This is a genomic window from Planotetraspora sp. GP83, from assembly GCF_041262585.1.
Classification (GTDB): Bacteria; Actinomycetota; Actinomycetes; order Streptosporangiales; family Streptosporangiaceae; genus JAOEGB01.
In genome coordinates, this window is record NZ_JBGCBZ010000006.1 from 230687 (window position 1) to 285693 (window position 55007).

Annotated in this window: 56 protein-coding genes, 1 tRNA gene and 1 pseudogene (2 of these 58 running past the window's edge); 21 read left to right on the plus strand and 37 right to left on the minus strand. The window is 68.8% G+C overall.

Features of this window, described 5'->3' with window-relative positions; all coding sequences use genetic code 11:
* A protein-coding gene (locus ABH927_RS11350) for a hypothetical protein (protein ID WP_370020585.1) crosses the window boundary here: on the minus strand, nt 1-581 show its 5' portion. 808 nt of this gene lie to the left of the window's left edge; the window shows 581 of its 1389 coding nt (coding positions 1-581); its start codon is at nt 579-581; its stop codon lies beyond the left edge, outside the window.
* Between the two features lie 230 nt (nt 582-811).
* Here ABH927_RS11350 and ABH927_RS11355 point away from each other — a divergent pair, with 230 nt between their 5' ends.
* Nucleotides 812-1957 carry an acyl-CoA dehydrogenase family protein gene (locus ABH927_RS11355; protein WP_370020587.1) on the plus strand — a complete coding sequence of 382 codons (1146 nt, stop codon included), beginning with the start codon at nt 812-814 and terminating at the stop codon, nt 1955-1957.
* A 19-nt stretch (nt 1958-1976) separates the two neighbouring features.
* Here ABH927_RS11355 and ABH927_RS11360 read toward each other — a convergent pair whose 3' ends face one another.
* The 4 genes from ABH927_RS11360 to ABH927_RS11375 all read right to left on the minus strand — a co-directional run bounded on the left by ABH927_RS11360 (nt 1977) and on the right by ABH927_RS11375 (nt 6226).
* Nucleotides 1977-2138, minus strand: a complete 162-nt coding sequence (locus tag ABH927_RS11360) for a hypothetical protein (RefSeq protein ID WP_370020589.1) — start codon at nt 2136-2138, stop codon at nt 1977-1979.
* Between the two features lie 39 nt (nt 2139-2177).
* Nucleotides 2178-2954 carry an alpha/beta fold hydrolase gene (locus tag ABH927_RS11365; protein WP_370020591.1) on the minus strand — a complete coding sequence of 259 codons (777 nt, stop codon included), beginning with the start codon at nt 2952-2954 and terminating at the stop codon, nt 2178-2180.
* 218 nt (nt 2955-3172) lie between these two features.
* The gene (locus tag ABH927_RS11370) at nt 3173-5398 is read right to left on the minus strand and encodes a SpoIIE family protein phosphatase (protein ID WP_370020593.1); all 2226 of its coding nucleotides are present in this window, start codon (nt 5396-5398) and stop codon (nt 3173-3175) included.
* A gap of 123 nt (nt 5399-5521) precedes the next feature.
* Entirely contained in the window at nt 5522-6226 is a 705-nt protein-coding gene (locus tag ABH927_RS11375; RefSeq protein ID WP_370020595.1) for a metal-dependent transcriptional regulator, read from the minus strand.
* A gap of 75 nt (nt 6227-6301) precedes the next feature.
* Between ABH927_RS11375 and ABH927_RS11380 the strand changes: the two genes are divergently transcribed.
* Complete coding sequence (locus ABH927_RS11380) at nt 6302-6913, plus strand: UdgX family uracil-DNA binding protein (RefSeq protein WP_370020597.1); 612 nt, start codon at nt 6302-6304, stop codon at nt 6911-6913.
* A gap of 256 nt (nt 6914-7169) precedes the next feature.
* Here ABH927_RS11380 and pdxH read toward each other — a convergent pair whose 3' ends face one another.
* Nucleotides 7170-7814 carry a pyridoxamine 5'-phosphate oxidase gene (pdxH, locus tag ABH927_RS11385; RefSeq protein ID WP_370020599.1) on the minus strand — a complete coding sequence of 215 codons (645 nt, stop codon included), beginning with the start codon at nt 7812-7814 and terminating at the stop codon, nt 7170-7172.
* Between the two features lie 171 nt (nt 7815-7985).
* Here pdxH and ABH927_RS11390 point away from each other — a divergent pair, with 171 nt between their 5' ends.
* Entirely contained in the window at nt 7986-9092 is a 1107-nt protein-coding gene (locus tag ABH927_RS11390; protein WP_370020601.1) for a citrate synthase 2, read from the plus strand.
* Between the two features lie 24 nt (nt 9093-9116).
* Here the strand turns inward: ABH927_RS11390 and ABH927_RS11395 are convergent, their stop codons facing one another.
* Nucleotides 9117-11900 (minus strand): hypothetical protein, encoded by a 2784-nt coding sequence (locus ABH927_RS11395; protein WP_370020603.1) that lies wholly within the window; start codon nt 11898-11900, stop codon nt 9117-9119.
* A 152-nt stretch (nt 11901-12052) separates the two neighbouring features.
* Here ABH927_RS11395 and serC point away from each other — a divergent pair, with 152 nt between their 5' ends.
* On the plus strand, nt 12053-13165 hold the full coding sequence (serC, locus tag ABH927_RS11400; RefSeq protein ID WP_370020605.1) for a phosphoserine transaminase: 1113 nt from the start codon (nt 12053-12055) through the stop codon (nt 13163-13165).
* A 106-nt stretch (nt 13166-13271) separates the two neighbouring features.
* Here the strand turns inward: serC and ABH927_RS11405 are convergent, their stop codons facing one another.
* The 8 genes from ABH927_RS11405 to ABH927_RS11440 form a co-directional block, all read right to left on the minus strand.
* Entirely contained in the window at nt 13272-13892 is a 621-nt protein-coding gene (locus ABH927_RS11405) for a rhomboid family intramembrane serine protease (RefSeq protein WP_370020607.1), read from the minus strand.
* A gap of 126 nt (nt 13893-14018) precedes the next feature.
* Nucleotides 14019-14783: a crotonase/enoyl-CoA hydratase family protein gene (locus tag ABH927_RS11410; RefSeq protein WP_370020609.1), complete on the minus strand. Its 765-nt coding sequence runs from the start codon at nt 14781-14783 to the stop codon at nt 14019-14021.
* Between the two features lie 6 nt (nt 14784-14789).
* Nucleotides 14790-15563: an SDR family NAD(P)-dependent oxidoreductase gene (locus ABH927_RS11415; protein ID WP_370020611.1), complete on the minus strand. Its 774-nt coding sequence runs from the start codon at nt 15561-15563 to the stop codon at nt 14790-14792.
* Nucleotides 15564-15596: 33 nt separating this feature from the next.
* On the minus strand, nt 15597-15941 hold the full coding sequence (locus ABH927_RS11420; RefSeq protein ID WP_370020613.1) for an anti-sigma factor antagonist: 345 nt from the start codon (nt 15939-15941) through the stop codon (nt 15597-15599).
* Between the two features lie 58 nt (nt 15942-15999).
* On the minus strand, nt 16000-16740 hold the full coding sequence (locus ABH927_RS11425) for an energy-coupling factor ABC transporter ATP-binding protein (RefSeq protein ID WP_370020616.1): 741 nt from the start codon (nt 16738-16740) through the stop codon (nt 16000-16002).
* Nucleotides 16737-17501 carry a cobalt ECF transporter T component CbiQ gene (gene cbiQ, locus ABH927_RS11430; RefSeq protein ID WP_370020618.1) on the minus strand — a complete coding sequence of 255 codons (765 nt, stop codon included), beginning with the start codon at nt 17499-17501 and terminating at the stop codon, nt 16737-16739. The genes ABH927_RS11425 and cbiQ overlap by 4 nt, the downstream gene beginning before the upstream one ends.
* A 22-nt stretch (nt 17502-17523) precedes the next feature.
* Complete coding sequence (locus tag ABH927_RS11435; RefSeq protein WP_370020619.1) at nt 17524-18561, minus strand: energy-coupling factor ABC transporter permease; 1038 nt, start codon at nt 18559-18561, stop codon at nt 17524-17526.
* A gap of 74 nt (nt 18562-18635) precedes the next feature.
* Entirely contained in the window at nt 18636-20519 is a 1884-nt protein-coding gene (locus ABH927_RS11440) for a glycosyltransferase family 2 protein (RefSeq protein WP_370020621.1), read from the minus strand.
* Nucleotides 20520-20693: 174 nt separating this feature from the next.
* Between ABH927_RS11440 and ABH927_RS11445 the strand changes: the two genes are divergently transcribed.
* Complete coding sequence (locus ABH927_RS11445; RefSeq protein ID WP_370020623.1) at nt 20694-20978, plus strand: YiaA/YiaB family inner membrane protein; 285 nt, start codon at nt 20694-20696, stop codon at nt 20976-20978.
* Between the two features lie 25 nt (nt 20979-21003).
* Here the strand turns inward: ABH927_RS11445 and ABH927_RS11450 are convergent, their stop codons facing one another.
* Both ABH927_RS11450 and ABH927_RS11455 read right to left on the minus strand, forming a co-directional pair.
* Entirely contained in the window at nt 21004-21426 is a 423-nt protein-coding gene (locus tag ABH927_RS11450) for an ester cyclase (RefSeq protein WP_370020625.1), read from the minus strand.
* A 108-nt stretch (nt 21427-21534) separates the two neighbouring features.
* A complete protein-coding gene (locus tag ABH927_RS11455; RefSeq protein WP_370020627.1) occupies nt 21535-21966 on the minus strand; it encodes a nuclear transport factor 2 family protein in 432 nt (143 codons plus the stop codon).
* Between the two features lie 193 nt (nt 21967-22159).
* On the opposite strand from ABH927_RS11455, the gene ABH927_RS11460 reads away from it, so the two are divergent.
* Complete coding sequence (locus tag ABH927_RS11460) at nt 22160-22519, plus strand: DUF1801 domain-containing protein (protein WP_370020629.1); 360 nt, start codon at nt 22160-22162, stop codon at nt 22517-22519.
* A gap of 190 nt (nt 22520-22709) precedes the next feature.
* The gene (locus ABH927_RS11465; RefSeq protein ID WP_370020631.1) at nt 22710-23003 is read left to right on the plus strand and encodes a hypothetical protein; all 294 of its coding nucleotides are present in this window, start codon (nt 22710-22712) and stop codon (nt 23001-23003) included.
* Nucleotides 23004-23069: 66 nt separating this feature from the next.
* Here the strand turns inward: ABH927_RS11465 and ABH927_RS11470 are convergent, their stop codons facing one another.
* The gene (locus ABH927_RS11470; protein ID WP_370020633.1) at nt 23070-23948 is read right to left on the minus strand and encodes an SCO6745 family protein; all 879 of its coding nucleotides are present in this window, start codon (nt 23946-23948) and stop codon (nt 23070-23072) included.
* 384 nt (nt 23949-24332) lie between these two features.
* On the opposite strand from ABH927_RS11470, the gene ABH927_RS11475 reads away from it, so the two are divergent.
* Together ABH927_RS11475 and ABH927_RS11480 are read left to right on the plus strand one after the other, a co-directional pair.
* The gene (locus ABH927_RS11475) at nt 24333-26192 is read left to right on the plus strand and encodes an FAD-dependent oxidoreductase (RefSeq protein WP_370020635.1); all 1860 of its coding nucleotides are present in this window, start codon (nt 24333-24335) and stop codon (nt 26190-26192) included.
* A gap of 259 nt (nt 26193-26451) precedes the next feature.
* Nucleotides 26452-26646 (plus strand): hypothetical protein, encoded by a 195-nt coding sequence (locus ABH927_RS11480; protein ID WP_370020637.1) that lies wholly within the window; start codon nt 26452-26454, stop codon nt 26644-26646.
* 215 nt (nt 26647-26861) lie between these two features.
* Here the strand turns inward: ABH927_RS11480 and ABH927_RS11485 are convergent, their stop codons facing one another.
* The 3 genes from ABH927_RS11485 to ABH927_RS11495 form a co-directional block, all read right to left on the minus strand.
* Complete coding sequence (locus ABH927_RS11485) at nt 26862-27047, minus strand: hypothetical protein (RefSeq protein ID WP_370020639.1); 186 nt, start codon at nt 27045-27047, stop codon at nt 26862-26864.
* 643 nt (nt 27048-27690) lie between these two features.
* A complete protein-coding gene (locus ABH927_RS11490; RefSeq protein ID WP_370020641.1) occupies nt 27691-28059 on the minus strand; it encodes a VOC family protein in 369 nt (122 codons plus the stop codon).
* A 177-nt stretch (nt 28060-28236) separates the two neighbouring features.
* Nucleotides 28237-29199, minus strand: coding sequence for a zinc-dependent alcohol dehydrogenase family protein (locus tag ABH927_RS11495; protein ID WP_370020643.1), 963 nt, complete (start codon nt 29197-29199; stop codon nt 28237-28239).
* Nucleotides 29200-29302: 103 nt separating this feature from the next.
* On the opposite strand from ABH927_RS11495, the gene ABH927_RS11500 reads away from it, so the two are divergent.
* Nucleotides 29303-29869, plus strand: coding sequence for a TetR/AcrR family transcriptional regulator (locus tag ABH927_RS11500; RefSeq protein WP_370020645.1), 567 nt, complete (start codon nt 29303-29305; stop codon nt 29867-29869).
* 640 nt (nt 29870-30509) lie between these two features.
* Here the strand turns inward: ABH927_RS11500 and ABH927_RS11505 are convergent.
* Nucleotides 30510-30989: a MarR family winged helix-turn-helix transcriptional regulator gene (locus ABH927_RS11505; RefSeq protein ID WP_370020647.1), complete on the minus strand. Its 480-nt coding sequence runs from the start codon at nt 30987-30989 to the stop codon at nt 30510-30512.
* Between the two features lie 118 nt (nt 30990-31107).
* Between ABH927_RS11505 and ABH927_RS11510 the strand changes: the two genes are divergently transcribed.
* Together ABH927_RS11510 and ABH927_RS11515 are read left to right on the plus strand one after the other, a co-directional pair.
* Nucleotides 31108-32376 carry an amidohydrolase family protein gene (locus ABH927_RS11510; protein ID WP_370020649.1) on the plus strand — a complete coding sequence of 423 codons (1269 nt, stop codon included), beginning with the start codon at nt 31108-31110 and terminating at the stop codon, nt 32374-32376.
* Nucleotides 32377-32679: 303 nt separating this feature from the next.
* Nucleotides 32680-32994, plus strand: coding sequence for a GNAT family N-acetyltransferase (locus tag ABH927_RS11515; protein WP_370020651.1), 315 nt, complete (start codon nt 32680-32682; stop codon nt 32992-32994).
* Nucleotides 32995-33301: 307 nt separating this feature from the next.
* On the opposite strand, the gene ABH927_RS11520 is transcribed toward ABH927_RS11515, so the two are convergent.
* The 3 genes from ABH927_RS11520 to ABH927_RS11530 form a co-directional block, all read right to left on the minus strand.
* On the minus strand, nt 33302-34408 hold the full coding sequence (locus ABH927_RS11520; protein WP_370020653.1) for a DUF4262 domain-containing protein: 1107 nt from the start codon (nt 34406-34408) through the stop codon (nt 33302-33304).
* Nucleotides 34409-34500: 92 nt separating this feature from the next.
* Entirely contained in the window at nt 34501-35712 is a 1212-nt protein-coding gene (locus ABH927_RS11525; RefSeq protein ID WP_370020655.1) for an RNA polymerase sigma factor, read from the minus strand.
* Complete coding sequence (locus ABH927_RS11530) at nt 35709-36197, minus strand: YciI family protein (RefSeq protein WP_370020657.1); 489 nt, start codon at nt 36195-36197, stop codon at nt 35709-35711. The genes ABH927_RS11525 and ABH927_RS11530 overlap by 4 nt, the downstream gene beginning before the upstream one ends.
* Before the next feature lie 139 nt (nt 36198-36336).
* On the opposite strand from ABH927_RS11530, the gene ABH927_RS11535 reads away from it, so the two are divergent.
* The 5 genes from ABH927_RS11535 (at nt 36337) to ABH927_RS11555 (ending at nt 40847) form a co-directional block, all read left to right on the plus strand.
* On the plus strand, nt 36337-37830 hold the full coding sequence (locus ABH927_RS11535) for an MFS transporter (protein ID WP_370020659.1): 1494 nt from the start codon (nt 36337-36339) through the stop codon (nt 37828-37830).
* A gap of 340 nt (nt 37831-38170) precedes the next feature.
* Nucleotides 38171-39040 (plus strand): GyrI-like domain-containing protein, encoded by an 870-nt coding sequence (locus ABH927_RS11540; RefSeq protein ID WP_370020661.1) that lies wholly within the window; start codon nt 38171-38173, stop codon nt 39038-39040.
* Between the two features lie 409 nt (nt 39041-39449).
* Nucleotides 39450-39812, plus strand: a complete 363-nt coding sequence (locus tag ABH927_RS11545) for an ArsR/SmtB family transcription factor (RefSeq protein WP_370020663.1) — start codon at nt 39450-39452, stop codon at nt 39810-39812.
* A complete protein-coding gene (locus tag ABH927_RS11550; protein ID WP_370020665.1) occupies nt 39809-40291 on the plus strand; it encodes an SRPBCC family protein in 483 nt (160 codons plus the stop codon). Before ABH927_RS11545 ends, ABH927_RS11550 begins: the two co-directional genes overlap by 4 nt.
* The gene (locus tag ABH927_RS11555; RefSeq protein WP_370020819.1) at nt 40278-40847 is read left to right on the plus strand and encodes a TIGR03086 family metal-binding protein; all 570 of its coding nucleotides are present in this window, start codon (nt 40278-40280) and stop codon (nt 40845-40847) included. The genes ABH927_RS11550 and ABH927_RS11555 overlap by 14 nt, the downstream gene beginning before the upstream one ends.
* A 118-nt stretch (nt 40848-40965) precedes the next feature.
* On the opposite strand, the pseudogene ABH927_RS11560 reads toward ABH927_RS11555, so the two are convergent.
* A pseudogene (locus ABH927_RS11560) lies at nt 40966-42203 on the minus strand (IS110 family transposase).
* 188 nt (nt 42204-42391) lie between these two features.
* Here ABH927_RS11560 and ABH927_RS11565 point away from each other — a divergent pair.
* Nucleotides 42392-42517, plus strand: coding sequence for a hypothetical protein (locus tag ABH927_RS11565; protein WP_370020666.1), 126 nt, complete (start codon nt 42392-42394; stop codon nt 42515-42517).
* Nucleotides 42518-42595: 78 nt separating this feature from the next.
* Here the strand turns inward: ABH927_RS11565 and ABH927_RS11570 are convergent.
* From ABH927_RS11570 to cysS, 3 genes are all read right to left on the minus strand, one after another.
* A tRNA-Thr gene (locus tag ABH927_RS11570) sits at nt 42596-42668 on the minus strand.
* A gap of 49 nt (nt 42669-42717) precedes the next feature.
* Nucleotides 42718-43677, minus strand: coding sequence for a 23S rRNA (guanosine(2251)-2'-O)-methyltransferase RlmB (gene rlmB, locus ABH927_RS11575; RefSeq protein ID WP_370020668.1), 960 nt, complete (start codon nt 43675-43677; stop codon nt 42718-42720).
* Nucleotides 43678-43698: 21 nt separating this feature from the next.
* Entirely contained in the window at nt 43699-45093 is a 1395-nt protein-coding gene (cysS, locus tag ABH927_RS11580; protein WP_370020670.1) for a cysteine--tRNA ligase, read from the minus strand.
* A 287-nt stretch (nt 45094-45380) separates the two neighbouring features.
* Here cysS and ABH927_RS11585 point away from each other — a divergent pair, with 287 nt between their 5' ends.
* Nucleotides 45381-47303, plus strand: a complete 1923-nt coding sequence (locus ABH927_RS11585; protein ID WP_370020672.1) for a DUF2637 domain-containing protein — start codon at nt 45381-45383, stop codon at nt 47301-47303.
* A gap of 209 nt (nt 47304-47512) precedes the next feature.
* On the opposite strand, the gene ABH927_RS11590 is transcribed toward ABH927_RS11585, so the two are convergent.
* The 3 genes from ABH927_RS11590 to ABH927_RS11600 all read right to left on the minus strand — a co-directional run bounded on the left by ABH927_RS11590 (nt 47513) and on the right by ABH927_RS11600 (nt 48934).
* Nucleotides 47513-47782 carry a GlsB/YeaQ/YmgE family stress response membrane protein gene (locus tag ABH927_RS11590; RefSeq protein WP_370020674.1) on the minus strand — a complete coding sequence of 90 codons (270 nt, stop codon included), beginning with the start codon at nt 47780-47782 and terminating at the stop codon, nt 47513-47515.
* A 196-nt stretch (nt 47783-47978) separates the two neighbouring features.
* A complete protein-coding gene (gene ispF, locus ABH927_RS11595) occupies nt 47979-48434 on the minus strand; it encodes a 2-C-methyl-D-erythritol 2,4-cyclodiphosphate synthase (protein ID WP_370020676.1) in 456 nt (151 codons plus the stop codon).
* A 17-nt stretch (nt 48435-48451) separates the two neighbouring features.
* Complete coding sequence (locus ABH927_RS11600) at nt 48452-48934, minus strand: CarD family transcriptional regulator (protein ID WP_030510364.1); 483 nt, start codon at nt 48932-48934, stop codon at nt 48452-48454.
* A gap of 259 nt (nt 48935-49193) precedes the next feature.
* Between ABH927_RS11600 and ABH927_RS11605 the strand changes: the two genes are divergently transcribed.
* On the plus strand, nt 49194-49829 hold the full coding sequence (locus ABH927_RS11605) for a copper chaperone PCu(A)C (protein ID WP_370020678.1): 636 nt from the start codon (nt 49194-49196) through the stop codon (nt 49827-49829).
* A gap of 155 nt (nt 49830-49984) precedes the next feature.
* Here ABH927_RS11605 and ABH927_RS11610 read toward each other — a convergent pair whose 3' ends face one another.
* Together ABH927_RS11610 and ABH927_RS11615 are read right to left on the minus strand one after the other, a co-directional pair.
* Nucleotides 49985-50674, minus strand: coding sequence for a response regulator (locus ABH927_RS11610; RefSeq protein WP_370020680.1), 690 nt, complete (start codon nt 50672-50674; stop codon nt 49985-49987).
* Nucleotides 50671-51810, minus strand: coding sequence for a sensor histidine kinase (locus ABH927_RS11615; RefSeq protein ID WP_370020821.1), 1140 nt, complete (start codon nt 51808-51810; stop codon nt 50671-50673). The genes ABH927_RS11610 and ABH927_RS11615 overlap by 4 nt, the downstream gene beginning before the upstream one ends.
* A gap of 153 nt (nt 51811-51963) precedes the next feature.
* On the opposite strand from ABH927_RS11615, the gene phoU reads away from it, so the two are divergent.
* On the plus strand, nt 51964-52617 hold the full coding sequence (gene phoU, locus ABH927_RS11620; protein ID WP_370020682.1) for a phosphate signaling complex protein PhoU: 654 nt from the start codon (nt 51964-51966) through the stop codon (nt 52615-52617).
* Between the two features lie 147 nt (nt 52618-52764).
* Here the strand turns inward: phoU and ABH927_RS11625 are convergent, their stop codons facing one another.
* The 3 genes in view from ABH927_RS11625 to mshA are tightly spaced (at most 51 nt apart) and all read right to left on the minus strand, a layout consistent with a single transcriptional unit that may run on beyond the window.
* Nucleotides 52765-53505: a phosphoglyceromutase gene (locus ABH927_RS11625; RefSeq protein WP_370020684.1), complete on the minus strand. Its 741-nt coding sequence runs from the start codon at nt 53503-53505 to the stop codon at nt 52765-52767.
* Between the two features lie 51 nt (nt 53506-53556).
* Nucleotides 53557-54072 carry a YbjN domain-containing protein gene (locus tag ABH927_RS11630; protein WP_370020686.1) on the minus strand — a complete coding sequence of 172 codons (516 nt, stop codon included), beginning with the start codon at nt 54070-54072 and terminating at the stop codon, nt 53557-53559.
* A 10-nt stretch (nt 54073-54082) separates the two neighbouring features.
* Nucleotides 54083-55007: the 3' portion of a D-inositol-3-phosphate glycosyltransferase gene (mshA, locus tag ABH927_RS11635; RefSeq protein ID WP_370020687.1), read on the minus strand. Its footprint extends 359 nt past the window's final position; the window shows 925 of its 1284 coding nt (coding positions 360-1284); the start codon falls outside the window, past its right edge; its stop codon occupies nt 54083-54085.

A 55007-nucleotide genomic window follows, 5' to 3' on the forward strand; every position in this document is an offset into this window, starting at 1 on the left:
TCCCCGATGTTGCCGTCCCGGTCGTTGTAGTCCGTCCAGTTCGGACCGTAGGTCACCGCCGGGTCGTCATCGTTGACCACTGCTTCGGACGCGGGCGGGGTGAAGTCGAGCAGGAGCCGACGAGGCACGATCTCGATTTCGCCCTCGGCGGTCGTGGCGACAGCCCCGGAGATCAGGTCGGGCAAGGCCAGCGCGCCCCCATTTTGAAGCAGCGCCTGATCCTTCGACCCGAGGGAGTCCAGCTTGCCCGCCCACGGCCCGTTGATGTCCACCACGCCGGTCGCGGAGACACGGGCGCCCGGCTGGAACAGACCAGGGGAAAGGAAGCGAGTGCCGTCCCTGTAAGCGACGCCCCACTTGATGTCGAGCGGCTGCCCCGCGGTCAGCGCGGTCTGCAGGGTGAGGGTCACCTTCAGGTTCACGCCGGAGGGTCCGGCGACTCCGCCAGTGCAGTTGTAGTTGAGATCGACCTGAACGGTCTCCGCCTTGGCCGAGGCCAGGGGGAGTGCGAGGAGCGCCCCTCCCGCCACGCTGACGATCGCGGCGGCGAGGGTTCTCCGCCGTCCAGCTCTCCACCGCATCACGCATGCTCCCGATCGCGAAGCCTGGCCGCGCAGGCGACCGACAGTAAACCGAAAGTAGATCTTATGGGGCTATAAACGCGGCCCATGAGTCCTTCGGGGCGATGGTGGCGGAGTTGTAATACGACATGGCCCCAAGACGAGGGCAAACCGCCGCCTGGCGATCGACCCACGAGGACCAGAATCGTATTCTGTTCGCGGCATCAACCTCCGAGCCGGAAGGCGTATCCATGCGGCGTGACCTCTTCGAGGAGGAGCACCTGCTCTTCCGCGACACCGTTCGTGAGTTCCTCGCGCGTGAGGTGGTCCCGCACCACCCGCAATGGGAGAAGGACGGCATCGTGCCCCGCGAGGTCTGGAAGAAGGCCGGCGAGCTGGGGATGTTCGGCTTCGCCGTGCCGGAGGAGTTCGGCGGGTCGGGCATCACGGACTACCGCTACAACACCGTCATCGCCGAGGAGATCATCCGTATCGGCGCGACCGGTCTCGGCTTCTCGCTGCACAACGACGTCATGGCCCCCTACTTCGTGGACATGACCAACGACGAGCAGAAGCAGCGCTGGCTGCCGGGCTTCGCGTCCGGCGAGCTGATCACGGCCGTCGCGATGACCGAGCCGGGGGCGGGCAGCGACCTGCAGGGCGTCCGCACCACGGCGATCAGGGACGGCGACCACTACGTGGTCAACGGCCAGAAGACGTTCATCACGAACGGCATCAACTCCGACCTCGTCGTGGTCGTCACCAAGACCGACCCGACGGCCGGCGCCCGTGGCACCACGCTGCTGGTCGTCGAGCGGGGCATGGAGGGCTTCACCCGCGGCCGCAACCTGGAGAAGGTCGGCATGCACGCCCAGGACACGGCCGAGCTGTTCTTCGAGAACGTCCGCGTCCCTGTGGCCAACCGCCTCGGTGACGAGGACGGCCAGGGCTTCTTCCAGCTCATGCACAACCTGCCACAGGAGCGGCTGTCGATCGCGGTCGGGGCGGTCGCCTCGGCGGAGGCGGTCCTGGAGGCGACCATCGAGTACTGCAAGAACCGCAAGGCCTTCGGCAAGAACATCGGCCAGTTCCAGAACACCCGGTTCGTGCTGGCGGAGCTGGCCACCGAGGTCGAAATCGCCCGCCACTATGTCGACAAGTGCATCCTCGCTCTCAACGCCAAGGAGCTCTCTGCCGTTGACGCCGCGAAGGCGAAGTGGTGGACCACCGAGCTGCAGACCAAGCTCATCGACCGCTGTCTCCAGCTCCACGGCGGCTACGGCTACATGATGGAATACCCCGTGGCCAAGGCCTGGCTGGACAGCCGGGTCCAGACGATCTACGGCGGCACCACCGAGATCATGAAGGAGATCATCGGCCGGTCCTTCGGCTTCTAACCCGTCGTACGGCTCACGCTCAGCGGAACTGCTGTCCCCAGATGGCCAGCATGACCAGCACGAACACGATCACGACGCCCGCATAGGCCACCGGGCTCAGCCGGAAGAACCTGCGCACCCGGTTCAGCAACCACGCGAACAGGAACGCCAGGAAGACCAGAAGGATGAGTCCGGGGTCCATGCTGATCAGTATGCGGCCCGATCCCCGCCCGCGCGCGGGCTAGTCACGAGTGCTATAGAGGATCACCTTCGCCACGAGCGCCGGGTCGTCGCTCATCGGCACGTGACCGCAGCCGGGCAGCAACGTGACTCGCTGCTGTGCCCACCGCGCCGCCCGTACGGCCTGGCGGCGCGGCAGCAGCCGATCATGCTCTCCCCAGGCGATGGTGATGGGGACCTTGGGCGGAGCAGGGGGCGCGACCCAGGCGAACGACTCCAGCGTCTCGTCGAACCCCGGGCATTCGCGAAGGGCCTCGGCCGCCGCCAGCATGGCCTGAGCGGAGATCTGGGAAGGCTTGGCCACCAGCATCCCCATCGCCACCGCCTTGCCGGCTTTCGACGAGGCCAGCGCGGTCGCGGCTCCAGGTGGAGTGGCGCTCACCGACGCGCGCAACACCCGCAGCATGGTCCGTGCGTAGAGGTGCTCGGCCCTGGACCAGAAGCCCGCCGGCGACAGCGCGACAGCCGTACGGACGGCCCCACGAGAGGCGAAGTCCAGCGCGACGTAGCCTCCGAGCGAGTTGCCCGCGACGTGCGGGTCCTTCAGGCCGAGCCGCGTCCAGAACTCCTCGACCGCGACGCCCAGCGTCTCGGCGTTGTACGGCAGGCCGGACGGCAGCGGGGGCGACTCCCCGAACCCGGGAAAATCGACCGCGATGACGTCGTGCCGCTCCGCGAGCAGATCGAGGACGGGCAGCCAGCCCTGCCGGTGATGGCCGATGCCGTGCAGCAGGACCAGCGGTGAGCCACTGCCACGCCGTTCGTAGGCGAGCTCCATACCTGCGAGTCAAGCACCCGAATCGGCGCAGACCAAGGAACACACGGCAGTTTCCAGGAGAGACGGAGCACAGCGGGACGAGGAGCGCAGCGCCGGTCAAGGGGGGAAGCGACCCACCACATAGGGCACGCCCGCTGAAGCACCCCCGATCGAAAACGCATAACTCGCCCCCGCAAGCCGGGCGGCAACCTCAACACCCTCGCCGGCGAGGACGCCCGTCAGCGGCCGCCGATGGGGATTTCGAACCAGACGGCCTTGCCCTCGCGGGTCGGGCGGGAACCCCAGCGCTTGGCGAGCTGGTCGACGAGGTAGAGGCCGCGGCCGCCCTCGTCGTTCTCCCCGGCGCTGCGGATGCGGGGCAGCCGCAGGTCCTGGTCGAAGACCTCGACCCAGATGGACTCCCTGCCCCGGCGGAGCCGCAGGGTGAACTCCTTGTCCCCGGCGATCTCCTCTTCGAAGCCCGGCACGTCCCAGGACTCGTCGAACGGCAGCGGCGGTCCGTCGAGCACGAGCTCACGGCGCGGGATGCTCGCGCTGGCCGCGTGCAGCACCACGTTGGTCACGACCTCGGAGACGAGCAGGCAGGCGAGCTCGACGCGCTCCTCGGGCACCTGCCAGCTCGCGAACGCCTCGGACGCCATGCGCCGCGCCTCGCTCACCATGATCGGCTGGGCGGGGAACGTCTGCTCCTCGAACTCGAGCTCGGTCCCGACCGACCGTACGACCAGGATGGCCATGTCGTCGTCGATCTCGCCGGGAACGGCGATGGTGGCGACGTCGGCGATGCGCTCGACCGGCTCGGCGGAGATCTTCGCGACCTTGTCGCAGAGGATCTGCAGCGTCTCGTCCTCGCTGAGGGAGGGGCCATCGGAGTCGCGCGGCGGGCGCCGGTCGACCAGGCCGTCGGTGTAGAGCAGCAGGGTCGCGCCCGGGGGCAGGACCCGCGTCTCCTCCTTGTAGACCAGGTCGGCGTGCATGCCCTTGGCGCGGACGCCGAGCGGCTGGCCGACCTCGGTGATGTCGAGCTCGGCGACGGTGCCGTCCACGATCAGCAGCGGCGGGGCGTGGCCGGCGTTGGCGAAGGAGAGCTGCCGCGACCACGCGTCGTACACCAGGTATTGGCAGGTGACGATCGGGGGGTTGGTGATGTCGGCGCCGAAGTCGTCGCGCTCGGGCGCGGCGACGATCCGGGTCCACTCGTCGAGACGGGCGAGGATGTCCGCGGGAGGCTTGTCGTCCTGCGCGAAGGCCCGCAGCGCGGCCCTGAGCTGGCCCATGACGGCCGCGGCCTTGGCTCCCCTCCCCTCGACGTCGCCGATGACGATGCCGACCCGTCCGGCCGACAGCGGGATCACGTCGTACCAGTCGCCGCCGACCTGGGTCTGGATGCCCTGCCCGTGGGACGCGAGCGGGGCGGCGGGGTAGTAGCGGACGGCGATCTCCAGCCCGTCGAGCGACGGGAGCTCACGGGGCAGCAGGTGCTTCTGGAACGACTCGGCGGTGTGCCGCTCCTCCTCGAAGAGCAGGGCGTTGTCGACGGCGAGGGCGACCCGGGTGGCGATGGCGCCCACGAAGTCGCGGTCGAACGCGTCGTAGTGAGGGGAGCGCCGGTCGGTGAGATTGGACATGCCGAGATACATCAGGCCCAGCGTCTCCCCGCGGGCACACAGCGGCGCGACTATCGCGGAGGTCATGCCGACCTCACCGCAGATGCGTGCCGCGCCCTCGCTGGGGGACGGGTAGCTGACCTCGGAGAAGTCCTCGACGAGGATGGTCTCCTGGCGGCGCAGCGCGGTGTCCGCGTAGTGGCCGGCCGGGTACCTGATCTCGGCGCCCACCGGCCTCCAGGTGTCCGGCGGCGGCGACCAGCCGTTCACGTGCGTGGAGACCTTCCGCACCAGCCGGTCGCTCTCCACCAGCTCGATGAAGCAGTGGTCGGCGAACTGGGGCACCAGCATCTCGGCGACCCGGTTGAGCGTCTCCTCCACGTAGAGAGAGCCGGCGAGTCGCTCGCCGATGCGCTCAAGCAGGCCGAAGCGGTCCTTCTCGCGCTCGTTGCTGCGCATCGCCTCGCGGGCGGTGATCACGATCCCGGTGACCGACCCGGATTGGTGCCGCAGCGGCACGGCCTGGGCCCGGACGTAGATCATGGTGCCGTCGCCACGGACGACGTCGAAGGTGCCCTCCCAGACTCCGCCGCGGAGCACGTGCTTGGCGAGCTCCACCGCGAGCGGGTGGTCCTTTTCCATGATTCCCAGGGAGAGGAGGGATTCCTTGCCGGAGGGGAGGCCGGGCCTGCCGAACAGACGCTCGGCGAAGGGGTTCCAGTAGAGAACGTTGCTGAATCTGTCGGTGACGACCACCGCCATCTCCACGTGGTCCAGCACGGAACCGGCGGTCAGGTGATCCGCGGTGTCCTGTGACAGATCCCCCCAACGTTTCATCCCTCGACCACCCCCTGGAGACGGATGCTCGCTACGCCGACCACGGACACTCCTGCAGGGGTTGCGATGTCGCGGGAGAGGAGGGGCCCCCTATGGGGATTCAACCAGGCACAACTCTTTCGGTCATCGCTTGGTGACGAACACGTGCGCGGCGACGTCGCGCGGGAGTTCCGCGAGAGTGCCGTCCGCTTCGCTGTCACCTGTCACCCGCACACCGTCGTCGCTCGCCGCGAGCGTCACCTCGCGTCCGGGTTGTATCCCAACTTGCTTGAGTTTAAGCATCACGGCGGGGTCGCTTTGCACTTGTTCGCTAATTCGGCGCACGACAACCGGGATCGCCGCCGGGCCTGCAAGATCGGCCATGGGAGAGACTGGCTCATCCTTGGTCAAATCAGACTCGGCCACGCCGAGCTCCGCCAGCCCGGGGATGGGATTGCCGTGCGGGCAGACCCGGGGGTTGTCGAGGAGGCCGACGAGCCGGGTCTCCACCGACTCCGACATCACGTGCTCCCAGCGGCACGCCTCGATGTGGACCTCTTCCCAGGGCATCCCGATCACCTGGGTCAGCAGGCACTCGGCCAGGCGGTGCTTGCGCATGACCCTTATGGCCAGCGTGCGCCCGAGATCGGTCATGGTGAGGTGGCGGTCGCCCTGCACCTTGACGAGGCCGTCACGCTCCATCCTCGCGACCGTCTGGCTGACCGTGGGACCACTCTGCTGCAACCGCTCCGCGATGCGCGCGCGCAGCGGAACGATTCCTTCCTCTTCGAGCTCGAAGATCGTGCGGAGATACATCTCCGTTGTGTCGATCAGGCCGTGTGCGGTCAAAATTCCTCCAGTCCTGTATCGATGCTACGACCCCCTGAGTGTTCGCAGCCGACCCTATTGGGGAAGCGACTTAGGATGGGAAACATCGGAGCAGAGCGATTCCTTCCGGCGGAGATCAGCCTGCCCGCCCTCCGGGACGCGGCGCGCTGCTGCGAAGGCTGTGACCTCTACCGGAACGCCACCCAGACCGTGTTCGGAGACGGCGCTCCCGACGCCCGCTACATGCTCGTGGGCGAGCAGCCGGGCGATCAGGAGGATCACCAGGGAGCGCCATTCGTCGGACCGGCGGGCCGGATGCTCGATAAGGCGCTGGAAGAAGCGGGAATCGACCGCGAGACGGTCTACGTGACCAACGCGGTCAAGCATTTCAAGTTCGAGCCGCGCGGCAAGCGAAGAATTCACCAGAAACCGACGGCGGCCGAGATCGACGCCTGCCGGCCGTGGCTCAACGCCGAGATGCTGCTGGTGGACCCGGCCGTGACGCTGGTCCTCGGCGCCACAGCGGCGCGAGCCTTGCTGGGGCCGTCCTTCCTGGTGACCCGGCACCGCGGCGAGCCCATCCCGCGTCGCGAGGGCGCGTATTACGTGGCAACGATCCATCCGTCGGCGATCCTGCGCGCGCCGGACCGGGACACGGCTTACGCGGGCTTCCTCGCCGACCTCAAGGTCGCCGCCACGCTCGCGTGAGCCCCGAAAAGTCGCCGTGATCATGCACGGTTTCCCGGGAAGCTCAGGGACGTCCGATCTTCCATATCGTGATCATGCACAGATTCCGCCGCTCGTGGCGTGATGAGCGCCGACACTGTTCGTGATCATGCAGTGTCCCGTCCGGCGGAGCGCGCCCTCGTCGTGCATGATCACGCCGCACAAACCACCACGCGGGACGGCCCATCCGGGAACACGTGCATGATCACGCCGGTCGGGGCTCAGACGAGCCGGGGGTTCAGGGGGCGAGGCGCTCGCGGACCCAGGAGCGCCCGGTGAGGCGGTAGCGGATCCGGTCGTGCATGCGGTCGGTCTGGCCCTGCCAGAACTCCACCTCCGACGGCATCACCCGGAAGCCACCCCAGAAGTCGGGCACCGGCGGGTCCTCGGGCCAGCGCTCGGCCAGCTCCCGGTAACGGGCGTCCAACTCCTCCCGCGACCCGACGACGGCCGACTGCCGCGACGCCCAGGCCCCGATGCGGGAGCCGTACGGGCGGCTGTGGAAGTAGGCGGCGGTCTCGTCGCGCGAGAGCCGTACTGTGCGGCCCTCCACGCGGACCTGACGCCGGATGGGGTGCCAGGGGAAGAGAAGGCAGGCGCGCGGGTTCTCGGCGAGGTCGCGCCCCTTGCGGGACTCGTAGTTGGTGAAGAAGGAGAAGCCCCGCTCGTCGAACCCCTTGAGGAGGACGGTCCGGGCCGAGGGACGGCCCCCGGCGGAGCTGGTGGCGAGAATCATGGCGTTGGGTTCGGGAAGCCCGGCGGCGACCGCTTCGGCGAACCACAGGGTGAACTGCGCCACCGGATCGTCCGCCATGTCGGATTCGAGCAGGGGCTCACCCTCGTAGCTGTGCCGGAGCCCGGGGAGTCGGGAAGCGCTGTCCACGGAACGGTATTGTTGCGCGCTTGGCAGATGTCTGACGCACCGCCCCCTACCAGGGAGAACGGTGTTTGGGAGGGACCGGGGGCAGACCAGTGACGCCCTGAGGGTTAAATTGACCCGCCGGTATCTCGACATCAAGGCTTTGGACTTCACAAGAGAGGGAGGCGGCCGAGTATGTCCGACTTCAAACCCGGGCTCGAAGGCGTGGTGGCTTTCGAGACCGAGATCGCGGAACCGGACAAAGAAGGGGGCGCCCTTCGTTATCGGGGCGTCGACATCGAAGAGCTTGTGGGCAACGTCTCCTATGGACACGTCTGGGGCCTGCTCGTCGACAACAAATTCCAGCCGGGCCTGCCCCCGGCGGAGCCGTACCCCGTTCCTGTCCACTCCGGTGACATCCGCGTCGACGTACAGAGCGCGCTGGCGATGCTGGCCCCCGCCTTCGGCTTCCGGCCGCTGCTCGACGTGGACGACGACCAGGCCCGCGACGACCTCGCGCGCGCCTCGGTGACCGCCCTGTCGTTCGTCGCCCAGTCCGCCCGCGGCCTGGGACTGCCCATGGTTCCCCAGAAGCGCGTCGACGAGGCCGAGAGCATCGTCGAGCGATTCATGATCCGCTGGCGCGGTGAGCCCGACCCCAAGCACGTCAAGGCCATCGACGCGTACTGGACCTCCGCCGCCGAGCACGGCATGAACGCCTCCACGTTCACCGCCCGGGTGATCGCCTCGACAGGAGCCGACGTTGCCGCGGCCCTGTCGGGCGCGGTGGGCGCGATGTCCGGCCCGCTGCACGGGGGCGCCCCCGCCCGCGTGCTGCACATGATCGAAGGCGTCGAGCAGATGGGCGACGCCAGGAAGTACGTCCAGAGCGAGCTGGACAAGGGCCAGCGGCTCATGGGCTTCGGCCACCGGGTCTACCGCGCCGAGGACCCCCGTGCCCGCGTGCTCCGCCGTACGGCCAAGGAGCTCGGCGCGCCGCGTTACGAGGTCGCCGCCGCGCTGGAGACGGCCGCGCTGGAGGAACTGCACGCCCGCAAGCCGGACCGGGTCCTCGCGACGAACGTGGAGTTCTGGGCAGCGATCATCCTCGACTTCGCCGAGGTCCCCGCGCACATGTTCACCTCCATGTTCACGTGCGCCCGTACGGCCGGCTGGGCCGCCCACATCCTGGAGCAGAAGCGCACGGGCAGGCTCGTCCGCCCCAGCGCGACCTACGTGGGCCCGCCGCAGCGCTCGGTCAACGACGTGCCCGGCGCCGGCGAGGTCGTCGGCAAGGTCTGACCCACCCTCGGCGCAGGCCTGACGTCATCCTGCCGAATCGACGGCCCGCTCCCCGGAGCGGGCCGTTTCCGAGGCCGTGCCGGTCCGGCGCGCCGTTTCCGAGGCCGTGCCGGTCCGGCGGGCCGTCTCGGGGGCCGTGCCGCTCGGGCGCGGCGTCCGCACGGGGGCGTCCGGGAGATCTTTGCAGAGGGGGTTCACCTCTGACCTCTCCTCGACTCTCAGCCGCCCGCAGCGGACCCTGGGGACGGAGCTCCCCGACTTGGAGTCGGCCACCTTCATGATCGCGATGACCTTGTCGACGGGGTCGTGTCTTTCCGTGTCGGCGAAGTCGATCACCCCGCTCGAACCGTTCCACGCCGAGCTCCCGGAGATGCGGGCGAGCTCGTAGAGGATGTCCCCCTTGCTGGGCAGCGTGCCCGAGCGATAGGCGGTGCTCGCCGCCTGATAGAAGACGCTGACGGCATCGTAGGTGAGGATGAGATTGTCCTCCGACGCCTTGCTGAGCCTGCCCTGCAGCAGACCCAGGATGAACCCGGTCGGTGTCGGCCCCGTCCGCCACAGCTCCCGGCTCGCCAGGGCCGAGTAGTAGACCTCGACCCGCTTCAGGCCCTGGATCTGCCCGCCGTGGTCGGCGACCACCTTGATGACGTCGTCGCCCGCGAGGACCTTCACCTTGTCCGGACCGCACGACTCGCCCTCGACCGCCCGCAGGAAGTCGAGGAACTCCGGGGCGCGGCCGGCGTAGAAGTACAGATCCGCATTGCTCCTGCACGCGTCCTGGGTGGCCTTGGTGATGCCTCCTCCCTGGACGCTGTAGTACACGGGGTCGTGGAGCCTGATGTGCTCCGCGCTCAGCGCCACAGTGAAGTCGTCGGCCAGGTTGTTCGTGTACTCGTCACCGGGCGACCCGTCCCGGATGATCACCGCTGACGGGGACGCCACGCCGGACAGGAGGTCGTGCCGGGCGAACCTGGCGGCCAGCGTCGCCTCTCTGAAGTTCGTCGGGCCCACATGGAAGTAGTAGGGAGACGGATAGCCCGGGAGGCGGTTGCCGCCGCTGACGTGGATCGAGCCGTCCTGGACGTATCCGAAGCGGTCGGCGGTGGCGGTGGTCCCGACCATCGGGATCTTCGCCGCGTGCAGCACCCCGATCCCCTGCTCCACCCCCTCCACGCTCCGTGGGAAGCCCACCACGCCGACCACGTGCGGATCCTGTTCTCCGAGGCCGCTGATCAGCTCGGCGTCGCGTCGCCCCTGGCCGAAGTCCTCGCCGGAGTTCGCGATCAGAATCTGAAGGCGGGGGGTGCTGGTGACCGCGCGCTGGTACTCCTCCATGGCCGTCAGCTCGGCAAGGGCGCCCGCGAACCGGGGGTCCTCCGGCGACGGGTTGTTGATCGAGAACTCTCCGAAGAGGACCACGCTGACGTAGGCCCCGGAGTTCCTGGCGACGGTGTTGTTCTGATCGATCTGCTTGACCAACTTTGTGACCGGGCCGCCGAACAGGCCTTCGGGGGCGGGTCCCGTGGCGTTGACGATGCCGATGCATTCCGCGCCGATCCGCTCGACCCAGGGGAGGCCGCCGCAGTGCGCGTCGATGTCCTGCTGGTTCCGGATAAGCCACACGGCGGGACCGACGAGCAGCAGCGCCACCACGGACCAGTAGCCGATCGCCCGCGCCACGCTCGGGAAGAGCCTCAACCGGTAGTCGTCCCCGGGCGGGGTCCCGGCCGCGTCGACGACCAGCCTGAGGCGGGGCACCCGCCGCCGGACCGCCTCCCGCCATCCATCGACCACCTTCGGGAGTCGTCCCAGCTCCAGCGGCGGCGCCGGCGGCCGCTCGGCGGCGAGCGCCTGCGGCGTCGCGGCCAGCACGAGAACCGGGGCCAGCAGCCCTGTCTCCTCTGTGGTCTCCTCCAGGATCCGCAGGAACCTCTCGTTGGCCTCTCCCGGCTTCCTCGCCTCCAGGACCAGCAGGCCGTACAGGCCGCGGCCCCAGCTCGGCCAGGGGATGGGCCACCTCTTGTACGCCTGATGGAGGTCCTGGCACATGGCGTGGACCAGCAGCCGGTCGATGTCCGCCTCGCTCGCGTCGGCCAGGCGGAGCGCGTACTTCGGGAGGCGTTCGAAGCGCTTGCGAGGCAGGTACGGCTGTCGCCTGAACCACCGGTTGAAGAGCGACCCCCGGATGGAGAGCAACGACTGGACCCCGGTGCCCAAAGTGGCCACGAGCACGCCGAGCACCCAGGGGAGCAGGCCGACGAGGTCCGACGGCCCTCCGAACCACCACGCGGCCACGGTCCCCAGCGGCACCCAGGTGTAGGCCGCCCGCCCGATGAAGTCGACGGCCGTCCTGCGTCCCCGGTCCCCGCCGTACCGGCCCCTCCGCCAGGCCTTGAGCCGCTCCTTGAACTCCTCCTGGCCCTTGCGCGATTGCGGATCCGGCGGCCACCGCTTGAAGGAGGTCTCCGCGGCGTCCGCCGCCGGCCGCTCGGCGCGCTGGCGCCGGGCCCACAAAACGAACTGAACGAGCGGGAAGCGCGGCGCGGGCAGGAACGACCCGCCCACCGGCTTGCCGAGCTGCCCCTGCTCCCCCGCCAGGGCCGAGACGAGATCGCCAAGAGTCTCGTGCTCTCCCGATCTGACCGAAGCGTGCGGGAGCGAGTCCTCGAACGGCGCGGCGAGCCGCTTGGCGACCTCGAAAGCGTGGTCGGTCTCACCGGTGATGACGACGATGGGCAGTGGCGCGTCCGCTCGCCAGAAAAACGGCCTGCGGACCAGTCCCTCGATGACGCCGTGCAGATCGGCCAATGCGGGGATCCCTCTGAAAACTGATCGGAGAGCGGGTTCCTTGTGAAGATCTCAGGGTGGCATCCCGAATCGCGCGTTCGCTATAGATCTCGCATATCTCACATGGCGGACCCGGGTCGGGACCACCCTCCGGGGTTACTACGCTGGACCACGTGGCTGACATCGTGATTCCCGCTGACATCAAGCCCGCCGACGGCCGTTTCGGCTGCGGGCCCTCGAAGGTACGCCCCGAGCAGCTCGCCGCGCTCGCCGAGTCCGGCGCGAGCCTGATGGGCACGTCCCACCGCCAGAAGCCCGTCAAGAACCTGGTCGGCCGGGTTCGCGCGGGGCTGACCGACCTGTTCTCCCTCCCCGAGGGGTACGAGGTCGTGCTCGGCAACGGCGGCACCACGGCGTTCTGGGACATCGCCTCCTTCGGGTTGATCCGGGAGCGGTCGCAGCACCTCAACTTCGGCGAGTTCTCGTCCAAGTTCGCCACGGTCGCGAAGAAGGCGCCCTGGCTCGGCGAGCCGACCGTCATCAAGTCCGAGGTGGGCAGCCACCCGCTTCCGGTGGCCGAGGAGGGCGTGGACGTCTACGCCCTGACCCACAACGAGACCTCGACCGGCGTGGCCATGCCGATCAAGCGGGTCGTCGAGGACGACTCGCTGGTCCTGGTCGACGCGACGAGCGGCGCGGGCGGCCTGCCGGTCTCGGCCGAGGAGTTCGACGTCTACTACTTCGCGCCCCAGAAGAGCTTCGCCTCAGACGGCGGCCTCTGGCTCGCGCTGTTCTCGCCCAAGGCCCTGGCCCGGGTGTCCGAGATCGCGGAAAGCGGCCGGTTCGTCCCCGAGTTCTTCAGCCTCCCGACGGCGATCGACAACTCGTCGAAGGACCAGACCTACAACACCCCCGCGGTCGCCACGCTGTTCCTGCTGGCCGACCAGCTCGACTGGATGAACTCCCAGGGCGGCCTGGCGTGGACGACGGCCCGCACGGCCGACTCCGCCTCGCGGCTGTACACGTGGGCCGAGAAGACGTCCTACACCACGCCGTTCGTCGCCGACCCGGCGCAGCGCTCCAACGTCGTCGGCACCATCGACTTCGACGACTCCGTGGACGCCGCGGCGGTCGCCAAGGTCCTGCGGGCCAACGGCATCGTGGACACCGAGCCCTACCGCAAGCTGGGCCGCAACCAGCTCCGCGTCGCGATGTTCCCGGCCATCGACCCGGCCGACATCGAGGCGCTGACGACCTGCGTCGACTACGTGGTCGAGCGGCTCTAGAACCGCCCCGCCGTACGGCTGAGCAGGCCCGTGCCGCATCGCGGCGCGGGCCTGTGGTTTTCTTCTCGGACGGGTCCTGGCCTGCCGTACGGCGGTGCAGGGTCCGTCAGGAGGGCTTGCGGCGGCGCAGCAGCCAGGCGGCGAGGACGCCGCCGATGAGGCCGAAGAGATGCCCCTGCCAGGAGATCCCCGGCTGGCTCGGCAGGGCTCCCCAGAGAATCGAGTAGTAGAGCACGGCGACGACCACGCCGAGCAAAATGTCGAGGGCCCGGCGATCGAACAGCCCCCGAGCTACGACATAACCGAAATATCCGAAGACGAGGCCGCTCGCGCCCACTGTCAGCGTGTTGGGCGGGCTGGTGAACCAGACGCCGAGACCGCTCACCACGATGATGAGAAGGCTCGCGGCGAGGAACCGCCCGATCCCCCGGATGGCCGCCAGGAAGCCGAGGATCAGCAGCGGCACCGAGTTGGCCATCAGGTGCGCGAACCCGGCGTGCAGGAACGGGGCGAAGAGGATCCCGGCCAGGCCGTCCGGCTCGTGCGCGACGATCCCGTAGCGGTCGAGGTGTCCGTCCTCGACATAGTCGACGACCTCGATCGCCCACATGGCCGAGACAAGGACGATCATCACGATCGCGCTGCCCAGTGCCCCACTCAGGAGCCTGGCCGTGCGATCCCGCAGCGACCGGCCGGATGGGGGAAGCCCGGTCCCGGAATCGTTCATGGCTTTACCGTACGCACTCGCGGTCACGGACGGTCGCTCTGCCCAGATCCCTCCCGATCATTCCTTGCGGGATCCCCCGCGAGAGGCGAGCTGTGGGCGCCTCTCGCGGGGGATGGAGGCGATCCGTCACTCGCCCTTCCAGACGGGCGCGCGCTTCTCGGCGAAGGCCGCCGCGCCCTCCATGGCGTCCTTCGAGCCGAAGACCGGGTTGATGATCGCTCCCTGCTTCGCGAACATCTCCTCCCGTGGCCAGTCGGCGGACTCCACGATCACCTTCTTGGTCGCCGCGAGCGCCAGAGGGGCGTTCGCCGCGATCGCGCGGGCCATGGCGAGGGCCCCGTCGAGGGCCTCCCCCGCGGGTGTGATCCGGTTGACCAGCCCCAGCTCGTAGAGCCGGGACGCGGGGTAGTGGTCTCCGGTCAGGGCGATCTCCATGGCCACGTGGTACGGAATGCGGCGCGGCAGCCGCATGATCCCGCCCGCGCCGGCCACCAGGCCGCGCTTGGGCTCCGGCAGGCCGAACCTGGCCTCCTCGGAGGCGACGACGATGTCGCACGCGAGGGCCAGCTCGAAGCCGCCCGCGAGGGCATAGCCCTCGATCGCGGCGATGAGCGGCTTCAGCGGCGGGGCCTCGGTCAGCCCGCCGAGCCCGCGGCCCTCGACGACGGGAATGTCGCCGTTGAGGAAGCCCTTCAGGTCCATGCCCGCGGAGAACGTGCCGCCCGCGCCCGTGAGGACGATGACCGACACGTCCTCGCGCTCGTCCAGCTCGTCCAGGGCGGCGGCGATGCCGCGCGCCACGGCGCCGTTGATCGCGTTCCTGGCCTGCGGCCGGTTGATCGTGGTGACGGCGACGCCGCCGTCCACCGATAGAAGAACCTCGTCAGACACTTGACCTCACTTGGGCTGGAAGCGGATGCCGCCGTCGAAGCGGATGACCTCGCCGTTCATGTAGTCGTTCTCGATCAGCGCGCGGACGAGGTGGCCGAACTCCGACGCGCGGCCCATCCGCTTGGGGAACGGCACGGGCGCGGCCAGCTTGGCCTTGAACGCCTCGGACTCGGGGCCGGAGCCGTAGATCGGGGTGTCGATGATGCCGGGGGCGATCGTCAGGACGCGGACGCCGATCGCCGCGAGGTCGCGGGCGGCCGGAAGGGTCATGCCGATGATGCCGCCCTTGGACGCCGAGTACGCCACTTGGCCGGTCTGGCCCTCGATGCCCGCCACCGAGGCGGTGTTGATGACCACGCCACGCGCGCCGTCGGCGTCGGCCGGCTCGGTCTTCGCCATCGCGGCCGCGCCGATCCGCATGAGGTTGAACGTGCCGATCAGGTTGACGTCGATCACCTTGCGGTAGGAGGCCAGGTCGTGCGGGGAGCCGTCGCGGTTGACGGTCCGGGACGCCCATCCGATGCCCGCGCTGTTGACGACGGCGCGCAACGGCTTGCCGGTGGCCACCGCCGCGTCCACGGCGGCCTGCACCGAGGCCTCGTCGGACACGTCGGTCTGCGCGAACACGCCGCCAAGCTCGTCGGCGAGGGCCTTGCCGCGCTCTACGTTCAGGTCGGCGATGACCACGGTCGCGCCGACGCTCGCCAGCTCACGGGCCGTGGCCTCACCGAGGCCGCTGGCACCGCCCGAGATGATTGCTGCTGCTCCGTTCAGGTCCATAGCCGGACCTTAACGCCACAACCGAATGAAGTTCTACTCGGGGTGGTTCAAAATCGCGGTGTCGACATCGGGGTAGACCCTGATGCGCCGGTCAAGACCGGTCGTGCGGAGGATGCGGGCCACGGGCGCCTGCGGCGCGGCCAGGCAGACGCCGCCGCCCTCGCTCGTGGCGAGCCGCCACGCCTCGATGAGCACGCTGAGGCCGCTGGAGTCCATGAACGACAGGGAGGCGAGGTCGAGGACCAGCGTCGCGCCGTCGTTCGTGATGGCGTCACGCACCTCGTCACGCAGGAAGGGAGCGGTGAAAAGGTCGAGCTCGCCTTCGACCGCCACGACGACGGCGCCCGAGAGCGAACGGCGCGCGAGCCGCAGCTTCATCGTCGAACCTCCTCCGCGAGGTCCACTTTACTTGCGCATCACCCTCGATGAGCGGGCGTCAATGAGCGGATACGGCGAAGCCGTACGGCAACTCCAGCCGGTGGGCGGCCAAGAGCTCCTCGTCGGCGAGCAGGGATCGCGTGGGCCCGTCGGCCGCGATCACCCCGCCGGAGAGGATCAGCGAGCGCTCGCACAGCTCCAGCGCGTACGGCAGGTCATGCGTGACCATCAGCACCGTCACGTCCAGACTTCTCAGGATCTCGGCGAGCTCGCGGCGCGACGCGGGGTCGAGATTGGACGACGGCTCGTCCAGCACGAGGATCTCCGGCTCCATGGCCAGCACGGTGGCCACCGCCACGCGCCGCCGCTGGCCGAACGACAGGTGGTGCGGCGGCCGGTCGACCGCCTCCAGCATGCCGACCCGCTCCAGCGCGTCCTTCACCCTCCGGTCGAGCTCCGCCCCCCGCACGCCCAGGTTGGCCGGGCCGAACGCGACGTCCTCCCGCACAGTCGGCATGAAGAGCTGGTCGTCGGGGTCCTGGAACACCAGCCCCACCCGCCGGCGGATCTCCCGCAGCGTGTCCTCGCGCACGGGCAGCCCGGCCACCTCGACGGAGCCGTGACCGGCGGTGAGGATGCCGTTGAGGTGCATGACCAGCGTGGTCTTCCCCGCGCCGTTCGGCCCCAGGAGCGCGACCCGCTCCCCCCGTCCGATGGTCAGGTCCACGCCGAACAGCGCCTGCGTCCCGTCGGGATAGGCGTAGGCGAGGCTGCTGACCTTCAGCGACGTGGCGGTCATGTGAGGCTCCACGACAGCACGGCCGTCGCCGCCGCGAGGCCGGGAAGGAGCGCGGCGGCCCCCCACTGCCGTGCGGACGCGGGCAGCTCCCGGATCATCGGCATCTCGCCGGTGTAGCCACGGCTCAGCATCGCGAGATGCACCCGCTCCCCCCGTTCGTACGACCTGATGAACAGCGCGCCCGCAGACTTCGCCAGCACGGGCGCCTGCCGGATGTCCCTGGGCACGAATCCCCGCGATTCCCGGGCGATCCGCATCCGGCGCATCTGGTCGAGGATCACATCCATGTAGCGGAGCATGAACGTCGCGATCTGCACGAGCAGCCGCGGCAGCCGGAGCCGCTCCGCGCCCAGCAGCATCATCCGGGGCTCCGTGGTGGCCGCCAGCAGGATCGAGGCGATCACTCCGAGGGTGGCCTTGGCCAGCACGTTCCACGCCGCCCACAGGCCCTCGAGGCTCAGGGACACGCCGAGCACGTCCACCCGCTCCCCCAGGCCGATGATCGGGATCGCCACCGCGAACAGCACGAAGGGCACCTCGATCACCATGCGCCGCAGGATGAAGGCCGCCGGGACGTGCGCGGCCACCGCCACGCCCGCGAGCAGCGACGCGTAGACCCCGAACGCCCAGAAGCTCTCGCGCGGCGTCGCGACCACCGCCACCGCGAAGCCCGCCGCGGCCAGCAGCTTGCACTGCGGCGGAAGCCGGTGCACGAGCGTGTCCCCCGGCCGGTAGAGCTGGTGATGATGCCCCGCGCTCACCGGTGACCCACCCCTGCGTGGCTCACGCCGCGACCTTGTGCCGCTGCCTGCGCCGGACCGTGTAGAAGATCCCGCCTCCGGCGGCGACCGTCAGGCCCACGCCCGCGACTCCCGCGAGGCCCCCCGACAGCCGCTCGTCGCCGACCCCCTTGACGCTGTAACCGGCCAGCGGGCCGTTCCCCAGCTCGCTCGGCTTCTCGTGCGCGTTGAACCCCTTGTCGGCGGCCACCTTGTTGAGCCCGTCCGGCGCGCTGGAGGCGTAGAACGAGACGACCCCGGCGAGCAGGAGGGCGACCAGGCCGCCGCCGACCAGGATCGGCCGCAGCCCCCGCCTCGGCGCGGCAGCGGGCTCCTCGACCGGGATCTCGCCGTCGGCCGTCCTGAGCACCAGCGGCGCAGCCAGGCCCCGCGCGCCGTACACCAGGTCAGGGCGTACGGCCAGCACACTGCTGACGGTGAGCGCGGTGATCAGCGCCTCGCCCAGGCCGATCAGGACGTGCACGCCGCCCATCGCCGCGGCCACGGAGGACACCTCGATCGGCGCGGTGCCGCCGAGCCAGAACAGCCCCGTGAAGCAGAGGGCGGCCGCGGGCACGGACACCACGGCGGCAGCGAACGACCCCGCGACCACGGCGGTACGGCCGCGCGGGCCGCTCCGGCGGATCCCGCTCCCGGTGATCAGGCGGAAGACGGCCCAGCCGACGACCGTGGTGACGATCGCCATGAGCGTGATGTTCACGCCCAGCGCGGTGAGCCCGCCGTCGGCGAAGAAGAACGCCTGCACGATCAGCACGACGGCCACGCACAACACGGCTGTGTAGGGCCCCACGAGGATCGCGGCCAACGCCCCTCCGAGCAGGTGACCGCTGGTGCCGGCCGCGACGGGGAAGTTGAGCATCTGGACGGCGAAGATGAACGCGGCCACGAGACCGGCCATGGGGGCGGTCCTGTCGTCGAGCTCGCGCTGGGCGCGCTTCAGGCAGACGGCCATCCCGGCGGCCGCGAAGGCCCCCGCGCCGACGGAGACGGGAACGTCGAAGAACCCATCGGGTACATGCACAGCAAGCCCCTCCGAACTGGGTGAATCTGTCCCCAACCTTAGGACATGAAGTTGTAGTTGCAAATAGTTCGCATCTAGCGGCGGCGCAGCTGGCGGAACATCCGCCGGAGGAGCGTGAGAGGCGTGGCCGCACGGACCGACGTGCTGAGACGCCGGTTGACGGCTGTGGCGTACGGGCGGGCGGTCCACCGGACGAGGCCGCGCCACCACCGCATGGTGCGCCCGAGCGTCTCGGGGCCGCCAACCTTGACGGGGAACCGGGCGGGCGGACCGCCCACGTCGAGCTCCAGGTAGGCGTCCCACGTCCCGGCGTCGAACCCGCCGGTCTCCGCCGTGAACGTGTGCGGCCCCGTCGCCGTCACGGCCGCGCGCCGCTCCCGCCCCGACGCCCGCTCCCGCCAGACGAGATGCCGTACGGCTGCCGCACCCGGCGCGTCACCCACGTGCACCTGGCCCTCGACGCGCAGCCTCCGCCCGGCCCACTCGGCGCGCGTCAGCCGTACGGAACCGGGGACGCGGAGGAGGCGGCCGCCGACATCGAGGCTGAGGTTGCCGTGCGATCGGGTGAGAAAGGGCACGACGACGACGCCGGACGCGAAGCGCGGAGGGGGCGGCCGCACCCCCGGGTCGCGTTCGGACCCCAGCCGCGCCAACCGCCGGACGCCCTCGCAGTGAACGGCGGCGTGGACGTCCCACACGCCGGCCGGGAGCGAGGTCACCTCAAGGGCCACGCTGAACAGGTCGGCGACGCTGGTGACGGCCGCGGGCCGCTCCTCCCGGGACGTCCGCTCCCGCAACACGAGGCCCGCCTCTCCCGGGAACCCGGTGAGCGCGATGGATCCGGAGACGGCGAGGCGGTCGCCGTCCCACTCCAGGGCCGTCAGGCGATGGCGGAGCGAGGCCGTCTGGACGCCGGCCAGCCGTACCAGCCGGGTGAGGTCGCGCGGCGCCGCGGCCCGGAGCCGGTCGGCGGCGTCCAGGCGGTCGAGCACTCCCTGGGTGAGCCACTGGGAGCACAGGTCGGCGACCTCGATGGCGATCTTCTCGCGGGTCGCCTCGTCGGCGGCCAGAAACGGCGCGCGGAGTTCCGGGAAGACGTCGAGCTTGAAGTGCCGGAGGAGCAGGCGATCTCGGAGCGGTCCAGGCGGGACATGCCGCGCCATCAGCTCCATCGCGGTGCGTACGGCCCGCAGGAAGGCGAGCGGGTCCCGGCGGGGGCGGGAGGGGAGGTGGTAGCAGTCCTGGTCGGCGACCACGGACAGCACGCCGGCGTCGCAGTAGGCATGGCAGTAGGCGTGGGCGGCGAAGACCATGTCCTCGCCGGTCCGGAGGCTCTCGTCGAACCGGATCCGGTGCCGCTCCAGCATGGCCCGGCGGAAGAGCGCGAAGCAGGTGAGGACGTCGTAGGCGGCGCCGCCGCGTAAGGCGCCACCCAAGGTCACCCGGTCGGCGTCCTCGTGGAAGGGGAAGTCCCGCGGGCGTGCGGACCGATCGCCGGGCTGCGCGGCGATCCGGCCGAGGACGATGCCGGAGCCGTTCCTGTCGGCCATCGCGACCATCCGCCGCAGCGCTTCCGGACCGACGAAACCGGCGGCGTCGCAGAAGAAGACGTACCGGCCCTTCGCCTCCGCGAGGGCGCGGTTGCGCGGCCTGCTCGCGGTGCCCCGGTGATCCTCCTCGATCACCCTGATCATGCTCGGGTGATATGCGGCGTAAAGATCGAGGAGCGCCCTGATGCCGCCGGACGAGCCGCCGTCCACGACGATGATCTCCTTGCTCACCCGCTGGACCAGCAGAGACGTGAGGCATCGGTCCAGATTCGCCCGGCAGTCGAGACTGTCCCGGCAGTCGGGATTCTCGCGGCAGCCGAGGTGGGGAGGGCGGTCGGCGTGCGCGCGGCAGTCAGGCGCCGGCACAAGGATGCTGACGTCGACGGGACGGTCACTCTCCGCGTTCATCGGTTTTCATTATGTGACCGCACTGCCACGTCACGGGCCGCTTCCACTATCCGGTCCGCCAGATGTTCGTACCAGGTGAGCACGTCGCGCACGCTGAGGGCGGAGCCGTACTCATGGGTAACTTAAGTAGTCGCGCTCAGGACGCGGGCCGTGACGGCGCCGACGATGGGACACATGACTCGACCGGTGAAAACCACAACGACAACAGCGTTCTACGCGCAAGCCGTCATCTCGTTCGGACTGTCCCTCGCCGCCCTGGCACTGGGCATCGCCTACCTCCCGGTGACAGCGTGGGTTCGCTCGTTCCTGGCCATCGGCCTGCTGTACGTGGTGACCTCGGCTTTCACACTGGCCAAGTGCGTCCGGGACCGGCAGGAGGAGACCGCCGTCGTCAGCAGGGTCGACCAGGCCAGGCTCGACAAGCTGCTGGCCGAGCACGACCCCTTCAAGAACGACTGAGCAAGGCGCCGCCTCAGCCGCCGGGTTAGGGAATGAGGCGGAGGCCGAGCTGGGCGTATTCGTCGAGCGCGTTGAAATAGGCGCGGTGGTTGACGATCAGGCCGTTCTCCACCTCGCTCACGCTGCACCCCCGGAGCGTGATGTGACGGCCGGTCGCCTGGATCGTCTGACCGTCCGGCGTCAGGAAGTCACCCTTGTGCGTCGCCGTCAGCGTCCATTCCGTGATGGCGAGGTCACCGGCGACCGCCCTGGTCGAAATCCTGAACCGCAAATCGGGAAAGGCGCTGAACAGGTATTCGAAGAAGGAGACGATCTGCTCACGCCCCTCCGCCATGCCGCCGGAAGCGACATAGACGGCATACGGATCCAGGCATCGCGCCAGAGCGCCGAGGTCGTGATCGTTCAGGGCGCCGAACATTCGATCGGCGACCTCTCGGAGATCATACATCGCGATGGCCCCCCTCACGCATGGAGCCACGCTATCAAGGGGCACGCAAAGACGATCTCAACCGCCACGTCACGGCCGGGTGCACCCCGCCGCCCGGCAGAATGCCGATCACACTTCGGGCGAGTGCAGCTTGGCGCCGAGTTGGGAGTAGAGCTCCCACTGGTCGAAATAGACGCGCTGGGTGGCGACGAGATCGTCTTCCACCGTGAAAACCCAGCAAGATCGCATGCTGGTGCTCCTACCGGTCGGCTCCAGCATCTCTCCGGAGGGCAGCAGGAATGGTCCCGTGTGCGTGACCGTGCTGGACAACTCGACTACCACCAGGTCGTCGAATGTGTTCTTTTTCCAGATCATCCCGGACACCTTGGGAAAGGCTTCCCAGACTTGCGCGTGGTAGGCGGCGATCTCGTCGCGACCCTCGGCCACCCCCTGCGGCCCGACGGCGACGGCCTTCGGGCTGTAGCAGCGGACGACCGCTTCAAGATCGCGATCATTGAGCGCGGCCATCAAACGGTCCACCACCGCCTCGGCATCCGACATCGACGGCTCCCCCTTTCTCGCACCGCTAATCAAGTCTCATCACGGTACCGGCGCCCCGGTAAAGCACCTGGTCGAGGCCCGCCCTTCGGCGGCACGGCGAGTAGATCGTCACCTGCCCCTCGGCCGCGTGGCGCCCCGCGAAGAGCACGTTGGAATGTTGCGCCCTTTGCCGTAGTGACTTAACATCCACAGCGTGATTAACACCGAAAAGGTAGACGACTTTATGAGCAAGCTCGATCATCCGTTCAAAGCGGAGATCGAAGCCGTCCGGGCCATCATCATGGGAGCGAGTCCCGGAATAGAAGAAGACATCAAGTGGGGAGGCCCCTCTTTCTACTACAAAGAGGACATGGCCTCCATCAATCCGAGGGTCAAGAACTACGTGCCCATAATCTGGCACAAGGGTGAGCTGCTGACCAACGACTCCGGCCTGCTGGAGAAGGGCCCCAAGGGAAGGGCTTACACCAAGTTCCACTCCATGGCCGAGATAGAGGCCAACAAAGCAGCGCTGGCGAAATTGGTCAATGACTGGGTAGCGCTCATGGACGAATGAGTGCCCGGCGGCCGGGCCCGATGTGGCACGCGCCGCCGAGCACATCCCGGTCGAGCGACGTACCAGGCTGATCGCGGGCGCGCGCCCGCCGGACCGTGTGGGCCCGCGCGTCAGGGCGCGACCTTCTCGCGCCGCTCGATCGAGCGCCGGCGGAGCGGACTCGACTCGACTCGGGAAGTATTTCTTCACGGTGTTCTGCCTGGCCTGGGCCGGATACGGAGGCTGGGCGATCACGCGGCGAGCGCCGCTGTTCGCCCTGGACCGGGTGATCGCCGCTTGGCTCGCCCTGGCAGCCTCGGTTGTGACAACGGTCTTCACTGTGACGGTCGCCGTCCAACGAGGCTCCGGCGTCACTCTCGCCGTCGCTCTCGCGGCCGGGGCCGCTTTCGTCGCGGTAGCCGTCCTGCTCGCCGTACGGGCTCATTTCAGGCGTGCCGCGTTGCTGCGCCGCACGCGAGAGCTGAGCGATGGTGGCGCGGCATGACGGCCATGAGTGACTTCCCGGCGTCCCAGACCTCGGCCGGCCTGCTCCATGAGGGCCGGCGCGGCCTCATTCGGGCGTTCGTACGGTTCCGATGCCCAGTGTGCTGACCATGGGCAGGATTCCCGACTCGAACACCGCTCCCAGGAGAGGCTGGTTGAGCTGGGTGAGCCGTTCGGCCAGCTCGGGTCCGAGGGCACGCCATGGCCCGGCCGCGAGCTCGTCGGTGGTCCGCTCGACCTGGTCACGCAGTGCCAGGCCCGCCGAGGTGGCGACACCGTCCGCGTCGACGAGGCCACGGGAGGCCAGCCGGTCACGGGCGGCCGCCCATTCGTCGGCGTTCCAGCCGCGTCCCGCGAAGTTCTCCGCCGGGGCGGCGCCGACAGCGGCGAAAGAGACCAAGGCCTCACACGCGTCCAGATTCGCGGTCGCCAGAGCGGCCAGGTGGCCGTCGCCTCTGTGCTCACGCAGCACGGTGTACGCCTGCCACAGCGCGAGATGCGGCTCATCGGGCCAGGGCAGGTCGAGGTTGGCGGCGGCCAGCGGCCGATGGGCGACCCCGGCGCTCTCGGCGGCTCTTACGGCCAGCTTGGCGGCTTCGGCGATCTCCGGCATGGCGAGTCTCTCGCCGAGAAAGGTCCGAAAGGTCCGATCCATCGCCCGCAGCCGCGCGTCGAGCACCTGCTCGGGCCGTGCCGTGGCCCAGATACCCGGCACGTGCTCGGCGATCATGCTGGGGCTGAAGCTGTAGTAGGTGGCGGCGACCAGCTTGGGCCCGGCCGCGCCGAGCGGTGCCGTACGCCAGGCGAAGTAGCTGGGCCAGCGCGACCCGATGTCGTAGCCGAGTTGTTTGGCCTCGTCGAAGGCCTGGTGAGAGAAGTACAAGGCCGCGTGCACCGGCTCAATCTGGTGCCACATCTGCCGCGCCAGCTTGGGGAAGGTGGACATCACACCTCGGTCATCACTGCCTAGTTACGATATGCCAGTGACTCTAGATCGGAAGCCCATCACCAGTCAATCCTTAATGGCCGGTTATGGCCGGGAGAGAATTCATCTGGTCTCGACGGCCCCGGCCGTACGGCGCGCGGCGCCGCGTTCGCGCGCGCATGTACCCGGGGGCGACCGGCGCCAGAGTGGCCGAGCTGTGGCGACGCTACGACCCGACGGCGTCCGGCCCGCTCTCCTCGCCGACCAGCGCGACTTATCCGGAAATCTGCGGCGCCCTTGACGATTGCTTGGTACACCATTTGCTCGTCCTTGGCGCGTCGCGCCGCGCCTGGTGAGGGCTGCTCCGAAACTGCCTCCCGTAACCGTCTCGGAGGAGGAGAGTTCGTGGTCACAATCGACCGGCGTGGGTTCGCGAAACTGGCCGGCCTGGGCGCCGTGGGATCGGTGATGAGCCCCGCCCTCGGCGCCGCATCGGGTACGGCTCTCGCGTCGGCGGCGCGGGAGCCGTACGGAGGAGAGCGCTGGCAAACGTGTCTGCGGGTGGCGCGCGACCTCCTGCTCGTCGAGGAGGATGGGACCGACCTGAAGCACAGGTATCTCCAGATCCTCATCGACAAGGGCCTGCCGAAGTCCCGCACGCCCAAGAGGGTCCTGATCGTGGGAGCGGGGATCTCCGGTCTCGTGGCCGCGACTCTGCTGAAACAGGCCGGGCACCGGGTCACGCTCATCGAGGCCAACGGCAACCGGATCGGCGGCCGGATCAAGACCTTCCAGACCGGGTTCAGCGACCGGCTTCAGTACGCCGAAGCGGGGGCGATGCGCATTCCGGACTTCCACCCGCTGACGCTGGCGCTGATCGACAAGCTCGGGATCACCCGCCGCCCGTTCTACAACGTCGACGTGTCGCCCGGGGCCGTGCCCAGCGGACCGATCCCACCGGTCGTCTACACCTCGCGGAAGGGAGAGGTCTGGCGTTCCGGCCCGTCAAAGGGGTCGTTCACGGCTCCTGAACGCATGAACCACACCTTCATCCACGTCAACGGCATCACGCGGCGGCGCGACGAGTACGCCGCCAACCCGCGTAAGATCAACGCCTCGTTCGGCCTGAAGGACGGCAGGACCGCCGCCCAGATCCTCGATGAGGCGCTCGACCCCGCCAGGGACTACATCTCCATCGCGAAGTCCGGAGGGCGGATCGACAAGCCGCTGCCGGAGCTGATCGAGGGCTGGGCCCGGTTGCTGTACGACTTCGACGGCTACTCGATGTACGGCTACCTGAAGGAGCACGCCAAGCTCGGCGACGAGGCGATCGACGCCATCGGCACCCTGGAGAACCTGACCTCCCGGCTGCCGCTGTCGTTCATGCACACGTTCCTCACCCGCAGCCTGGTCAATCCGGCGGTCAGCTACTGGGAGATGGCCGGAGGCAGCCGGGAGCTGCCGTACAAGCTGGAGCCCGCCCTTCGAGACGACCTGCACATGGACCGCCGGGCCGTACGGATCGACACCTCCGGCCGGGGCGTGCGCGTCTCGACGGTCAGCGAGACGGGCAGCACCGAGTCGAGGTTCGCGCCGCAGGTGCGACGTGAGACGTTCGAGGGCGATGTCGCGATCATCACGGTTCCGTTCTCCGCGCTGCGCCACGTCGAGATCGCGCCGGCTCTCTCCTACCCCAAGCGGCGGGCGGTGATCGAGCTGCACTACGACTCGGCCACCAAGGTGCTCCTCGAGTTCCGCAAGCGGTGGTGGGAGTTCACCGAGGAGGACTGGAAGCGCGAGCTGGGCGCCGGCTACCGTCCCGGGCCGGTGACCCATGTGGCGGGCGGCGGATCGGTCTGTGACAACGCCAACCGGTTCATCTACTTCCCCTCACACCGGATCCCGGGCAGCGAGGGCGGGGTTGTGCTGGCCAGTTACTCGTGGGCGGACGACGCCACCCGCTGGGACTCCATGGACGACGACGAGCGGTACGGCTACGCCCTGCGCGGGCTCCAGGAGGTGCACGGCGACCGGATAGCGGAGTTCTACACCGGCCACGGCCAGACCCAGAGCTGGATGCGCAACCGATACGCCTTCGGCGAGGCCGCGGTCTTCACGCCCGGCCAGATGACCGAGATCCACCCGAACATCGCCACAGCCGAAGGCCCCCTCCACTTCGCCGGCGAGCACACCTCGCTCAAGCACTCCTGGATCGAGGGCGCCCTGGAGTCCGCGGTGCGGGTGGCCCTGGAAGTCAACGCCTGACCGGAAGGCCCCTGACCGCGGAACTCCTGGTCAGGGGCCTTCACACGAGAGCCGCCTTGGGGAATCGAACCCAGACCTTCTGTTCACAAGTGAGATCACGGTTGTCCGCCGCCGTCCACGGCTGTCCATGCGCCCGTCTCAGCCTCCTTTTCACAGGTGCGTCGCTCCGGCACCGTCCATGCCTGTCCAAGGCTGTTGTTAGCAACCGCGTTAGCATGATCGACCTGACGATCAGCGCTGAATCGATCACATTGGAGGCATGGACGCCAGGGGATACGGAGCGCTCCGCCCTTACGTCGTTCAAGCGACTCTGGAAGAGCTCACCGGGCCAGTCGAGGGCGTCATCATGCTGCCCAGACATCTCGATTGGGGGCCGGAGCGCCGCTACCACCTGGACCAGATCGCCGATGCGCGACTGCTGTACATCCGGGTGATCCGGGAAAGCCACTCCTGACGACCTGCGACGCTTCCTCAACGCCTCGCTCCTGCGCAAGCTCTGGGCAGAACTGGTCCTACCCCCACGCGTCCGCGCCCTGTGGCTCGACCGATTCCCCGAGCTGCAGCGTCAAGCCGCCTGATGGACGACTTCCACCGTCGTCTGGCTGGCATCGCCCTGACGGCAGCCGCCGATCACGGGTTCGCCCTGGCGGGCGGCTACGCCGTACAAGCTCACGGCGTGTTTGGAGCGGCCAGCGAGGACATCGACCTGTTCACCTCCAGCGTGCGCGACGACTTCTCCGAGGGCGGCGCGAGATCTGCGACGCCAATATCGAACACGGCCTGGCGATCAAGGTTGACGTCGACAGCCCCCAGTTCGTACGGCTCAGCGTCTCCGAGCCCGCCGTCTTTGCCCAAGTGCTCTCCGCCCTGGAGCTCTACCCGGACGGCGAATTCCTCGCGTACGGCTTGACTGAGCCCAAGGTCCAGTTGCTCTGATCCCAGTTCAACGACTGGCGAGCGGCACTGGCCAACGACTCATCAGCTCATCACGAGTGAATCGCGTTACCCGTCTGACGGCCCTTCGCCTGGCTCGGGCGATTACGCATGCCGGGCATACTCCAAAGGCCCCTGCGGTGATCGCGAGGGGCCTTCGACCTTGGAGCCGCCTTGGGGAATCGAACCCCAGACCTTCTGTTTACAAGGAAAGGGCAGATGCGTCGTCAGGAGCATCTCTGCCCGGTCAGGCGGTAGATGCGGGCCGGTGGCGTGTGATCGTGTAAGGGGGCGTTGCTGTATGCGTTGCTGTAGAGCAACCTCCGCGAGACTCCCTCGCTCGCGTGCGTTGGCCCTTTTAAGGGGTGCATCCATCACGCTACGGGGATACCTCTTGAACTGCGGCTATACATGAGCTCGACAGCCTGCTCCTCCCCAACTGCGCCGCCTTCTGCGGCGCGGTTAGAGCATCCACATCTCGGCATGAGCGCGCGACTCGCGGCAGAAGAGGGCATGTTCGGTGGGACGCGCATGCGTGCTCCGGAGCGTGGATGAAGCGGTGAGTTCAGCGGGATTGGTGGCAGACTGCCTCGACGTTGTTGCCGTCGGGATCGCGTACGAAGGCGCCGTAGTAGTCCGGGTGGTACTCCGGCCAGACTCGCGGCTCATGCAGGACCTCCGCGCCGGCGCCGATGGCCGCGGCGAAGAAGGCATCGACCAACTGGCGGTCGGTTGCCGCGAAAGCGATGTGCGACTCGCGGAAACCGTCGCCGGTCGACTGCCGGCCAATCCAGAACGTGGGGCGGTCAACGCCGTATCCGATGACTGGACCGAATTCCATGATCCGTCGGCCGCCGAGCGGCGCCAGAACAGCGTCGTAGAAGGCCGCGCTCTTGACGAGGTCTCCGCACTGAATCGACAAGTGATCAAGCATGGCGGCAGTCTGCCAGACGGCACCGACAGCAGCGAGGGCATAGAAACAGCAGCATGATGGAGCGTCTGCGGCATCGTCGCGCGTTTCCGCGCACGGCGGCAGATGAGTGCGCTTGGACGACAGGCCCCGGGACATCGTGCTGCGCGAGCCGAATCGTGATCTGTCGCGATCAGGTGACTACGGGGTCAGGACGATCCTCCCGAAGACCTCGCCAGCGTCCATCTTCTGGTGTGCCAGCACGGCGTGCTCCAGCGGCAGCACCTCGTGCACCACCATCTGGAGCTCGCCACGATCCGCGGCAGCGAACTGCTCCATCCTCACGGCACGTCGAGCGGACTCCGCTACCGTCGCGGCGCTGAAGGTGGCGAAGGACATCGACTTCTGGAATGCGGCCATCACCCTCGTGCCGAAGTCTGCCGGCGGCTGGCCCCCGACTGCCCCGACAACCACGAGTCGACCGTTGGGGTTGAGCCTGTCGAAGAACGAAGGCATGTCTTCACCTGCTACGACGTCGATGATGACGTCGTAGCCCGGGGGATCGTCCGGCCCTCCTGCTCCTGAGCGGTCCAGCACGTGGGTCGCACCGAGGTCGCGCAGTCGACGGCCACGCTCAGGGGAGGAGGTGGTGACTGCCACGGCGCTGGCACCACCGCGAGCCGCGAGCTGGACCGTCATGATCCCGATGCTGCCGGCCGCGCCGCGTACCAGCACGGTCTCGCCCGGAGAGAAGTGAGCATGGGCGAGACCGAAGTGGGCCACGACCCCGGAGCTCCCGAGCGTCACGGCGTCGACAGCGGAAAGGCTCGCCGGGAGGGTCAGGACCTCTCCGATCGGCGCGATCGCCTGCTCGACGTAGCCGCCGCCCGTACCGGTGAACGCCCACACGCGCTGCCCGACCCATACGGGGTCGACGCCCTCGCCCACCGCGGTCACCGTCCCCGCCACCTCGCCGCCTGGGACATGACCCTTCCGGAAGCCGTAGGCGGCGAGAGCACCGCTTCGGATCATGACGTCGACACCTCCGACGCCGATCGCCTCATTGACGATCAACACTTGTCCCCGAGCGGGAGCCGGTGCAGGGATGTTGGTGACTGCCAGTCCATCGGGACCCCCGAACTCCTCGATCGCAACTGCCTTCACTGTTGTCCCTTTTCGTGAGCTCAATCAAAGCCGCCGTTAAGCGACCCCTGGTTGCTTGGACGCTAACGGACGCCGACGTCCGTTTAGCTAAAGTGAGAGAGTGATGGGTCGTTTGCCTCAGACGCTGCGTTCGGACGCGCTGGACAACCGCGACCGCATCCTCGACGCGGCTCGGGCACTGTTCGCCGCCGAAGGCATGGACGTGCCGATGCGCGAGATAGCCCGGCGCGCCGGGGTCGGCCCCGCCACCCTGTACCGGCGCTTCCCCACCAAGCAGGCGCTGGCCACCGAGGCTTTCACAGAGCAGATGTATGCGTGCCATGCCATCGTCGAGGAGGGGCTCGCCGATCCGGATCCGTGGCACGGCCTGTGCCTCGTGATCGAGAAGCTTTGTGAGCTGCACGCACGAAACCGGGGCTTCACCACGGCGTTCACCTCGGCCTTCCCCCACGCCATGGATCTCGCCGCGGTGCGCGAACAGGCGCTCACCTCGCTCGCCGAGCTCGCGCGCCGTGCCAAGGACAGCGGCCGCCTGCGGCCCGACTTCGTCCTGGACGACCTCATCCTCATGCTGATGGCCAACGGCGGCCTGCACGCCACATCGACAAACGCCCGCCTTGCCGCCTCCCGACGTTTCGCCGCACTCGCGATTCGGGCGTTCCAAGCTTGACCGGCCTCACCGCGAAGCCCCGTAGTCCGGTTGGACTCTGCCTCACCCTCACGAAAGCCGAGTCAAAGGGCGGTGTGGTGCGATTCCCGCGTCGTGGTCGTCAGCGCTGTCATCGGCATATCAACTCCCGGATCGCGGCAGAAGAGTGCGGGGGTGATGGTGTGGGAACCGCCCCCGGGCGTTCTGCCCGTTCGGATCGGTGGTTCGTGCCGCTGACGAGCGTGACAGGCACTGGCGAATCCGCCATCTGCCAGTGATCCATCGGCGGACGAGCGAGAAGTCCGCATCCGTGAGGCCGACGCGTGGGTCGACGCGATGCAACAGAGCTCGTCCTACGTGGTGTGCCGACACCCAACGCCGGTCCGCGCCCGGCCGCACCGCCGCCGTTGATCCCAGCGGCTTCCCCGCTTGGTTGCGGGGGCAGGCCCGGTTCGGTGGCTCACGCGAAGACGCCGCACGCGTCGCCGCCTTGCAGACGCCGATCCGCGAAGATGCGGTCGGCCTACCGCCAGGCACATCCCGACGGGGAGCAGCTCGTCGCTGAACTCTTGCGCTGGGCTTGAGCCGGGCCGGACTACGTCGCTGCCGCCGACCGTGCGTCAATCTGGGAGCCCGTCCGGGAATTCTGCCCAGTCCAGGGTCACTGTCGCGGGTCTGGGCCGGAGTCCAGGGCGCTGGTCGCTTCGGCGTACTTGAGCAGCAGGCGGGCGAACTCGAGCCGCTCGTGCTCGGGCCAGTCCCGGGTGATGTACTCGAATGCCTGCCGGTGCTGGCTGCGGAAGCGGTTGCGCAGCGCGACGCCCTGCGGGGTGAGGCGCAAGATGGTACGCCGGCCGTCGCGCTGGGACGCCAGGCGCTCCAGGTAGCCGTGGGTGATCAGGTCGGAGACCATCCGGCTGGCGGCCGACGGGTCGATGCCGAGCTGCTCGGCGACGCCGCCGACGGTCACCTCCCCGTCGGCCTCGTCGACGATGTTGATGATCAGGTTTCTGGACAGGTCTTTCCGCTCGACCGGCGGGTCGAGGTGTTTGAGCAGGTGCGTGCGCCGCCGAAGCTGCGCGAACGCCGCACCGACCGAGTTCAGGTACGCGTCGTCGGCCGATCGGGAATCGGGTGCCACGCCTTCAGGGTACGGCATTGTGTGATACTCAACAACTACATGACGAGTTGCACATATCTGTGGGTTGTCATCTAACGTAGGGCGGCAGGCCTTCCTCGTCCGACAGATTGGACCGACCATGACCACCGCGATCACCAACGCCCGTGTGTTCGACGGAGACCGCGTGCTCGACCAGACCACCGTCGTCGTCGACGGCTCCCGCATCGTCACGGTCGGCGGCGCCGTCCCCGCCGGCGCGGAGGTCGTCGACGGCCAGGGCGGCACGCTGCTGCCCGGGCTGTTCGACGCGCACGTCCACTCGGGCGAAGGGACATCCGCGCTGGCGCTGCGGTTCGGTGTCACGACCGAGCTGGAGATGCAGGGCACCAACACCAGGCACAACCGCACGCACATCACCGAGAACGACGCCGTCGCCGACATCCGCTCGGCCGGGTTCGGCATCACCCCGCCCGGCGGGCACCCCAGCGAGCTGTTCCCAGAGGGATTCCGCCCCGGCGGCGGAGCGGCTGCCGGCCACGAACCCGAGGGCACCCGCCCCGGCGGCGACCATGCCCCGGCTGCCGAGCGCGCGCGTCCCCTCATGCCGTTCTCCACCACGCCCGAGGAGGCGGCCGCCTTCATCCCGAAGCTCATCGCGGCGGGTTCGGACTACATCAAATTCATGATCGACGACGGTACCGTCGAGGGCCACCCCGGTCTGCCCATGCTCGACCAGGCGACGTTGGACGCGGGCGTCGCCGAGGCGCACCGGCACGGGATGCTGACCGTCGCGCACGCGCTGACCGTCGACGCCACGCGGATGGCGATCGAGGCGGGCATCGACGGCCTGGCCCACCTGTTCATGGACCGGCCGCAAACCGGCGAGATCGTCGAACGCATCGTACGGTCCGGCGCGTTCGTGGTCCCCTGCGTCGTATTGAACGCCTCCATGATGGGCATCACCGGCGCCGAGTTCGCCGAGGACCCGCGCGTGCGCTCGCGCCTCGACGAGGCGTGGCTGTCGACACTGCGCAGCAGCTTCAACCGCTACCCGCAGGGCCGGTTGGCAGACGTGCTCGCCTCCGTCAAGGCGCTGCACGACGCCGGCGCCGACATCATCGTCGGTACTGACGTGTCACTGCCGCTGCCGTTCCTCGGCGGCATGGCTCACGGCGCCAGCGTGCACCACGAGCTGCAGTACCTCGTCCGTGCGGGGCTCACGCCGGTGGCGGCCCTGCGCGCGGCGACCAGCACCCCGGCGCGCCGCTTCGGCCTCGACGACCGTGGCCGGATCGCGGAGGGCCTGCGGGCCGACCTGCTCCTCGTTGACGGCGACCCCACCACCACGATCAGCGACACCTTGAATCTGCGCCACGTGTGGCGCCGCGGCGCTCGCATGTCGCTGTAGACCGCACCACCAAGCCCTCCGGATGCCCGTTCGAGGAGCAGACCAGATGGCGGTCGGCCCGCGGGGTGACGGAAAATGCGCAGGCGTCGTGAACTCGGCGCCAACGTAGCTGTGAAACCGCAAACTGGACCGTCCGCTCATCGGCATGAGCGCGCGACTCGCGGCAGAAGCGGATGTCGAGTCCTCACCGATTGTCCGATGATGCTGCTATGTTCGCCCCCGCTGATCGTCGCTGGACCAAGGTCGGAGGGTACTTGTGGCTGAGGTGGCGCTGCGGCCGGTCGACGACTCCGACCTCGATGCTTGTTCGAACAGATGCGGGATCCCGAGTCGGTCCGGATGGCCGCCTTCACGGCCGAAAATCCCGATGACCGCACCGCATTCGATGTCCACATGGCGAAGGTCCGGACGTCGCCTGAGGTGACCACCCGTGCGGTCACCGTCGATGGACGGCTCGTCGGCAGCATCGCCAGCTTTGTCGTTGATGGCGATACCGAGGTCACATACTGGATCGACAGGCCCTTCTGGGGGCAAGGCATCGCCGGCCGAGCGCTCGCCCTGCTCCTGGAATCGGTTCGCGTGCGGCCCTGTTCGCCCGCGCCGCGAGTGACAATGTGAGATCGCTCAAGGTGCTGCAGAGGGCAGGATTCGCGATCATAGGCACGGAGATCTCGTTCGCCAACGGGCGAAATAAGGAGATCGAGGAAACGATCCTGCGCCTCGACGAGCCCGTGAAGAACGCGCCAGCCGATGCGTCGAGCGGAGAGAGGGAGACTTACTGATCTCGGCATAGTCGGACGACGGCGCAACAGTCGAAGACCACGCGCTTCGCGGCAGAAGAGGATGTTCGTGAGGCGCTCATCGACGGGCGCACGCACTGCGGCGGGATCGGTTCCGTCGCCTGGTACCGGTCGCCGCCCAGCGTCTACCCGTCCTCGGCGGGCTTGTCTTCCGGATCAAGGTCGCTGAGGGTCCAGGTGCCGTCGGTAGACAGCCAGGCTTGCCGACCGGGTGCCAGGGTCGCGAACTGTGCGAGGTACGGGTGCTGGGCGTACACGTGGTGGAGATGCGCGATCGCGATGCTCTGTCCGGTGGTGTCGAGGCCGTTGAGGAACTGCCAGTCTCCGTCGTGGTCGCGTACCACGCCGCGGATCGGCTGCTGCCCTTCGACGATGCGGGTGGTGGTGTAGACCTGGGTCCTCACCGGGGAGTCTGGGAACGGCCACGGGGTGATGGACTCCAATTCGCGCCACAGGCTTGGAGGGTGCTGATCCGGGGGTAGCCACAGCTGTGGCTGGTTGGCCCGACAGTTGACGCCCGCGTGCTCGTCCCAGGGGAAGCGTCCGTCCTGGTCGGGCCAGACCACTTGGACGATCGGCAGCGGTGGGTGGTGGCGGTAGAAGCGCAGGGCGGTGCCGAAGTAGAACGGATACCAGCCGGGATGCACCGGTTTGATGATCAGCGGATAGTCGCCAGGCAGGATGCCGTGGAGGGGTCGCTCGTCGGAGTGCAGCGGCTGACCGTCGCGGATCTGGTCGCCAATCTTGTTGATCCAGTTCTGCATGTCCGGGAGTAGCAGTCCGAATATCGCGACTTCCGGGCTGCCCAGACTGTGCCACATGCCGATGGTGTACGCCCAGGCCGGAACACCATCGTCAGAATGGACCGCGGTTGCGCTCCAACCGTGCCGGGCAACAAGGTCCGCGGTGTCGTCCCGGCAGCCGTGTTCGCACACCTGCCCGTCGTCGTGGTCATGGCCTGGATTGTCGCCGGTGCATAGGACGCAGTGACACTCACGGCGAGGGTCGAGTAGCGCAACCATCCCGGCAGCGTAGAGGCTGCCCGGCAGGACGGACGATCCAGGCAGCCGAGCAGGTGGCTTCCTCGGCGATCTTCGGTCCGCGCCAGAAGGCCCGAAACGCGAGCTACGTCGCCCGGCCGGCAGCCCGCCGCGAAGGACCGCGGCGCCGAACGGCATCTCGGTCAGGAGGAGAGCTGGCCATCTGGCCGGGCATCGAACTATCGGCGGCATGATCGGACGTTGATCTGCTCTCCGTGGCGTGGATCGCGAACCTCGCAGCGCTGAAGGTGCATGTGACCTGGTGGAGGGATTGGGGGCGGAGTCTATGTTCTCACCCGGCTGGCCCGGGACTGTAGGTAGCGTTGCTCGGCGATGCTGGCGGTGGCCTTCGCGGCGCGCTGGTAGTGCTCGTACGCCCCGGCCGTGTCGCCGGTCTTCTCCAGCAGATGCGCCCGTACGGACAGCAGCCGGTGATGCCGGGCCATCCGCTCGTCACTGTCCAATGTGGCCAGCAGGGCCAGCCCGGCCAGCGGGCCCTCGGTCTCGGCGAGCGCGATCGCCCGGTTGAGGGTGACCATCGGGTTGGGCGCGATCCGTTCCAGGATCAGGTAAAGGGCGTGCACCTGCGGCCAGTTGGTCTCCTCGGCCGTGGCCGCGTCGGCGTGCGTGGCGGCGATGGCGGCCTGCAGTTGGTAAGGCCCCAGCGCCGGGCTGGCCAGCGTCGCCTTGACCAGCTCGATGCCCTCGTCGATCAGCTCGCGGTCCCACTTCGTACGGTCCTGCTCGTCCAGCGGCACCAGGTCGCCGGCCGCCGTCGTACGTGCCTTCCGGCGGGCGTGGGTCAGCAGCATCAGCGCGAGCAGCCCGGTCACCTCGCCGTCCTCGGGCAGCTGCGCGTGCACCATCCTGGCCAGCCGGATCGCCTCGTGCGCGAGGTCGGCGCGGTGCAACTCGCTGCCCGAGGAGGCGGTGTAGCCCTCGTTGAAGATCAGGTAGAGCACGTGCAGGACGACCCGTAGCCGCTCCTCGCGCTCCGCGCCGTCCGGCGGGCTGAACGAGCTGCCGGAGGCCTTGATGCGCTGCTTGGCCCGGCTGATCCTGGCCGCCATCGTTGCCTCCGGCACCAGGAACGCGCGGGCGATCTCAGCAGTGGTCAGGCCGCCGACCGCCCGCAGCGTCAGGGCGGTCTGGGAGGCCGCGGTCAGCGTCGGATGGCAGCACAGGAACAGCAGGACGAGCGTGTCGTCGGTGTCCGGTACGTCCTCGGGCACCACCTCGGTGGCCGTCGCCGACTCCCGCTCGCGGCGCGCGTGGTCGCTGCGCATCTCGTCGATGAGCCGCCGGGACGCGACAGTCACCAGCCAGCCGCGCGGGTTGTCCGGCACTCCCTCGGCCGGCCACTGCACGGTGGCGGCGAGGACGGCCTCCTGTACGGCGTCCTCACACCCTTCGAACTGGCCGTGCCGACGGACCAACGCGCCGAGGACCTGCGGCGTGAGCTCACGCAGCAGGTCCTCGATGGCTGGTGCTGTCATGCCTCCAATTGTCCGTCAGCGAACATCACCTGCCGCACCTCGACCCCCAGCCCCTCGATCGCGGTGTCCGGGATCTGCGCCGCCAGCTCGATCGCCCGCTCCTTGTTCTCGCAGTCGATCAGGTAGAAGCCGCCCAGATACTCCTTGGACTCCAGGAAAGGTCCATCGGTCACCACCGGCTGGCCGTTGCGTACGGACACCACAGCGGCCTGTGACAGGTCGACCAGCGCCTGCGTGGTGATCAGCTCGCCGGACTTCTTCAGCGCCTCGATGAACTTGCCGTGGCCGTCGCCTATCGCCGCCTTCTCCTCGTCGGTCAGCGCGTCCAGCACGGCCGGGTTGATATGCATGCTGATCAGGAACTTCATCTCGTACTCCTCGTGGTCGCGAGCCCCGGCTGGGCCCTTCGACCAGTTGGTCGGAGCCGCCGCCGCCGTCTTGACATCCCCCTGCCAGAACTTACCCGCGAGTTTTCGCCGTCGCATCGCCCGGACCGCGAGGTCGTCATCTCTGGTGACGCCCAGCCGTGGCAGACCCGAGAGATGTCCGTCCGTACCGATGTCAAGAAGCTCTCGACCGCTCCGACCAACTGGCGAAACGTCGAGAGAACAGGAAGTTTCAGATATGCGAGTCGACCGGGCATGGCTGGGACTGGGCGTCCTCATGCTGCCGACATTGCTCGTCGCGATCGACGCGACGGCGTTGCTCCTCGCGCTCCCACGGCTGAGCGCCGACCTGGGTGCCACCAACGTCCAGCAGTTGTGGATCAGTGACAGCTACGGATTCATGGTGGCCGGCCTGGTCATCACGATGGGTACGCTCGGCGACCGGATCGGCCGCCGACGGCTGCTGATCATCGGCGGAGCAGCGTTTGCGGTGCTGTCGATCGTGGCCGCCTTCGCGGCCAGCCCGCTGATGTTGATTGTCGCGCGTGCGCTGCTGGGCGTCGCCGGCGCGACCCTGGCGCCGTCCACACTTGCCTTGATCACCAACATGTTCCGCGACGAACGACAGCGCGGGCAGGCCATCGCGATCTGGGCGACCTGCCAGTTCACCGGCGGCGCGCTCGGACCCGTACTCGCCGGATTCCTGCTCCAGCACTTCTGGTGGGGATCGGTGTTCCTGGTCGCCGTGCCGGCGATGGTGTTGCTGCTGCTCGCCGGGCCGGTCCTGCTGCCCGAGTTCCACAGCGACCAGGCCGGCCGGCTGGACCTGGCCAGCGTCGGGCTCTCGCTCGTGGCGGTGCTTTTGATGGTCTACGGCATCAAGCAGCTGACCGTCGAGAGCGTGTCAGTCGTCCCGGCGCCGGCCCTCGTCGTCGGCGCGGCCATCGGATTCCTGTTCGTACGCCGGCAACTGCGGCTGGAGACGCCGCTGCTGGACCTGCGGCTGTTCCGCAACCGCCCGTTCACGGCCGTACTCGTCGCGCTGGCCTTCGTCGGCATCGCCATGGCTGGTACGGGCCTGCTGGTGACCCAGTACCTGCAGAGCGTGCTGGGCTTCTCCCCGGTCGTGTCGGCGGTGCTGTTCGCACCAATGGGCCTGGGCGTGGCGGTCGGCACCATGGCCGCGCCAGCGCTGGCCCGGCGGATGAAGCAGACGACCGCGATCACCGGCGGGCTGGTGGGGTCGGCGCTGGTCAGCCTGCTGCTGGCCGGCGTCGACGGTGCGGGCGCCCTGCCGCTGGTGATGATCGGCATCGCCGTACTGGCGCTGGGCACCGGCCCGCTGTTCGCGCTGGGCACCGGGCTGGTCGTTGGGTCCGTACCGCCGGAGCGCGCCGGCTCGGCGGCGTCGATGTCGGAGACCGGCAACTACTTCGGCGGTTCGCTCGGCTTCGCGCTGCTCGGTGTGGTGGCCGCGGTGGTCTACCGCAGCCGGATGGACGGCACGTCCGACTCGCTGGCCGGCGCGGTCGCCGCCAGCCAGCACCTTCCCGCCAGCCAGGGCGCGGAACTGCTGCACACCGCGCGGGAGGCGTTCACCGCCAGCCTGCACGTCACCGGCGTCGTCGCCGCGGTCATCTTCGCCGGGCTGGCCGTACTGATCCTCACCATGCGCCCGGCAACCCGGACCACCCCAGCCGCACTCTCCGACTACGAGGCGACTCGCTCATAGCACCCCTGCCGAGGCTGACATTGCAGCCCGGCTGGGTCACCTCCGTCGCGCCGAGTCGACGTTGCCTGCATCGGCGGTGGTAGGTCCGTTCGATCCGTCCTCGCATGGTCGATACCCCGGCTTGGTCGGCCACCAGTCCGGACAGGGTCCTCGGCCTCGGCGCCCGGCGTCCGCTCATCGGCAGAGCCGGACGTGTCCCGCACTCGGATCTCCGACGCCCGCCTAGCGGCATGAGCGTGCGTTAGCGCCGTGACGGTCCAGGGACATGATCGGATCGGACCGCAGCGGTCGGGCGCGGCCGGGATGCCTTCGGCCAGGCTTGACGTCGAAAGGAGGCCTCGTGATTTCGGCACTCAACCGGCTTGTCGACCTTGTCGAGAAGCACCTCACCGAGGAGTTCGACGTGAACGGGTTGGCCAGGGCGGTCGGCACGACCGAGTACCACCTGCGCCGGATGTTCTCGTCGTTGGCCGGCATGCCGCTGTCGGAGTATGTGCGCCGGCGCCGCATGACCGTCGCCGCTGCCGACGTCGTCCGGGGTGAGGACGATTTGCTGAGCATCGCCGTCCGGCACGGATACGGCTCGACCGAGGCGTTCGGACGTGCGTTCCGGGCGGTCCACGGCTCCGGCCCCGGTGACGTGCGCCGCGACGGAGGCCCCCTTCGCACACAACCGCAGCTCAGGTTCCGCCTGACCGTCGAAGGGAGCATCCCCATGGACACCCGCATCGTCGACCGCCCCGCGTTCCGGCTGGTCGGACACGCAGCCCGGGTTCCGCTCATCCACCAGGGCATCAACCCGCACATCCAGCAGCACATCACCGCACTGCCGCAGGAGGAGCATCTCCGACTGAAGGCCCTCGGCGACACCGAGCCGGGGGGCCTGCTGCAAGTCTGCGACGACCTCGACCCCGACGGCACCGAGGGCAGCGAACTGACCTACCTGCACGGGGTCGCTGTCTCTCGGGACACGCCGGCCCCCGACGACCTCGACGCCATCGAGGTACCGGCCGGCATATGGGCGGTCTTCCGCACCGCCGGACCCCATCCGCAGGCCCTGCAGAAGACCTGGGCCGCGACCGCGACCGAGTGGTTCCCCTCCAACCCGTGGCGACTGCGGCCAGGTCCCTCGATCGTCGCGGTCCTCGAGCGCGCGGACGACTTCAGCACCACGACCTGCGAGCTATGGCTACCCGTCGAACCGATGTGACGGACCCTGCGAGAATCCAGACAGCATCGAGGATCCGGCCCGGCCGCCTTGCCGTTACGCGGCTGGGAGCCGGGCCGGTGCCGAGACGTGAACGCCCGCACATCGGCAGAGTCGGACGTGTCAGACTCGCTGAGCTGCCAACGCCCGACCAGCGGCATGAGTGCGCACCTGATCTTGGTCTTGAGGATCAGCGGCTGGGGCTTCGACGGGCGCCAGCGAGGAGGTGGCAGCTACGCCCGGTCCGGCCCGATGGACTTCGTCTGATCGACCCGGCCCAGCCTCCCGGGGTCGCTCGGATCGAGGTCTGGCATCTGCGCTCGTCTGCGGTTTCAACTTGTCGGTTGATACCGGTCGCTCAGCGGGTATAGCTTGACTTTCAACTAGAGGGTTGAAAGTTGGGGAGGTGCCGATGGCAGCAGACACGCTGTCGCGGGTCTTCGCGGCACTGGCGGATCCGACCAGGCGCGACATGGTGGCTCGGCTCGCGGTGGGCGATGCGACGGTGAACCAGCTCGCCGAGCCTTACCCGATGACGCTCCAGGCGGTCTACAAGCACCTCAAGGTATTGGAGGACGCCGGGGTGGTGAGCCGGCCGGCGGGGCCGCAGCCTCGGCCGGTACGGCTGGAAGCGGAGGTCTTTGACCTGATGGACAGGTGGATCGAGCGTTACCGGCGCCAGACCGAGGAGCAGTACCGCCGTCTCGACGCTGTACTGGCGCAGATGAACCACGACACGACGACCGACCAGACCGAGAAGGGAAGCGCGGCATGAGCACCATCGCCGAGACCACGATCGAGGCCGACCCGAAGGTGCCGATCATCCGGATGCGCAGGGAGTTCAACGCCACGCCCGAGCAACTGTTCCGGGCGCACACCGATCCGCGGCTGTTCGCGCAGTGGGTCGGTCCGAACGGGATGCACACCCGCATCGAGAAGTGGGACGCGCGCTCAGGCGGCAGCTGGCGCTACGTGTCCACCCGCGACGGGCAGCAGTACGCGTTTCGTGGCTGCTTCCACGACGTGCGGCCGGACCGGATCGTCCAGACGTTCACCTTCGAGGGGCAACCCGACGGCGTGGCGCTGGAGACGCTCTGGTTCGAGAACCTCGACGGCGGGCGGACGCTTCTGCGCACACAGTCTCTTGTGGACAGTTTTGAGGTCCGGGACGCATGGCTGGCCAGCGGCATGGAGGTCGGGGTCAACGAGGGCTACGCCAAGCTCGAGGAGATGCTTGCCGATGGCACTGTCTAACCGGCCCGCCGAGCGGCACCGACAGGTCAGCCGCGGGTTCACCGATCGGGTCCGGGGCGCCCAGTCGTGGGACGCGCCCGCGCCGGTCGCCGGGTGGACCGCCCGCGACGTTGTACGCCACCTGACCGAATGGTTACCGCCGTTCTTGGCCACCGGCTCCGGTATCCGATTGCCAGCCGGGCCATCGGTCGACGACGACCCGGCCGCCGCGTGGCAGACCCACTGCGATGCGGTGCAGTCCCTGCTCGATGACCCGGCCACCTCCGGCCGCCTCCTATCGAATCCGCATACCGGCGAACTGCCGCTGGACCGCGCGATCGACCAGTTCTACACAGCCGACGTGTTCATGCACACCTGGGACCTCGCCCGGGCCACAGGCCAGGACGACCGCCTCGACCAGGACTTCTGTTGGCAACTGCTGGCCGGGATGGAGCCGATGGAGGAGATCATCCGCTCGTCCGGGGAATACGGCCCCCGCGTGCCGGTGAAGGAACACGCCGACCCGCAATCCAGACTGCTGGGCTTCATCGGCCGCGATCCGGAGTGGACCGCCTGACATGAGGAGCCCCGGTCGAACGCGCCGACCGGGGCTCCACGAACGGCCGGACCAAATTCCGGATGCCAGGCTAAATCTTCCGCTCATCGGCAGAAGAGACATCCCAAGGGCTTAGAAGTCAAGCCGCGAGGGATCGGGTGGGTTCGACGCGGCTTGGCCAGGCGGTTGTTTCTGAATAGTGGGTGCTGGTCTTCAGGCAGCCGTGCAGGATGCCGACAAGGCGGTTGCTGACCTGGCGGAGCCCGGCGTGGTGGCCGAGACCACGAGCGCGTTGCTTGTCGTAGTAGGCGCGGGCTCCGGGTGATGAGGTCAGCGCGGAGAGTGCCTGCGACTGCAGGGCGTCGGCGAGCCGGTCGTTGCGGACGAACCGGGCCATGACCACGGTGCTGCGTCCGGACGCTCGGGTGATCGAGCTGGAGCCAGCGTAGTTCTTACGGGCCTTCGCGCTGGCGTAGCGGCCCTTGGCGTCTCCGAACTCGGCGAGCACCCGGGCGCCGTTGACCTTTCCGATGCCGGGCTGGGACAGGTAGATCTCAGCCTCCAGGTGTTTGTGAAAATGGGTCTCCACCTGGGTCTCCAGCTGCTTGATCTGCTCGTTCAACGTGATCAGCACCTGCGCGATCGCCGCTGCGGTGGCGGCGTAGGCGGCGGTGATGGCGGCAGGCTGGGCCAGCTGCCGGGTACCTAGCGCGTCTTTGATCGCCTTTGCCTTGGCCGGCACGTCCTGGCGGCGCGCCCGTTTGAGCGCGGCGCTGATCTGAGCGGCCGAGAGCTTAGCCGCGGACGCCGGATCGGGAGCCTTGACCAACAACTCCAGGACGTCGGCGCCGGTCAGGGCCAGGCCGGCGTAGGCGACCTGGGCGGCGGGGAAGAACTCGCGCAACGCGCTGCGCAACCGCAGCGTGTGCCGGGTGCGTTCCCAGATCAGCGTCTGATGCGCACGAGCGACCACTTTGATCGCTTCGCTCAACGCGCTGTCGGCCGCCACCGCGCGCAGCTGATGGCGTTTCGGTGCGCACGCACCATGTCGGCCAAGGCGTGCGCGTCGGCGGCGTCGCTCTTGGCGCCCGAGAGGTTATAGCGCTCCTTGAACCTGGCGACCTGCTTGGGGTTGAGCCCGAACACCTGGTAGCCGGCCCCGACCAGCGCCTGCACCCACAAGCCCCGGTCGGTCTCGATCGCCACCACCACCTGACCCACCTGGCCATCGGGCAGATGCGCGGCGATCAGCTCATGCAGCCGGGCGATCCCGGCCGCACCCTCCGGCAGCCGCTTGGCGGCCAGCTTGCGGCCCGCCTCGTCCTGAACCTCCACATCATGGTGGTCGTCGGCCCAGTCATCTCCGACGAACAGCAACGTCCACGTCCCTCTCTGCCTCATCCAGGCGGTTGGTCCCAGCAGCCTGCGGGAGAACGGCACGCGCCCTAATGGATCAGTGCTCACGCCACACAACGACGGGCACGACAGCCCAACAGCGGTCATGTCTCCCGGCCAACACCTGCGCCTCGCTCCTGGCAGCGCTTGACGTTCACCCTCGCGTGGCGATGCGCATCCTCCGCCACTCGCAGATCTCGCTGACCATGAACACCTACACGCAGATCCCATCGCCGGCCACGCGCAAGGCCCTCGACCGCCTGAGCCAGAGCCTCGACGGTGACAGCGAGCGATAGACGACGTTGCTGTACATCGCTGCTGTACGGAGATCCAAAAGGCCCCCTGCGATGATCGCAAGGGGCCTTTGACATGCGAGCCGCCTTGGGGAATCGAACCCCAGACCTTCTGTTTACAAGACAGATGCTCTGCCGATTGAGCTAAGGCGGCATATCGACTACGAGTTTAGTGGTCCGCGGGCCGTACCGTCACGGTGAAATCACCGGCGGCGGTGGCGGGCCACCTCGTAGAGCGCGATCCCGGCCGCCACTCCGGCGTTGAGCGACTCGGCCGCCGCGTTCATGGGGATGCGAACGACCTGGTCACAGGATTCGCGGACGAGACGGGACAGGCCCTTGCCCTCCGAGCCGACGACCAGGACCAGTGGCTCCGTCGCGAGCTCCACGTCGGCGACATCGAGCGTGGCGGTGCCGTCGAGGCCGATGACGAACAGGCCGTCCTCGCGGTACGCCTGGAGCGTCTGGGTCAGGTTCGCCGCCCGCGCGACGGGCAGGTTGGCCAGCGTCCCGGCCGAGGTCTTCCAGGCACCGGCGGTGACGCCAGCGGAGCGACGCGACGGGACGAGGAGCCCGTGAGCGCCGAACGCGGTGGCCGAACGGGCGATGGCGCCCAGGTTGCGCGGGTCCGTCACACCGTCGAGCGCGACGATCAGCGGGACCTCGGCGGCGTCACGGGCGTAGTCGACGAGCTGCTCGGGATGGGCGTACTCGTACGGCGGAATCTGCAGGCCGATGCCCTGGTGGACGCCGCCCTCCGTCAGCCGGTCGAGCTTGTCCCGCGAGACCTCCAGAAGCGCGATGCCGTGATCCGCCGCGATCTTGATGGCCTCCCGCACGCGGTCGTCGTTTTCGATCCGCTGCGCGACATAGAGCGCGTTCGCCGGCACACCGGCGCGGAGCGCCTCGACAACCGGGTTACGACCGCCGATGACCTCCGGCGCGTCCTCCTTGCGGGTGCGGCTCGGGGCGCGGCCAGGCTGGCCAGGACGGCCACTGCCTTCCCGCTCGATCCGCTCGGCACGGGCCTTGTCCTTGTACCAGTGCCGCATGTGCGCGGGGGGCGTCGCGCCCTTGCCCTCCAGGGAACGCCGCACCTTGCCACCGGTGCCCCTCGTGGGGCCCTGCTTCTTCGTGGGCTTCCCTGAAGCCTTTCCCGCCATGGTCTCTAGGGTACGGCCCGCCTAGCGTGCCAGTTCCCAACGAGGGCCCTGGGGGGTGTCCTCGACGACGACACCGGCCGCGGCGAGCTGGTCGCGGATCGCGTCGGCGGCCGCGTAGTCCCTGCGCGCTCGGGCCGCCTGCCGCTGCTCCAGGGCGACCGCCACCAGTGCGTCCACGACCTCACGGAGGCCAGAGTCGCCGCTCACGCGCCACTGCTCCGACCGGGGGTCGAGACCGAGCACGTCGAGCATGTTCTGCGTCTCGGCAAGCAGCCGGGCGACCTGCTCCTTGTTGCCGTGCGCCAAGGCCACGTTGCCCTCGCGGACGACCTCGTGGATCACGGCCAGCGCCTGGGACACGTTGAGGTCGTCGTTCATGGCGTCCACGAACGCCTGCGGCAGCGGCGCCGCCGCGTCCACGTCGTGGATCACCTCGACCGCCCGGGTGATGAATCCCTCGATGCGCCGGTAACCGGCGGCGGCCTCCTGGAGGGCCTCCTCCGAGTAGTCGATCGGCGAGCGGTAGTGGGCCGCCACAAGGTAGTAGCGCAGCTCAACCGGCCGCACCTTGCGAAGCATGTCCGGGATGAGCAGCGAGTTGCCGAGCGACTTGCTCATCTTCTCGCCGCCGAGCTTCAGCATGCCGTTGTGCATCCAGTAGCGCGCGAAGCCGTCGCCAGCCGCCTGCGACTGGGCGATCTCGTTCTCGTGGTGCGGGAAGACCAGGTCGACGCCGCCGCCGTGGATGTCGAAGGTGCCGCCGAGGTATTTGGTCGCCATCGCCGAGCACTCGAGGTGCCAGCCAGGACGGCCCCGGCCCCACGGCGTGGGCCAGGTCGGCTCCCCCGGCTTGGCGCCCTTCCACAGGGCGAAGTCACGCGGGTCGCGCTTGAGCGAGTCGGTGTCGGTGTCTCCGGCCGCCCGCATGTTCTCGAGCTTCTGGTTGGAGAGCTTGCCGTACCGGTCGGCGTAGGAGACGACGTCGAAGTAGACGTCACCGCCCGCGGCGTACGCGTGACCCTTGTCGATCAGCCGCCGCATCAGCTCGACCATCTCCGGGACATGACCCATCGCGCGGGGCTCGACGGTCGGCGGAAGGCAGCCGAGCTGGTCGTACGCCCAGGTGAAGGCACGCTGGTTGCGCTCCGAGACGACGAACCAGGGCACGCCCTCTTCCGAGGCCACCCGGATGATCTTGTCGTCGAGGTCGGTGACGTTGCGGCAGAACGTCACGTCGTAACCCTCACGCAGCAGCCACCTGCGGAGCACGTCGAAGTTGAGGCCGGACCTGATGTGCCCGATGTGCGGCGGAGCCTGAACGGTCGCACCACACAGGTACATCGAGACCCGGCCGGGCTCGACCGGAACGAATTCACGGACCGTACGCGTGCTGGTGTCGTAGAGGTTCAGGCTCACGAAGGCAAGGCTAACGCCTTATGCCGCAGCACATGCCTACTTGTGCGCCCGTGAAGGAGGCGGTGTCGCCTTTTCACCTCGTACGGCTGGCACTTGGGACTCATTAGTCACTCCATAAGCGGAGAAACCGCTTAACGCACCTATCGCTGGCGAGGGGAGTCGATTGCCGAAGCGCCCGATATGGTGCTCCGCGCGGCACGGCCAGGCTCGTCAGGTCTCGATCTCCAGGCTTCTGACCTTCGCAGTGACGATCGATCGTCGGACCGATTCTGTAGGCTCGGAAGGCCATGGACGCGACTCCCCCCGGTGCGGCAGGCATGGCCTCCCGCCCGTCCCGACCTACGCCCGCAGGCGCTCCGCTGCTGCTGCGCCGCCTCGCGATCGGCCTCGCCGGCCTCGCCGTCGCCGTGCTCACAGGGGCGGCGTGCGCGCTCTCCTTCGACGACCTGCGTGCCCTCGCCATCACGGGCCACGCGCAACCACGTCTCGCCTACTTGTACCCGACCGCTTTCGACGCCCTCCTGGTCGTCGCCCTGGTCAGCGTGTTGCTTCTGGGCGGCGGGCGGCTTCTGGTGCGGCTGCAGGCGAGCCTCGTGCTGCTCCTCCTCCTGGCGGCGGCCGCCGCGGCGACGGTGGCCTCCGCCGCCGGGGCTACTTTCGACCCGCGCCAAGCGGCGATCGTCGTCGCCCTGCTGCCGTGGGTGATGCTGGCCCTGGGGCTCTGGATGCTGCTCATCCTCCTCAAACACGCGCGGGCCAGCCGGGCCGACCTTGACGATGTCGCAGACGCGGGTGAGATCGTGCCCTTCGACGGCGAGCGGGAGTCTCGCAGGGTCAGTGCGGCCCAGGGCCCCACAGCGCCCTACACCGTCGTTCCCGAGGCCGTGGCCCCGCCGGACTACGCCCCGCCATTACCGGTGAGCCCGGTGGCCGAGACCGTCGCCCCACCGGAGTACGCCCCGCCACTGCCGGTCACTCCCACCTCCGAGTCCGGCCATGACGCGAACTCGCCGTTCGGGGGCCGCGACGCCGATACTGGCGGGCTCGATGTGGACACCGACGCGGAACCCCGCCAGCCGCATGTGGAAGCCGAATCCGAAACCGGCCGCCCCAATGTGGGCGGCGGATCGGCACCCGGCAGGCCGCTCGTTGGCGTCGAGTCCGATGATGACTACGCGCCGCCTGCCGACTCCGAGGCTGCCGAGCCCGACGTCATGCCGGTGGTGCCTCCGACAGCGGCTCCCCAGACGCCACCGGTGGACGAGCTTCCACCACTGGGCACGCTGCCGCCACCGTCTGAGCCCGCGCGGCCGACGGCCCCGAAGCGGAACCGTCCCATCCGCTGGGGCGATTTCGTCCGTCCCCACACGGGCGATGTGCTCGTCCACCCCCGCCCCAAGGGGCCCGGCGAGACCCCCGCGCAGGAAGAAGCGCCTTCAGCCCCCGGCACCAGCACGCCTGCCGCCGAAGAGGAGGCTCCGGGCGGCCAGGACAGCCCTTCGGGACGTGATCGCACCCCTGAGACCGCTGCGGAAACCCAGCCGTTACGCGAAGAGGACCAGCCTGGCGCCGCCGTACCGATCGTCGCGGCGTCGGACGAGGCTTCCGCGGAGCTGTCAAGACGGTACGGCGAGGCCGCCGAAGCGATAGCGCGCCGCTACTCCCAGCCGCGTCCGGAAGTCCCAGAAGCCCCGGTAACCGCTTCGGAGCCGGATTCCGACGCTCCGGAAGCCGCTCCCGCTGCTGAAGAAGCCGCGCATGCTGCCGAGGCCGCGTCCGTTGCCTCGCAGCCGGCCGACTACGCCAACGGTGCCGACGGCGCTACGGAGGCCCCAGCGGCCGCCTCGAAGCCGGAATTCGGCTCCCCGGAAGCCTCCGCCGCCCCCTCCCTCAGCCCGGAGATGGACGACAGTTCGCAGGCGGACGAGAGCTTGGAGACGGACGAGACGGGGGTCGACACGCAGCCGATGCGGCAAATCCGTGACGCCCTGGCGCACGGCCCCGACGCCGCCCACGCCCCCGACCCGGCACACGCCGCCGAGGTGGCCGACCCGGACGAGCGGACCGCGACACGGCGGCAGCCGTACGACTCGAGGGCCGGAGCACCTGCCGTCGACGACGCTCCCGGCACCGGCACCGGCACCGAAGACGGTGTGCCGCTGGCGCCGCCGTCCGGCCGTATGCGCAGCACCCCGCGCCCGCCTACCTGATACGCGGAACGCTCACGCCCGCCAACTGGATGGGGGCGCGCCTTGGCCGTCAGCGTGGCAGGCGCCCCCGGACAGGCCATGGCGAGCCGGGCCGGCGCCTGGCTGGGCCGGAAGAGCAGGGCATGGGGAAGGCCCGGACGGTCCGGGGAGGGCCGTCCGGGCCTTTCCTCTTGGGCTAGGACGCGGGCGGGTGACCGCCCGCTCCAGCCTTATACACGCGTTCGACCGCGGAGACCGGCGACGAGGCCGACACCCACGACCGCCAGCACCACCTGCATGACCAGCTCGATCCAGTCGATGCCGGGGGTGGTCTTCACGCCCAGAACCTGGGCGAGGGCGGTTCCGATCAGCGCCGCGACGATGCCGACGACGACGGTCAGAATCCAACCGATCTGCTGCCTGCCCGGCAGGATCAGACGTCCCAGAGCACCGATGATCGCTCCGATGATGATGGCGCCAAGAATGGACTGGATTGTCATATCGACCTCCCGTTGAGGGTGACCCCTTCACTCTCAGAAGGTGGGCTACCCCACATCGGGGAAATATGCGTCCGGCAAACGAAAAAGACAAGAGGGCGGCGACCCGTTTCCGCGCCAGGTTTCGAGCCGCCGCCCACGTGCTAATGAGACGCTTCTGCTCTCATTCCGGTTGACATGTCTGTTTGGACCGAGCCATTCATTGAAAGACCAGGGCGGTTGCCATGGCCGCGACGCCTTCTCCGCGTCCGGTGAGGCCCAGGCCGTCCGTCGTGGTGGCGCTCACGCTCACAGGAGCGCCTATGGCGGCCCCGAGCGCCTTCTCCGCCTCTGTACGGCGAGACGCCAGCTTGGGGCGGTTTCCGATGATCTGGACGGCCACATTGCCGATCTCGAAGCCGGCGGCCCGCACCTTCCGGGCCGTCTCCTCCAGGAGCACGACACCCGAGGCGCCCGCCCAGCGGGGATCGGAGGTGCCGAAGAGCCCGCCGAGGTCCCCCAGGCCGGCGGCTGAGAGCAGAGCGTCGCAGCACGCGTGTGCGGCGACGTCGCCGTCCGAATGTCCCGCGAGCCCGGTCTCACCAGGCCAGTGCAGGCCGGCCAGATGAAGCTCCCTGCCAGACGCAAAAGGGTGGACATCGACTCCGATGCCCACCCTTGGCGATGTCGTGTTCAGGAGTTGAGCACCTCATCGAGCAAGGCCTCGGCCTTGTCCTCGTTGGTCTTCTCGGCCAACGCGAGCTCGCTGACCAGTATCTGCCGCGCCTTGGCGAGCATCCGCTTCTCACCCGCGGACAGCCCGCGCTCCTTGTCGCGTCGCCACAGGTCGCGAACGACCTCGGCCACCTTGTTGACGTCGCCGGACGCCAGCTTCTCCAGGTTGGCCTTGTAGCGGCGGGACCAGTTGGTGGGCTCCTCCGTGTGCGGCATGCGCAACACGTCGAAAACGCGCTCGAGCCCTTCTTGGCCGACGACGTCGCGTACACCGACGAGCTCGGCATTCTCAGCTGGCACCTGGACGGTGAGGTCGCCCTTGTCGACCTTCAGCACCAAGTAGGTCTTTTCCTCACCCTTGATGGTTCGGGTCGTGATGGCCTCGATCCGAGCAGCCCCATGGTGGGGGTAGACGACAGTGTCGCCGACCTGGAAAGTCATGTGACGAGTACCCCTTCCGCTGTACTCCAGAGTACCACGCGGTTACAGCCTCCCGGAACAGTGAAAGGAACATAACTGCAGGTCAAAGCCTCGTTTTAGGGCTTGACAACGGCTCAACTCTGTGAATCGCCATTCTCGACATACGGGATGACCTGCACTGCTGCGCGTTCGGCGGCCAGGGAGCCGCCTCCAGACCGACAGGTGGCGCGGATAGGCTGAAGCCTGCCCATAAACGTGCGCACCAAGGAGAACTCGAACCGTGACCAGCACCAGCCGTCGCAGGGCGATCGCCGTTGCCGCGCTCCTGGCCGCCATCCCTGCGCTGGCCGCGTGTGGCGCCGGGTTCGACGCCAACACCAACACCCCGTACAGGCCCACCGAGGCAGGGGTCCTGATCCAGGACACCGGCTCGGGCACGGCCTACGGCCAGAACGGCGTCAAGATCAGCCAGGCGTTCATCCTCGGGCCTGACGCGGGCGGCCAGATCGCCGCCGGAGGCTCGGCACCGCTCTACCTGACCCTCGTGAACAGCACGGGCACCCCGGACACCCTGACCGGCATCGTGTCGAACGGGCAGCAGGCCACCTCGGTGAAGGCCCCAGGCCCGATCCAGCTGGCGCCCGACACGCTGGCCAAGACGCCCGGGGTCACGGTGGAGGGGCTCAAGCAGCCGCTGCGCGGCGGCGAGAGCCTGCAGTTGACGCTGCAGTTCAAGAACGCCGGCGACATCGCGCTGTCGGTGCCGGTCGTCACGCGGAGCCGCGAGTTCGCCACGCTGCCCCCCGCCGCGCAGCCGGCGGCGAGCCCGAGCGCCCCGATCTCGTCGCCCAGCGCCCCGGCCACCGGCGTCACGCCCACCCCGGCCCCCTCCGGCTCGGCGACCCCCGCCGCCTAGACACGCCTGAACACGCCTGGCAGGCCGAAACCCCTGTCCGGTACGGCATGCCGTACCGGACAGGGGTTTCCACGCCGCTCGTGAGGCTCGTGAGGCTCGGCTCGCGGTCAGCTCAGCTCGCGGTCAGCTCAGCTCGCGGTCAGTTCGCGGTCAGGTCATTCCTCGGTGGGGTCGAACTTGTAGCCCAGGCCGCGGACGGTGAGGATGCAGCGCGGGTTGGACGGGTCGGACTCGACCTTGGCCCGCAACCGCTTCACGTGGACGTCGAGCGTCTTGGTGTCCCCGACGTAGTCGGCGCCCCAGACGCGGTCGATGAGCTGGCCTCTGGTCAGCACCCGGCCGGCGTTGCGGAGCAGCACCTCCAGCAGCTCGAACTCCTTCAGGGGCAACTGCACCTGCTGGCCGCGGACGGCCACGATGTGCCGGTCGACGTCCATCCGAACCGGGCCCGCGGCGAGGATCGCGGACTCCAGCTCCTCCACGTCGCCCTGCCGCCGGAGCACGGCCCGGATGCGGGCCACGAGCTCACGCGACGAGAACGGCTTGGTCACATAGTCGTCGGCGCCCAGCTCCAGACCCACGACCTTGTCGATCTCGCTGTCCTTGGCGGTCAGCATGATCACCGGGACCTTGGAGCGCTGCCGCAACGATCGGCACACCTCCGTCCCGGGCAGGCCCGGCAGCATGAGGTCGAGTAACACCAGGTCGGCGCCGTTGCGGTCGAAGGTGTCCAGCGCCTCGGGGCCGCTGGCCGCCACGGCGACCTCGAACCCTTCCTTGCGGAGCATGTAGGACAAGGCGTCGGAGAACGACTCCTCGTCCTCGACGACGAGTACCCGAGTCACTTCGCGGCCTCCAGGGGGATGGTTGTGCGTGGTTCGGCGACGGCCTTCCCGCCGAAGGCGGGCAGGCGAAGGGTGAAGGTCGAGCCGGAGCCTTCCTTGCTCCAGACGGTCACCTCGCCGCCATGGGCGACGGCGACGTGCTTGACGATCGCGAGCCCCAGCCCGGTGCCACCGGTGGCCCGGGACCTGGCCGCGTCGACCCGGAAGAACCTTTCGAAGATCCGCTCCTGGGCGCTCTCCGGGATGCCGATGCCCTGGTCGCTGACGCTGATCTCGACGGATCCTCCGGCGGGCCTGGCGCTCACCACGACACGGGTGTGCTCGGGGCTGTAGGCCACGGCGTTGTCGATGAGATTGCGCAGCGCTGTCACCAGGAGTTCGTCGTCACCCCAGATCTTCAGGCCCTCGCTGCCTCCAGCGACGAGGGTGATGTCCTTGGAGGACGCCTTGGTGTTGCACCTGTCGATGGCCTCGTGGACGGCCTCGTCGATGGGGACGCACCCGGGGGTCGGGATCGGCTCGCCGCCCTGGATCCGGGACAGCGTGATGAGGTCCTGCACCAGATAGGTCAGCCGGGCCGCCTCGTGCTGCATGCGCCCCGCGAAGCGGGTGACCGCCTCGGGGTCGTCGGCCGCGTCCTGGATCGTCTCCGCCAGCAGGCTCAGCGCGCCGACCGGCGTCTTGAGCTCGTGGCTCACGTTGGCGACGAAGTCGCGCCGGACCGCCTCGACCCTGCGGCGCTCGGTCTGGTCCTCCGCGAGGACCAGCACCTGGCCGTGGGATCCCAGCGGCGCGACCCGGACGGCGAAGGTCGTCGACTCCTGGCCGAACTTACGGCCGGCCGTCTCGATCTCGCTCTCGCGGATCTCGCCGTCCCTCCGGACCTTCCTGGCGAGAGCCAGCAACTCGGCGGCCATGAGGGAATCTCCCCGGACCAACCCGAAGGCGCGGGCGGCCGAGCTGGCCCGGAGCACCCGGTCCTCGCGGTCCAGGACGACCGCCGAGGATGGAAGCACCGCCAGGACGGACGCCACGCCCGGAGACAGCATGTCGTCAACGGGTTCCGGTTCCTGCGCCTTGTCGGTCTGTCGTCGGATCGCCAGCATGACGAAGGAGCCGAGGACGAATCCGCCCATCGCCGCTAGGCTCGCCAGCAACTCGTTCACGCTCAAATGCTAGGCGGCGTTTCTCATCTTCCGGACTGCCGGATAGCGCATGACCATGGTGTTTCCGGAAAAGTTCATTTACTGGTCGGGGTTCGTTCACGAATTCACGCGTAGCGTAACGGCATGCGCGACGCCTACCACGATGAGCTTGAATCCCTCACGGACCGGCTGGTCGAGATGACCCGCCTTGTCCGGTCCGCCATGTCAAGGGGCACGACGGCGCTGCTGGACGCCGACCTGCAGCTCGCAGAGAGCGTGATCTCTCAGGACGCCGAGGTCGACCGGATCTACGCCGAGATCGAGACGTCGATCTACGAGGTCATGGCGACGCAGCAGCCCGTCGCCGTCGACCTGCGCACCGTGGTGACCGCTCTGCGGATGGCTGCCGACCTGGAGCGCATGGGCGACCTCGCCGAGCACATCGCCAAGATCGCCAGGATGCGGCACCCCGAGTCGGCCATCCCCGCCGAGCTGCGCGACACCATCGTGCGGATGGGCGCCATCGCCGAGGATCTGATCACCAAGACCGGCAGTTGCATCGCGTCCCGCGACATCGAGGTCGCCAAGGAGCTGGAGGACGACGACGACGAGATGGACCGGCTGCACCGGCGGCTGTTCCGCGTCCTCCTCGCCAAGGACTGGAGCCACGGCATCGAGGCCGCCATCGACATCACCCTGATCGGCCGCTTCTACGAGCGCTACGCCGACCACGCCGTCCGCGTCGCCCGCGACGTCGTCTACCTGGTCACCGGCACCCGCTCGGACGACGCGGCCTGACCCCCAAGCTCGAAAGCCCCGGTCCTCGGGGGGCCGGGGCTTTCGTATGCCTTCTGCCGCGCCTCCGGCGCGGCGGGCTCGGGCGCCCTTTTTGGTCTGGAGCCCAACCCAGGTGACATGGGTGGGCTCCAGGGTGGAAGGGTGGAGTTACTTCTTGCCCTGGTTGGCCACGGCTTCGATGGCGGCTCGGGCGGCTTCGGGGTCGAGGTACCGGCCCTCGCCGATGGGCCGGAAGTCGTCGTCCAGCTCGTAGCGCAGCGGGATGCCTGTCGGGATGTTGAGAGCGGCGATGTCCTCGTCGCTGATCCCCTCAAGGTGCTTGACCAGGGCGCGCAGGGAGTTGCCGTGCGCCACCACCAGCACGGTGTTGCCGGCCGCCAGGTCCGGAACGATCTCGTCGTACCAGTACGGCAGCATGCGGCCGACGACGTCCTTCAGGCACTCGGTCCGGGGGATCAGCTCGGACGGCAGGGCGTACCGGGGGTCGCCGAACTGGGAGAACTCGTCGTCGTCCGCGATCGGCGGCGGCGGGACGTCGTAGGACCGGCGCCACAGCATGAACTGCTCGTCGCCGAACTCCGCCCGCGTCTGGGCCTTGTCCTTGCCCTGCAGGGCGCCGTAGTGGCGCTCGTTCAACCGCCAGGAGCGGCGCACCGGCAGCCACAGCAGGTCGGCCGCCTCCAGCGCGAGGTTGGCCGTCTTGATCGCCCGGGTGAGCACGGAGGTGTGCACCACATCGGGGCGGATGCCCGCGTCAAGGAGCAGTTGCCCGCCCCGGCGCGCCTCCTCCTCGCCGGTGGGCGAGAGTGTGACGTCCACCCAGCCGGTGAACAGGCCCTTGACATTCCATTCGCTCTCGCCGTGCCTCAGCAGCACCAAAGTCGCCATGCCGCCAATCCTAACGGCGTACGGCTTTCGCCCCGCTTTACCGAGAGCGTGTCACGAGTCGACCACGCGGGCGAACGCCTGCAGGTTGGCCAGGGACTCCCCTCGCTTCACCCGCCACTCCCACTCCCGCCGGATCGAGGACGCGAAGCCCAGCTCCAGGGCCCGGTCGAACGACTCGTCGGAGTAGGTCAGCACGCAGCCGAGAACACGGTCGATCTCCTCTTCCGTCACCGCGTCGAGCGGAACGCGGCCGACGAGGTGAACGTCGCCGATCGGATCGACGGCGAAGTGCACGCCGTACATCGAACCGTTCTTGAGCAGCAGCCAGCGGTAGAACTCGGCGTGGTTCTCGTCGGGCTGGCGGCAGAAGAACGCCTCGACGTTGAGCGCCTGGTCGCCGATGACGAGCCACGTGAGCGTAACCAGCTTGTGCTGGCCGGGAAGCTTGACGAGGAACGCCCCCGGTTTGGGCCGCTCGTAGGACAGCTCAGCGGACTTCAGCGCGGACTCCACCACGCCTTCCAAATCGCGGCCTTCCAAATCACGGCCTGCGGGATCGGATCTCATGGTCTCCAGCCTACGAGTTGACCGCGAGGGGCATCCGATGCTGCTGGGCCATGGCCTCCGCGTACACGTCGAGCAGACGGCCGGCCGTCGCGGACCAGCCGAAGCCGGTGGCGTGCCGTACGGCGTTGCCGGACAGGAAGTCGAGCCAGGCCGGGCGGTCGACGAGCCGGCCCAGTGCCTCGGCCCAGTCGTCCGGGTCGTGGCCTTCGACGAGGACCCCGGAGATCCCGTCCTTGACGGCCGTGCGCAGCCCCCCGACGGCCGCGGCGACCACGGGGGTGCCGCACGCCTGTGACTCCAGCGCGACGAGGCCGAACGACTCGTTGTGGGACGGGACCACGGTGACATCGGCGGCGCGGTACCAGTCGGCCAGCTCGTACTGCGGGGCCGGGGGCGCGAGCCGTACGACGTCGGAGATCCCGAGCTCGGCGGCGAGGTCGGTGAGCAGCGACGGCCGGGCCAGGCCGTTGCCGCTGGGGCCGCCGACGCAGGCCACGACGAGCCGCGACCTCAGGGCGGGGTTGTGCTCAAGCATCCGCGCGGCCGCCTTGAGGAGCACGTCGGGAGCCTTGAGCGGCTGGATGCGGCCGACGAACAGCAACACGTGGGCGTCCTGCGGCAGGCCGAGCCGGTGCCGGGCGGCGCCCTTGGACGCGGGCTGGAAGACGGTCAGGTTCACACCGGGGTTCACGACGGCCACGCGCTCGGCCGGCGCGTTGTAGAGCTCGATCAGCTCCTCGGCCTCGGCCGTGGTGTTGGCCACGACGCGGTCGGCGATCTCCACGACCTGCTCCTCGCCGAGCACCCGCATGGGCGGCTCGGGCTTGTCGCCGTCCGCCAGCAGGAGGTTCTTGACCTTGGCCATGGTGTGCATCGTGTGCACGAGCGGCACGCCCCAGCGCTCCTTGGCGAGCCAGCCGACCTGGCCGGACAGC

Excerpts from the sequence above, each read along its gene's own strand:
- ABH927_RS11355 (WP_370020587.1), top strand. The coding sequence starts at position 812 with ATGCGGCGTGACCTCTTCGAGGAGGAGCACCTGCTCTTCCGCGACACC.
- ABH927_RS11360 (WP_370020589.1), bottom strand. The coding sequence starts at position 2,138 with ATGGACCCCGGACTCATCCTTCTGGTCTTCCTGGCGTTCCTGTTCGCG.
- ABH927_RS11365 (WP_370020591.1), bottom strand. The coding sequence starts at position 2,954 with ATGGAGCTCGCCTACGAACGGCGTGGCAGTGGCTCACCGCTGGTCCTG.
- ABH927_RS11370 (WP_370020593.1), bottom strand. The coding sequence starts at position 5,398 with ATGAAACGTTGGGGGGATCTGTCACAGGACACCGCGGATCACCTGACC.
- ABH927_RS11380 (WP_370020597.1), top strand. The coding sequence starts at position 6,302 with ATGGGAAACATCGGAGCAGAGCGATTCCTTCCGGCGGAGATCAGCCTG.
- ABH927_RS11390 (WP_370020601.1), top strand. The coding sequence starts at position 7,986 with ATGTCCGACTTCAAACCCGGGCTCGAAGGCGTGGTGGCTTTCGAGACC.
- ABH927_RS11405 (WP_370020607.1), bottom strand. The coding sequence starts at position 13,892 with ATGAACGATTCCGGGACCGGGCTTCCCCCATCCGGCCGGTCGCTGCGG.
- ABH927_RS11415 (WP_370020611.1), bottom strand. The coding sequence starts at position 15,563 with ATGGACCTGAACGGAGCAGCAGCAATCATCTCGGGCGGTGCCAGCGGC.
- ABH927_RS11420 (WP_370020613.1), bottom strand. The coding sequence starts at position 15,941 with ATGAAGCTGCGGCTCGCGCGCCGTTCGCTCTCGGGCGCCGTCGTCGTG.
- ABH927_RS11425 (WP_370020616.1), bottom strand. The coding sequence starts at position 16,740 with ATGACCGCCACGTCGCTGAAGGTCAGCAGCCTCGCCTACGCCTATCCC.
- ABH927_RS11440 (WP_370020621.1), bottom strand. The coding sequence starts at position 20,519 with ATGAACGCGGAGAGTGACCGTCCCGTCGACGTCAGCATCCTTGTGCCG.
- ABH927_RS11445 (WP_370020623.1), top strand. The coding sequence starts at position 20,694 with ATGACTCGACCGGTGAAAACCACAACGACAACAGCGTTCTACGCGCAA.
- ABH927_RS11450 (WP_370020625.1), bottom strand. The coding sequence starts at position 21,426 with ATGTATGATCTCCGAGAGGTCGCCGATCGAATGTTCGGCGCCCTGAAC.
- ABH927_RS11455 (WP_370020627.1), bottom strand. The coding sequence starts at position 21,966 with ATGTCGGATGCCGAGGCGGTGGTGGACCGTTTGATGGCCGCGCTCAAT.
- ABH927_RS11470 (WP_370020633.1), bottom strand. The coding sequence starts at position 23,948 with ATGTCCACCTTCCCCAAGCTGGCGCGGCAGATGTGGCACCAGATTGAG.
- ABH927_RS11480 (WP_370020637.1), top strand. The coding sequence starts at position 26,452 with ATGGACGCCAGGGGATACGGAGCGCTCCGCCCTTACGTCGTTCAAGCG.
- ABH927_RS11490 (WP_370020641.1), bottom strand. The coding sequence starts at position 28,059 with ATGCTTGATCACTTGTCGATTCAGTGCGGAGACCTCGTCAAGAGCGCG.
- ABH927_RS11500 (WP_370020645.1), top strand. The coding sequence starts at position 29,303 with ATGGGTCGTTTGCCTCAGACGCTGCGTTCGGACGCGCTGGACAACCGC.
- ABH927_RS11510 (WP_370020649.1), top strand. The coding sequence starts at position 31,108 with ATGACCACCGCGATCACCAACGCCCGTGTGTTCGACGGAGACCGCGTG.
- ABH927_RS11520 (WP_370020653.1), bottom strand. The coding sequence starts at position 34,408 with ATGCCGCCGATAGTTCGATGCCCGGCCAGATGGCCAGCTCTCCTCCTG.
- ABH927_RS11525 (WP_370020655.1), bottom strand. The coding sequence starts at position 35,712 with ATGACAGCACCAGCCATCGAGGACCTGCTGCGTGAGCTCACGCCGCAG.
- ABH927_RS11530 (WP_370020657.1), bottom strand. The coding sequence starts at position 36,197 with ATGCGACGGCGAAAACTCGCGGGTAAGTTCTGGCAGGGGGATGTCAAG.
- ABH927_RS11535 (WP_370020659.1), top strand. The coding sequence starts at position 36,337 with ATGCGAGTCGACCGGGCATGGCTGGGACTGGGCGTCCTCATGCTGCCG.
- ABH927_RS11545 (WP_370020663.1), top strand. The coding sequence starts at position 39,450 with ATGGCAGCAGACACGCTGTCGCGGGTCTTCGCGGCACTGGCGGATCCG.
- ABH927_RS11550 (WP_370020665.1), top strand. The coding sequence starts at position 39,809 with ATGAGCACCATCGCCGAGACCACGATCGAGGCCGACCCGAAGGTGCCG.
- ABH927_RS11555 (WP_370020819.1), top strand. The coding sequence starts at position 40,278 with ATGGCACTGTCTAACCGGCCCGCCGAGCGGCACCGACAGGTCAGCCGC.
- ABH927_RS11565 (WP_370020666.1), top strand. The coding sequence starts at position 42,392 with ATGCGCATCCTCCGCCACTCGCAGATCTCGCTGACCATGAACACCTAC.
- rlmB (WP_370020668.1), bottom strand. The coding sequence starts at position 43,677 with ATGGCGGGAAAGGCTTCAGGGAAGCCCACGAAGAAGCAGGGCCCCACG.
- ABH927_RS11585 (WP_370020672.1), top strand. The coding sequence starts at position 45,381 with ATGGACGCGACTCCCCCCGGTGCGGCAGGCATGGCCTCCCGCCCGTCC.
- ABH927_RS11590 (WP_370020674.1), bottom strand. The coding sequence starts at position 47,782 with ATGACAATCCAGTCCATTCTTGGCGCCATCATCATCGGAGCGATCATC.
- ABH927_RS11600 (WP_030510364.1), bottom strand. The coding sequence starts at position 48,934 with ATGACTTTCCAGGTCGGCGACACTGTCGTCTACCCCCACCATGGGGCT.
- ABH927_RS11615 (WP_370020821.1), bottom strand. The coding sequence starts at position 51,810 with ATGGGCGGATTCGTCCTCGGCTCCTTCGTCATGCTGGCGATCCGACGA.
- phoU (WP_370020682.1), top strand. The coding sequence starts at position 51,964 with ATGCGCGACGCCTACCACGATGAGCTTGAATCCCTCACGGACCGGCTG.
- ABH927_RS11625 (WP_370020684.1), bottom strand. The coding sequence starts at position 53,505 with ATGGCGACTTTGGTGCTGCTGAGGCACGGCGAGAGCGAATGGAATGTC.
- ABH927_RS11630 (WP_370020686.1), bottom strand. The coding sequence starts at position 54,072 with ATGAGATCCGATCCCGCAGGCCGTGATTTGGAAGGCCGCGATTTGGAA.